Below are 43,443 nucleotides of genomic sequence, written 5' to 3' on the forward strand. Positions count from 1 at the left end.
GTCGCACCTGGGGGCTCGGGGGCCTCATCCATCGGCGGCTCTGGCCCGAAGGGGGCGGGCTCGTCCCAGGCGGTGGGGGCCGCCTGGCGGCTCGGCGGCGCGACCGGGGCGCCCTGGGCTCCGCCGCGCGGGCCCCGGGGGACGGAGGGCGGCCGGGGCCCCGGACGTCCGGCGGCGTCGGCCCGACCGGCCGGAGCCGCCCGCGCCTCCCGGTCCGTCGCCGCCGGTGACGATGGCGTGGACCTGGAGCTCGAGGCCGAGGGCCTGGTGGATGGCGGCGGCGAGGATGGGGCCGTGCCCGCCGTTGTCGAAGGCGCCGACGAGGCCGGGCGCGGTGAAGAGGAGGGTGAGGGTGCCGCCGTTGATGGGACCGGGCTGGGCGTTGGGGCCGACGAGCGCCCAGGTGGCGCGGCGCGAGCGCTTCGCGGCGTCGAGCACTTCCTCCCAGCGGGCGCGCAGCATCTCAGCGTCGGCGGCGCCGGGCCCGGCTGGCACAGCGGGGGCGGACGGGGCCGCGGGCTGGGCGGAGGGAACCGAGGGAGCGGCGGTGCGGGTGGGCTCGCCCCAGCCGTCCGCGGGCGCCCCGGGCACTGACGGGGCTGCTGGCGCGCTGGTCCCGTGCGCGCTGGCGGCGGGGGCTGAGGGCGCCATGGGGGCGCTCGTCGTCATGGGGGCCGCAGAAGCGGCGGATGCGGGGGCGGAGGGAGCGCCCGCGCCCATTCCGGGGGCAGCCGGGGCATCCCAGTCGACGGTGATCGGGCGGGAGGGCCCTGCCTCGGGCCCGGCCGTGCTCGGTGCGACTGGCGCGCTCGGCGCCGCGGGGGCTGGCGCCGCCGCGCTGCCTTGGGGCCCGGCGGCCACGCGCTGCGCGATCTGGGCGGCCATCTCCCGGCCGGAGGCGGCCTGGGGCGCCTGACCGGCGGCCCCTGCCTGTGACGCGGGGCTCGACTGGCCCGCGGCGCGCTGCTGCCCCGGCTGGCCAGCCATTCCAGCGGCGCCCGGCTGCGCCGTCGGGACCCCTGCGGCCCCGCCGCGCTGGGAGGGGACGAGGAGGCGCGCCATGAGGAGCTCGAGCTGGAGGCGGGGCGAGGTGGCGCCGACCATCTGGCCGAGTGCCTGGGCGGTGAGGTCGGCGGCGCGCGAGAGCCCGGCGGCGCCGACGGTGCGGGCCTGGACCTCCATGCGCGCGAGCTGGTCGGTGGGCAGGGAGCCGAGCGCGGGCCCGGCCTCGGAGCCGGCCAGGGCGAGGACGAGCAGGTCGCGCAGCCTTTGAAGGAGGTCCTCGACGAAGCGGCGGGGATCGTGCCCGGAGGCGACCACGCGGTCCACGACGCGGAAGACCCCAGCGCCGTCGGCCCCGGCGATAGCGTCCACGCAGCTGTCCAGGAGGGTGACGTCCGTGTAGCCGAGGAGGGCCACGGCTCGCTCGTAGTCGACGGCGCCGTCGATGGCCCCGCCGATGAGCTGGTCCATGACGGACAGGGTGTCGCGCACGGAGCCGCCGCCAGCGCGCACGACGAGCGGGTAGACGCCGGGGCCCACGCGCACGCCCTCGGCGCCGCACAGCTGGGCGAGGTAGCCCTCGAGGATGTCCGGGGGGACGAGCCGGAAGGGGTAGTGGTGGGTGCGCGAGCGGATGGTGCCGATGACCTTCTCCGGCTCGGTGGTGGCGAAGATGAACTTCACGTGCGCCGGGGGCTCCTCGACGAGCTTGAGCAGGGCGTTGAAGCCCTGGGGGGTGACCATGTGGGCCTCGTCGAGGATGAAGATCTTGTAGCGGTCCCGGGCGGGGGCGAAGGCGGCGCGCTCACGCAGGTCGCGGGCGTCGTCGACGCCGTTGTGACTGGCGGCGTCGATCTCGACGACGTCGAGGCTGCCAGGGCCGCCAGTGGCCAGGTCGCGGCAGGAGGGGCAGGTCCCGCAGGGGGTGTCGGTGGGGGCCTGCTCGCAGTTGAGGCAGCGGGCGAGGATGCGGGCCGAGGTGGTCTTGCCGCAGCCGCGCGGGCCGGAGAAGAGGTAGGCGTGGGTGACGCGGTCTCCGCGCAGCGCCGCCATGAGGGGGGCGGTCACGTGGTCCTGCCCGATGACGTCCTGGAAGGTGTCCGGGCGGTAGCGGCGGTAGAGCGCGGTGGTCACAGTCCGACTCTAAACGGGACCGCTGACACCGCGCGAGGCGGTGGGCGCTGGCAGAAGGCCTCTCTCGCCTCCCCCAGGGCCTGAAAGAGGCCGGCCCCAGCCCTCACCCTCACCCGGAGCACGGCATCGCGCTCCGGACCCCGGCGCTCCCGGGGCGAGCGCCCCTTCGGCGCCCCTTCCTATGGCACCCCCATCAGCGACGATCTACGGTAGATATGTCCGACAACACATTCGTTCGCCCACCAAAGAAAGGACACGCCATGAACACCGTCGTTCGTACCAAATTCTTTGCCGTCTGACTGTCCGCCATCGCGCTGGCCTCCGGCGCGCTCCTGACCGGCAGCGGTGCGAGTGCCACCACTCAGGCCTCCCCGCAGCCCGCCGGTCAGAGCGCCCAGGCGCCCGCGGCTAAGGCCGCCCTGGGTACCGACACCACTACCGACACCTCCGACGACGGCGGGGTCAGGATGCTCCCCATCCTCCCCATGACCTCCATCATCCCGGGGAGGGACGGTTCGGCCGATACCGCGATCATCGTCTCCCCCTCCGGCAATATCGGCTGCCAGTTCTCCGAGTACTACGCGGGCTGTGGCCTGCTCTCCTACCGCCAGGACGCCCCCTTCGGCTACGACGAGACGGGCGGCACCCCCCTGTGGTGGTTCGACATGTCGGGTGGCGCCAAGCCCGAGCTCATCGGCAGCCACGAGGGCAGTCCCGCCCTGGACGCGTCCATGCGGCGCGCCGGCGACCCCGAGCCCCAGGTGGTGGAGTACACGGAGACCGTCATCTACGGACCCTGGCAGTGCCACTCCGATACCGCCGCGCTGAACTGCTGGAACAACGACACCAACCACGGCGTCGTCATGAGCCGCGAGCAGTACCGCACCTACTGACACGCGTCGTCCGCGTCCTTCGCTCCACCGCGCTGCGGCCCCCATCCAGGTGGGCCGCAGCGCGGCGGTCGCCTCGACTGGAGCGTGGCGCGCCGAGCGGCGCCGTTCGTGCCCAGTGGCACGCCCCTCCCGCTCCAGTGGACGCCGATAGCACCGCTCGGGGCGACGAGCGGCAGTCGGGGTTGATGGCATCACTGGCCGCGCGGCATCGCGCCGGGGGCGACCGCGGGCAATCCTCGGGGCATGTGAGGACCCCCCGTGCACCCGCCAGAGCCCGCTTACCCTTGCTACCTTCCGGTCCTGGGGGATTCGCTGGATGACGCCGCACGAGGGGCCGGGGAACACCATACCCGACGACGCCCCGCCCCGTCGCCTCCGACTGGCAGGCCGTGCCCGCTGCCGACGACCGACGCCGACCACAAGCGGGCCGGAGCCCGCCTCTCCCGACCCGTCGGCCCTCCGACGCTCGCACTGGCATCGATGCCGGCTCCACGAGGCGGGCAGCACCCGTTCTCGCTCGTCCGCCGGGGCGCGTGACCGATCCCACCGGGGCCGGGGCTTGGCCGAGTGGCGCCAGCCCGGAGGGGTCGGATATATTCGCTGTCCGTTGCACGTGGCTGCTGGCCGCGTGGAGCGCCTGGAGGATTCGCCTAGTGGCCTATGGCGCACGCTTGGAAAGCGTGTTGGGTGCAAGCCCTCGGGGGTTCGAATCCCCCATCCTCCGCCCTTGACCCCGGGAGCCCACGGCCCCGGGGTCTTCTCGTTCCTGCAGGCGACGCCGCAGGCGCGGCCGACGGGCAGGCGCTCTCGTGGGGCACCTCCCCCACCGACGGGTGCATCCTCCACCGATAGGTGCGCGGAGCACCGATAGGTGCGGTGAGAACGCACCCGTCGGTGCTCAGCGCACCCGTCAGGGGCGAGCGCACCCGTCGGTGCTGACGGCACCCGGCGATGCGCCAGGGGGCACCCTCATCCCGTCCGCTTCGGCGCCAGCCCCAGCGCACCGGCTTGCACGATCCGACCAGCGCTCCCGCTCCCTCCGCGAAGATTGTCAATTCTGCTGCCGTACCCCAACCCCGGCAGATCCACACAGTCGATAATCGTTGGAATCACGCCGATCGTGTCGACCGCTTCAAGGCGCCATCGCATCGACGGCCGCAGAATTGACACCTCGGGTCACCGATCCGCGATGTAACCCGCCGACCGCGCCCGCCCTGCCGGCCCAGCCGCCCACCGCAACCCCCGCCAATGGAAACGACACGCTCAGGGCCACCCCACGCCGACTTTTCGTTGCAAACGCGTCGGCAGGCTCCGCCGCCCCAACCTCGAATGTGCATTCGGCCTGCGATTGCACATTCGAGCCTCAGCGCCCGCGCACCCCTCCACGCCATTCCAACGATTCGCCCTTCCCGCCCCACCTGAGCGTGCCGAACCGGCGCACTCGGCCCGAGAGCTCTCACAGGGAGCGCACAAGGCCAGCCAATGGGGGCCTTACGCTCGCCGGTCAGGCTTCCTGCCATGACCAGCACGCATCACTCCACCATCACCCCCGGCACCGAGGACGCCACCGCCCCGGACACCACCGCCACCGCCCCCTCAACGGACTCCGCGCCCAAGCACCGCCACAGCCGCCGCCGCTTCCTGCTCGGCGGGGCCGCCATCCTCGGCGTCAGCGCCGCCGGCGGCTCGGCATGGGCACTGGACCGCTTCGTCATCGACCACGTCGAGGTCAAGGACGCCTCCGCCTACGAGGCCGCGAACGCCGTGGTCACCAACGCCGCCCAGGCCACCGCCAGCGCGGACGAGATCACCCTGACCGACACGTCCTACACCTCCCCCACCACCTCCATCACGATCGGCACCACGGCCACCGGCTCCGGCTCGGACACGCTCACCTACTACACGGCGGATATCACCGTCTCCGACGCCACCGCCGTGCGCAGCGCCTTCGCCTCCAACCAGTTCGGCCTCAACATCACCGCCAAGCCCAGCGAGATCGCCTCGTCCAACAGCGCGGTCTTCGCCATCAACGGCGACTACTACGGCTTCCGCGAGACCGGCATCCTCATCCGCAACGGCACGGTCTACCGCGACTCCCCCGCCCGCGAGGGCATCGCCTTCTACGCCGACGGCCACGTGGAGATCTACGACGAGACCACCACCAACGCCCAAGCACTGGCCGACGCCGGGGTGTGGAACACCCTGTCCTTCGGCCCGGCGCTCGTGCGCGACGGCCAGATCGTCTCCGGCATCGACTCCGTCGAGGTGGACACGAACTTCGGCAACCACTCCATCCAGGGCCAGCAGCCCCGCACCGCGCTGGGCTGCATCGGCACGAACCACTACATGTTCGTCGTCGTCGATGGCCGCTCAGAGGGGCACTCGCGCGGCGCCACGATGACCGAGCTCGCGCAGATCATGGCGGGCCTGGGCTGCCAGGCGGCCTACAACCTCGACGGCGGTGGCTCGTCCGCCATGTATTTCAACGGCTCGATCATCAACCAGCCCTCCAACGGCGGCGAGCGGGCCACGTCCGACATCCTCTACATCGCCCAGGGAGCCTGACATGAGCAGCACGCAGACTATCGGCACCACCCGCGCCACCGCCCCAGCCGCGAGCAGCACGACGGGGCGCTACCGCAGCCGCGCCGCCACGCTCACGGCCCCGGGCCTTGCCCCAGGCGCCTCCGCCACCGACAACCGGATCGCCCCCTCGCCGCTCGCGCCGGGCCAGGGCTCGCCCCAGGCCTGCCCCCACGAGCCGCTCGGGGATCCGACGGCGGTCCTCCTGTCCGTCCTCATCCCCGCCTATCACCCCGATGAGCGCCTGGCTGGGCTCACCGCCGATCTGCGCGGGGAGCTGCCGGGATGCGCGGTGCTCGTCGTCGACGACGGCTCCGGGCCCGAGTACGCCCCCGTGTTCGAGGCCGCCCGCCGCCAGGGCGCCGTCGTCATCGGGTACGGCGACAACCGGGGCAAGGGGCACGCGCTGCGCACCGGCCTGGCCCACGCCGCGAGGCAGTGGCCGGGAGCCGACGTCGTCTGCGCCGACGCCGACGGGCAGCACAGGCCCGCCGATATCGCCGCCGTCGCGGCCCGGGTGCGCCAGACGCGGCGCATGACGCTCGGCGTGCGCCGCTTCACCGGATCGGTGCCACTGCGCAGCCGGATCGGCAACACGGCCACCGCCCTGCTGTTCCGCGGCGCGACCGGCTGGGCGCTCGGGGACACCCAGACCGGGCTGCGCGGCTACCCCGCCGGGGCCCTCGACTGGCTGCAGTCGGTGCCCGGGGACCGCTACGAGTACGAGCTCAGCGCCCTGCTGCGCGCCCGCGAGCTCGGGATGGCCGTGGAGGAGGTGGAGATCACCACGGTCTACGAGCCCGGCAACCCATCCAGCCATTTCCGGCCCATCGCGGACTCGGCCCGCATCTACGCCCCGATGCTGCGCTTCATCGGCGCCTCCATGAGCTGCTTCGTCATCGACTGGGTCGGCGTCATGGTGCTCTTCGCGATGACCGGGAGCCTGCTGGTGGCCGCGGTGGGGGCGCGCCTGGCCTCCGGGACGGCGAACTTCTTCATGAACCGGCGGGTCTTCCACGCGGCGCCGGGCACGGTGCGGCGAACGGCCGCCCGCTACATCCTGCTCGCCGTGACGCTGCTCATCGGCAGTTACCTGGCGCTGAGCATCCTCACGGGGATCGGGATCCCGCTGGGCATCGCCAAGATCCTGGGCGACGGCGCTGTGTACGTCGCCTCCTACCTGGCCCAGCGCCGGCTGGTCTTCCGCGAGTCAGTGCCGGGCGAGTGAGGAGCCGGCTGGCTGCTGCGACGCCGGGCGGGACGCACCGAGCCCCGGTCCTGCCGTTCAGGGCGGCAGGGCCGAGGCTCGGCCCGCACCGATGACCAATCAGAGATCGTCAGGGTCGGCCATCGGGTCGGTGCGCGCCTTCAGGGGGCGCGGCTCATGTCACGGCGCGCGATGCCGTTGATTCCTACAGGGACCAGGACCCAGGGAGATCAGGGCTCAGGGACCAGGGACGAGATCCTGGGATAGGAGTCGGGCTGCGCGGTTACTCGAGGAACGAGCGGAGGTGTGCGAATGACTTGACGGATCCCCCATGTGATCCAACTCGCCATCACCTTCCTGTGTTCACCGTCCTTTCGCTTCTCTGTGCTCGTGACATCGTGCGGGGTTCGGGGTGCCCCGCGACGACTCAAAGACTATGCGGCGCCCCGTGGCTCTGCAAGTTCCCTACCAATCGTTACATCCCGAGAGGCAGGCCTTCACAGTCTGGGCCCCCGACCTGGGGTTTCACCCTCTCGCACGGGCCCTTCCGGGCCACGACGACGCTGAAACGTTGCCAGATACGGCATTTCAGACTTCTAAACGAGATCGCTCCTTAAGAGCACCGAGACCGATGTTTCCCAGGCGATACCGCGCCTTGCCATTCCCGAGACACTCCGTTTCCGGCCCGAGATCGGGCGTGTCCCGCCCGAGACCGCTGTAGCCGCGCCGCGACCGCGCGGTGCCCGTGCCGAGACCGACCGGGCCGCCCTGTGCGGGGGCCGAGCCCGGATTCCCGCGTGCGAGACAGGCGGGCGCGCGACGGCGAGCGCCACGGGGTGAGCGCGGGCGCTCAGTCGCCGTCGGAGGAGTCGGGGCCAGCCACGCGCAGACCGCTCCGCCGCGCAGCAGCGGCCAGATGGGCATCGTGGGTGAGCAGCGTGATGGGAGCGCGGTCGCTGTCCAGGATGAGCGCCGTCGCTAGGTGGATCGCATCGAGCGACTTGAGGGAGTCAGTGAGGGCGCAGGCGCGATCGACGACGTCGCGGTTGATATCGACCAGGTGGATCTCGTCAAGGAGCGAGCGGACACTCGTCAGGGGCGCCCCTGTGCGCCGCGCTACCCGCGTCAGCTCGATCTCGAGGAGGACCGAGGAGATAGCCGCCCCTGCGGCGAGGACGTCCGCCATGATCCGCTCGGCCTGAGCACCGCCCTCCTGCCCGAGGAGCTGGAGGGCAACGAACGAGGTATCAACGTAGTGCATCGAGGTCGATCTCCTCGCGGTCCTCGTCGAGGAGCTGGCGCAGAGTCACGCCCTCCGGGAGCTCTCCCGTGGCGACGATCGGATGGTGGGTCCCCCGCCTTGCCGGGCGTACATGACCCTCGCGCAGCAGGCACTCATAGGGCGTTTCATCGGGTTTGATGGGGATGATCTGGGCGATAGGGCGCCCGTGGTCCGTTACGACGACGGGCCGCTGGTTCTCCTCGACACCGCGCACGATGCGGCCCGAGCCCTGGTTGAGCTCGCGCAGACTGACGACGGCGGGCGCTGAAGGGAGGGGAACCGCAGGTCGAGCACTCATGACCGCAGATTACTCCTACATGTTCTACCTCCGACATCCATCTTCCTCCTGGAGCCACTTCACCCCCGGGTCGGGACCTCAACGATCATCTTGCGCACCCCGCGAGGCCGCAGTCGAACCGCCGCGACAGTGGTCGCACCCCCGTCGCCCCACCCTTGACCTCGCATACCTAGAGTTCTTAGGCTTCTGATACCTAGCAACATGAGGTAAGGGGCGCGCATGAAGCTGTCGAAGGACCTGGTCGCCGCCTCCGCCACCATCATGGTGCTGCGCATCCTCACCACCGGGCAGGACTACGGCTACTCGATCCTGCGCCGGATCGCCGCCGCCTCCGGGGAGGAGATCGAGTGGTCCGAGGGCCTGCTCTACCCCCTCCTCCACCGCCTGGAGCGCACCGAGCTCATCACCGCCACCTGGGGCCGGGCGGACAACGGTCGGCGCCGCAAGTACTACGCGATCACCGACGCCGGCCGCCGCGCGCTCGCCGACTCCGAGGCCCAGTGGGCCCTCGTCACCCGCACCCTCGATTCCCTGACGCCCCCGAAGGAGAGCACCCATGACCGCGACCCGCGATGACCTGATCTCCGCCTGGCGCGCGGACATGCTCGCCATGCCGGCTCTCACGGACGACGACGTCGCCGAGCTGGAGGACCACCTCGTCTCCCAGGCCGACGAGCTGCGCCAGGCGGGGCTCAGCGATGAGGAGGCCCTCCTCATCTCCCTGCGCCGCCTGGGGGCGCGCGACGCCGTCGCCCACGCCTACGCGCAGACGCACCCAGGCCGGCAGTGGCTCCAGCTCGCCTTCGGCGCGCCCGCGGGCAGCCCCTCCTCCCCCGACTCCCCCACCGCGCCCGCCGGGCCTACCCCCGCCGCCCCGCAGCGCTCGCTCTGGGGATTCCGGGCGCCACGGCTGGCCGCAGCGCCACCGGGGATCCGGGACCTCAGCCTCGCCCTGCTGCTGGGGGTCCTGGCCGGGCTCGCCCTCAAGCTGCCCTCCCTGCTCATCTCACCCGCCGACGGCGTCGACATCTTCTACTCGCGCAATATCGCCATGCTGGGACTGCCCTTCCTGGCGCTCTACCTGGCGGTGCGCTCGCGAGCCTTCTCCTCGGCGCGCGGGGGCCTGTGCCTGCTGGCGGTGATCGCGGTGGGCAGCACCGCCGTCGTCAATCTCTTCCCGCGCTCCCGGGAGGCCGCCATGGGGGATTCCCTCGTGCTCAGCGCGGTGAGCCTTCCCGTGGCGCTCCTGCTCATCACCGGGATCGCCTACCTCGGCTCACGATGGAGGGAACTGGAGGCCTGGATGGATTGGCTGCGCTTCCTCGGGGAGTCGGTCATCTACTCGGCGATCCTGTGGATGGCGACGGCGGCGGTGGGCGGCGTCATCATGCTGCTCTTCATCACCGTCATGCCAGAGGACCTCGTGCTCACCCTGGCGGATTGGGCGCTGCCGATCGCCGTCGGGCTGGTGGTCATGGTGACGGCGTGGCTGGTGGAGCGCAAGAAGTCGGTGATCGCGAATATGGCACCGGTTCTCACCACGATCCTCACGCCCGCGCTGGTGCTGGCCCTGGCGGTCTTCCTCATCGCCGCGGCGGTGGTGGGCGGGCCGAGCCACCTGGAGCGCCAGGTGCTCATCGTCTACGACCTCGTGCTCATCCTTGTCACGGCGATCGTCGTGTTCACGGTCTCCGCGCGCGACCCGCTCACCCCGGCGCGGCCGCTCGACTGGCTCCAGCTGGCCCTCATCGTGGGAGCCATCGCCGCCGACCTCCTCGTCCTGTGGTCGCTGGTCGAGCGCTTCGCCGCCTACGGCTCCAGCCCGAACAAGACGACGGCGCTGGGCCTCAACCTCATCCTGCTCGCGCTCCTGTCCGGCTCGGCGTGGCACTACTGGGGCGTGCTGCGGCGCGGGCGCACCTCGCTGGCCCTGGAGCGGTGGCAATGCGTGGCCGTGCCGGTGCTGGCCTCCTGGGGGCTCGTCGTCGCGCTCATCCTGCCCCCGGTCTTCAGCTTCCGCTGATCACCGACGGCGAGGAGACGGCCTCGATCGGGTGCCTCACGCGGGCCGGTAGGTGAAGCGGTCCCAGCCCAGGTCCTTGATGCGCTCGGCCATGCGCTCGCACTGGGCGTCCCATCCGGGGGCGACGACGTCGAAGTCCCCGCTCGTCCCCTCGCTGCGGGCCTGCTGGAGGGCGTAGACCCGCGCCCCGGCGTCGTGGACGCGTTGGCCGACCTCGACGGCGTCGTCGGCCGTGACATCGCCCGGCACGACGGTGGTGCGGACCTCGAACTCCGGCCCCCCGGCCGCCCGCGCCGCCACGAGCGCCTCCAGGCATGACCAGGCCTTCTCCCCCGAGCCGGGCCGCCCGACGACGATCTCGTAGTGCTCGGGCAGGGCCTTGATATCCAGACCCACCCAGTCGATGAGCCCGGAGGCGACGAGGTCGGCCAGCCGCCTCGGGTAGGCGCCAGCCGTGTGCAGCCCGACGGAGAAGCCCATCGCCCGCGCCTCGGCCGCGGCATCGGCCAGCGCGTCCTGGCGCAGGGCCTCCCCACCGGTGAAGACGACGCCGTCGAGCAGGCCGCGCCGCCGCTCCAGCAGCTCGCGGACCTCCGCCCAGGCCACCGCCCCCGGGGTGCGGGTGGGGATGAGGGCCTGGTTGTGGCAGTAGAAGCAGTTCCAGGGGCAGCCCTGGCAGAACACCGTGGCGACGAGCCTGTCGGGCCAGTCGACGGTGCTCAAGGGCACGAGCCCCGCGATCTGCAACGAGTCCGCCGGACTGGCGGGCCGTGGCCTCACCTCCCCGGCTTCACGCATCGAGGCCGAGTTCCGCAGCGATCTCATCGAGGCGGCGAGTCTTGATCTCGCCGCGCCGGACGGCCTCCGCCTCCGTCTTCAGCACGTACGCGTACTCCAGGTCGTCGATGTAGGACTCGACAGCCTCACGCACATAGAACGTTGCTGAACGACCAGTCCGGCTTCCGAGGTCATCGAGACGGTGCTTGAGATCCTCAGGCAGCCGTACGCTCAGAACTGCTGTAGACATGTATACATCTTAAGCCCCATCTCCTCGCACCACAAGCGGAATCGCAGGCTCTTGCGGCGCGGGCGTCATGCCCCCTTAGCGCCGAGCGCCGGGGCGCCCGCCGCAAAAGCGACGCGCGTCCCGGCGCATCTTCAACCCCCTCGTGAGCAGAACCAACTGCATCATCGGCCGTAGATCGTGGAACGATGGCCAATATCGATCGCAAGGATCACGCACCGGTCATCCTGGATGTCGATAATCACCCGGCAGTCCCCGACCCGGAGCCGGAACCTGCCCGCGAGAGGTCCCGTCATCGGCTTCAAGAAATCCCGCGGGTCGTCCACCCCCTGGATCTCCCGCAACTTACCGACCAGGCACTGCTGAACGCTCCGGTCGAGCCGACGCAACGCTTTCTCAGCACGAGGAGTCAGTTCGACACCCCACCCTGCCATCTGCCCAACCCCCTCCGGCGCCCTCAGGCCCCTACGCGCTCACGGCGGTGAGGCGGGAGGCGACGGGGCCGTGGCCGGCGGCGGCGCCCTCGGTGAACATCTGGCGCTCGGCGTACTCGCCCTTCTTGCCGATGTTGAAGGAGCGGACGGGCCGGAAGTAGCCCATGACGCGGGTCCACACCTCGCACTCGGTGGGTTCGGCGTCGGGGTGGAGGGCCGCGCACTTCTCGCAGGTCTCGTGCTCGCCGGGCAGGTAGCCGTGGATCGGGCAGATGGAGAAGGTCGGGGTGATGGTGATGTACGGAGTGCGGAAGGCCGTGAGCGAGCGGCGCACGAGCTCCTTGCAGGCGGCGGCCGAGGAGACGCGCTCGTTCATGTACAGGTGCAGGACGGTCCCGCCGGTGTACTTGGTCTGCAGCTCCTCCTGCATCTCCTGGGCGGCGAAGGGGTCGTCGGTGTAGCCCACGGGGAGCTGCGAGGAGTTGGTGTAGTAGGGGTTGGTGGGGGTGCCGGCCTGGAGGATGTCCGGGTAGCGGCGCAGGTCCTCCTTGGCGAAGCGGTAGGTGGTGCCCTCGGCGGGGGTGGCCTCGAGGTTGTACAGGTGGCCGGTGGCCTCCTGGAACTCGACCATCTTGGCGCGGACGTGGTCGAGGATGCGCACGCACATGGCGTGGCCGCGCGGGTCGGTGAGGTCGTACTCGTCGCCGCTGAAGTTGCGGACCATCTCGTTCATGCCGTTGACGCCGATGGTGGAGAAGTGGTTGTCCAGGGTGCCCAGCCAGCGCTGGGTGAAGGGGAAGAGGCCGGTGTCGATGTGGTGCTGGATGACAGTGCGCTTGAGCTCGAGGGTGTCGCGGCCCAGCTCCATGAGGTGGTCGAGGGCAGCGGTGAGGCCGGCCTCGTCGTGGGCGTGGAGATAGCCCAGGCGGGCCATGTTGATGGTGACGACGCCGACGCTCCCCGTCTGCTCGGCCGAGCCGAACAGGCCATTGCCGCGCTTGAGCAGCTCGCGCAGGTCGAGCTGGAGGCGGCAGCACATCGAGCGGATCATGCCGGGGTCGAGCTCGGAGTTGATGAAGTTCTGGAAGTAGGGCAGGCCGTACTTCGCGGTCATGGTGAAGAGGCGCTCGGCGTTCTCGGACTCCCAGTCGAAGTCCTTGGTGATGTTGTAGGTGGGGATGGGGAAGGTGAAGACGCGGCCATCGGCGTCGCCGTCGGTCATGACCTCCATGAAGGCGCGGTTGATCATGGCCATCTCATCGGCGAGGTCCCCGTAGGTGAAGTCGCAGAGCTCGTCGCCGACCAGGGGGTGCTCGGTGGCGAGGTCGGCGGGGCAGGTCCAGTCGAAGGTGAGGTTGGTGAAGGGGGTCTGGGTGCCCCAGCGGGAGGGGACGTTGAGGTTGAAGATGAGCTCCTGCATCCCCTGACGGACCTCCTCGTAGGTCATGGAGTCGAGGCGGACGAAGGGGGCCATGTAGGTGTCGAAGGAGGAGAAGGCCTGAGCGCCGGCCCACTCGTTCTGCAGGGTGCCGAGGAAGTTGACGATCTGCCCGACGGCGGAGGAGAAGTGCTTGGGCGGGTTGCACGCGATCTTGCCGGGGATGCCGTTGAAGCCCTGCTGGAGGAGGGACTTGAGCGACCATCCGGCGCAGTAGCCGGCGAACATGTCGAGGTCGTGGATGTGGAGGTCGCCCTCGCGGTGCGCCTGGCCGGCCTCGCGGGAGTAGATCTGGCTCAGCCAGTAGTTGGCGATGATCTTGCCGGAGGTGTTGAGGATCATGCCACCGAGCGAGTAGCCCTGGTTGGCGTTGGCGTTGACGCGCCAGTCCGAGCGGTCGAGGTACTCGGTGATGGTGGCGACGGCGTCGACGACGGGGCGGTCCCCCCCAGCCACGGCCGAGTCAGCGGCGCCTCGGGCAACGAGCTCGGGACAGGCCGTGGGGGCGAAGCCAACGGCGAGCTCGGCGGGGCGGGCGGACTGGTTCTCGGGCTGTGCGGGCACTGCTCTCTCCCTGTCTGTGCTGTCTACGATCCGGCGCCACCCGCGGTTCCGCGCGACGGTTGCGCGGGGGCGGCGACGCGACCGACCTTACCCCCGAATCACACTCATGCAACACACTATGTGGGCCTGGCATTCCCGGACGACCACAACATCTTGTGGTCCCGCCCGGTTACGAAGCAGTAACTCTCACACCGATAACCATCGACTTTTCGGCAGGATGGCGGCGATGCCGGGGAGCGGGACCGCGCGGCGGCCCGGCCGGGCAGGGACGCACAGATTGAGGTGGCGCGCGCCACACAAACGGGGCGTGGACGGCGTGTCGCCCGCCTCCCGCCAGACCGCCGAGCATGGAAGTGGCCAGGTTTGAGGATTCCTTTTTCCGACGTCCTGTCACGTCACCTATCGCCGCAGGTCAGAGACTTGCAACGAACTGGCGTCGGGCAGAAAGCGCCCGCTCGCGCCCGAGCAATCCTCAAACCTGGCCACTTCTCACCATCGCCAGAGCGGCGGCCGCGGCCTCGTAGCCCTTGTCCTCCACGGAGCCGGGCAGGCCTGCGCGGTCGAGCGCCTGCTTCTCGTCGTCGCAGGTGAGCAGGCCGAAGCCCACGGGGACACCGGTGTCGAGCATGACGCGCATGAGGCCGGCCGTGGCGCCGTCGCAGACGTAGTCGAAGTGCGGGGTGCCGCCGCGGATGACGACGCCGAGGGCGACGACGGCGTCATGGTCCGCCGCTGCCCTCTGGGCGCCCAGCGGCAGCTCGAAGCTGCCGGGGACGCGGATGAGGTCGGGCGAGAGGCCGGCCTCGGCGGCCAGGCGGGTGGCGCCGTCGATGAGCCCGTTCATGACGGCGTCGTGCCACTGGGCGGCGACGATGGCCAGGCGCAGGGGTCGGCCGTCGGGCGCGAGGCCGTCGGCGGGGGTGATGGCTGTGGTCGGGGATCCGGCTCCGGACATGGTTCCTCCTTCAGGACAGGTGGGTGAGGGCGTGGTTCATACGGTCGCGCTTGGTGCGCAGGTAGGCGAGGTTCTGGGGGCGGGCGGGGATCTCCAGGGGCTCGGCGCCCACGACGTCGATCCCGGCGCGGCGCATCGCCTCGACCTTGAGGGGGTTATTGGTGAGCAGGCGGACGCGGCGCAGCCCGAGCTCGGCGAGGATGTCGGCTGCGTCGCGCCACTCGCGGGCCTCGCCGGGCAGGCCGAGGAGCTCGTTGGCCTCCACCGTGTCCGCGCCCTGGGACTGGAGGTGGTAGGCGCGCAGCTTGTTGACCAGGCCGATGCCGCGCCCCTCGTGGCCGCGCAGGTAGATGACGGCGCCGCCCTCGGCCTGGACGCGGGCCATGGCGGCGTCGAGCTGCTGGCCGCAGTCGCAGCGGTGGGAGCCGAAGACGTCGCCGGTGAGGCACTCGGAGTGGAGGCGCACGAGCGGCACGGGGGCGGGGCGGGTGCCGGGGGCCGACAGGCTCAGGTGCTCGGTGGGACCCGCCTGGCCGACGCCGTCGGCCGGGCCCACACCACTGGCCGGGCCGCCCGCGCGGGCGCGGCTCCAGGCGATGGCCTCGAAGACGCCCCGGTCAGTGGGCAGCTCGACGGGCTCGCTGCGCTGGAAGGAGGCGAGGGAGCGCAGGCAGGCGGCGAGGCGGTCGATGGCGAGGTGGGCCAGGCCGTGCTCGGCGCAGAAGGCGCGCAGGGAGTCGGCGCGCATAAGGGCACCGGCGTCGTCGACGATCTCGCCGATGGCGGCCACGGGGGCCAGCCCGGCCAGGCGGCACAGGTCCACGGCGGCCTCGGTGTGGCCGGGGCGCTCCAGCACTCCGCCCTCACGGGCGATGAGGGGCAGGACGTGGCCGGGGCGGCGCAGGCTCGTCGCGGTGGTGTCCGGGCTGGCCAGGAGGCGGATGGTACGGGCGCGGTCGGCGGCGCTGATGCCGGTGGTCACGCCGGTGGCGGCGTCGCAGCTGACCGTGTAGGCGGTGCCGCGGGGGTCCTGGTTGTCGGGAACCATGAGGTCGAGGCCGAGGCGCCGCGCGCGCCGGCGGGTCATTGGGGCGCAGATGTAGCCGGAGGTGTGGCGCACGAGGAACCCGAGGGTCTCGCTGGTCAGCAGGCTCCCGGCGGCGATGAGGTCGCCCTCGTTCTCGCGGTCGGCGTCGTCGGTGACGACGATGGGGCGGCCGGCGGCGAGCCGCTCGACGGCGCGGGCGACGTCGTCGAACTCCGCGGGGATGGCCGGGAACGCTGGGAGCACTGGCAATGCAAGGGCGCTCATGCGGGCTCCCCCTCCGGGGTGGCGGAGGCGGCGGAGACGTCGAGGAGCCGGGCGACGTACTTGGCCAGGACGTCGGTCTCGAGGTTGACGCGGGTGCCCACGCCGGCCTCGCCGAGGGTGGTGGTGGCGAGCGTGGCGGGGATGAGGCCGACCTCGAACCAGGGGTCCCGCTCGCCGGCGGGGCTGGTGGCGGTGACGGTGAGGGAGACGCCGTCGACGGCGATGGAGCCCTTGGCGGCGACCTGCCCGGCCAGCGGCGCGGGGAGCGAGACGCGCATGAGCGTCCACCCGCCCTGGTCGGTGACAGCCAGGACGGTGCCGGTGGCGTCGACGTGGCCCTGGACGATGTGGCCGTCGAGGCGGCCACCCGCGGGGACGCAGCGCTCCAGGTTGACGCGGCTGCCGACGGCGAGCGCCCCGAGGCTGGTGCGCTGGAGGGTCTCGCCCATGAGGTCGGCGGCGAAGGCGCCGGGGGTGTCGGGGACGGCGGGGTCGGCCTCGGCGGGAGTCGCGCCGTCCGCGGGGGCGAGCGGGGTGGCGGTCAGGCACACCCCGTTGATGGCGAGGGAGCCGCCGTCGGGGAGGTCGGCGATGAGGTCGCCCGCGTCGATGACGAGGCGGGTGACGCCGGGGCGGTCGGTGGGCGCGATGCTGAGCACGGTGCCGGCTCTCGCGACGATGCCTGTGAACATGGTGGTCCTTCCTGGTGGGGTCACTGGTGGCGTGGGGAGGCGGTGTAGCGGGCGACGATGTCCTCGCCGAGGAGGGCGGGCGGGCCGTCGGGGTGGAAGCGGTGGGCGTCGGCCAGGGTGGCGATGCCGAGGTCGCCGACGGCGCCGCGGCCGGCCCCGAGGAGGAGGGGCGCGATGTGGGCGACGAGCTCGTCAACGAGGTCGGCGGCGAGGAAGGCGGTGAGCACGGTGGCGCCGCCCTCGATGAGGACGTGCCCGATGCCGCGCTCGGCGAGGATGGCGAGGGCCTCGTGGGGGTCATGGGTGGGCAGGTGGAGCCAGTTGTCGTCGGCGCGCAGGGCGGCGGTGGCGGGGATGGGGGTGAGGCCCATGACGCAGCGCAGGGGCTGGCGGGCGGCGTCGTCGGTGCGGGCGGTGAGGCGGGGGTTGTCGGCGGCGAGGGTGCCTGAGCCGACGAGGATGGCGTCCACCCGGGAGCGCAGGTCGTGGCCGGAGGCGCGGGCGGCGGGGCCGGTGATCCATTGGCTACTTCCGTCGGCGGCGGCGATGCGGCCGTCGAGGGTCATGGCGGTCTTGGCGGTGATGAAGGGGCGGTGGGCCTGGGCGCACTCGAGCCAGCGGGCGTTGAGGGCGACGGCCTCGTCGGCGAGGAGCCCGCTGCGGACGTCGACGCCGGCGGCGCGCAGGGTGGCGGCCCCGCCCGCGGCGGTGGGGTTGGGGTCGTCGATGGCGTGGATGACGCGGGGGATGCCGGCGTCGATGATGGTCTGGGCGCAGGGCGGGGTGCGGCCGGTGTGGCTGCAGGGCTCGAGGGTGACGAGGAGGTCGGCGCGGGTGAGGTCGGCTCCGGCGCGGCGGGCGGCGGCGATGGCGTCGGCCTCGGCGTGGGGCGTGCCGGCGCCGCGGTGGTGGCCGACGGCGATGATCTCGCCGTCGATGAGGATGGCGGCGCCGACGAGGGGGTTTGCTCCCCGGGGGCCGCGGCGGGCGGCGTCGAGGGCCTGTGCCATGGCGGCGCGCTCAGCGGGGGCCCACGCGGGGCTGCTTGGCACGGCGGCGCCCTGGCTGGCGGCGCGGTTCTCGCTGCCCATCTCTTGCTCCTCTTGCCGGCTATGGGCCCGAGGGGAGGGGAGCGCGCGCTACGCGTGCGGCGCTGGGACGGCGGCCCCGGATGGAGGCTCGACGGCCAGCGCGCGCATGTTCCCTCCCATCCAGACTTTGACTGTCGGCTCTGGAGTTCCACCAGATCAACCGGTTGCCGAGCGGGCTCGGCCACCGGGTCGCGGGCTGTAACCGCCGGTACGGAATCTCACCGTCCCCGGGACATGACGCGAGCAGTCTGCCACAGGAGGTGGACTCGCACCAGGGGTTTTGAGAAGGGTGGAGGGGGTGGCGTGGACGAGCACGGCAGGTTCCGCCACCAAGGTGGCCAGCTTTGAGGATTGCTCGCGCCTCCGGCGCCCTCTCTGCCCGCGCCAGCGACAGCCCCACACCTCTGACCAGGGCGAATCCACGAGACGACATCGCGTCAGCAAAAGGAATCCTCAAACCTGGCCATCCTGGCGCGCAAGACCCATCAGCCCCAGGCGTCTGACTCCCAGTCGGCGAACTCAGCGAGGTAGGGCTCGTCCGGCGGGTTCGCCGCGATCGATGCCTTGAGTCCCAGCATCATGCGCTCCAAGGCGGGGATCGCTTGGGCGGAGTGCTCGGACGGCCGAACCGAGTCGGAAGGGGACGGGAGCATGGGCCAAGGATGCCGCATCCAAGCTCGCACGGAGCGTCGAGATCGTCACTTTGGTGCCGAGATCGGTGGGTAAGGGTACGAAGTCGGCACCGAAGGGACGATCTCGGCGAACTGGTGGGCGGGAGGGAGGGGCACCAGGCTGCGGCAGACTGGGACGGTGAGTCCTGAGCCGTCCGCCGAGCCCGCCGAGCAGGCATCTGCCGCCGCGCCCTCTACGCGCCCGGCGCCTGGCATCACCTCCACCACGCCCTCACCCGCGCAGGACCTCACCGCCCTCCTGGAGACCATCGGCGCGCGGGGCGAGCGGCTCATCCACCTCGAGCGCACGCCCGCGCGCCCGGCCCGCCACGCAGACTGGCCCGACTGGGCCGACCCCGCGCTCGTCGCCGCCCTGGCAGCCTCCGGCATCCCCCAGCCCTGGACCCACCAGGCCCAGGCCGCCGACGCCCTCCACAGCGGCCACCACACCGTCATCGCCACCGGCACCGGCTCCGGCAAGTCGCTCGCCACCTGGCTCCCCGCCGTCTCCGACATCCTCGCCGCCCAGCGCGACGCCCACGCCTCCGGCACCGGCCACCGCATCTCCGCCCACGGCCGCCGCCCCACCACCCTCTACCTCGCCCCCACCAAGGCCCTCGCCGCCGACCAGGCCGCCGCCCTCGACCGCCTCGCCGACCGCATCGACGCAGCCCAGGCCCCAGACGCCCCCATCTCCCCCACCCCGCCCCTCACCCTGCGCACCGGCACCTGCGACGGGGACACGCCCCTGCCCGAGCGCGACTGGGCCCGCGCCCACGCCGACATCATCCTGACCAACCCCGACTTCCTCCACTTCTCCCTCCTGCCCGGCCACGAGCGCTGGACCCGCTTCCTGCGCTCCCTGCGCTACGTCGTCGTCGACGAGTGCCACGCCTACCGAGGCGTCCTCGGCGCGCATGTCGCCCTCGTCCTGCGCCGCCTCCTGCGCCTCGCCCGCCGCCTGAGCCCCGACTCCCCCGGCCCCACCGTCCTGTGCGCCTCGGCCACCGCCGCCGAGCCCGCCCTCACCGCAGCGCGCCTCATCGGGGCCCCGCCCAGCGCCGTCGTCGCCATCACCGACGACGGCGCCCCCGCTGGCGAGCGCTCCCTCGCCCTCTGGCAGCCCGCCCTCACCGACCCCTGGGCGGCCGCGCCCGCCGCACCGGAAGCCGACGAGCCCAGCGCCGCTCCCGACCCCGACACCCCCGATGAGCCCTCGCCCCGCCGCTCGGCCACCGCCGAGGCCGCCGAGATCCTCGTCGACCTCCTCAGCGCCGGTGCCCAGGCCCTCGTCTTCGTGCGCTCGCGCCGCTCCGCGGAGGTCGTCGCCGAGCACGCCCGCCACATCCTCACCCGCTCCGGCCCGCCCCTGTCCCAGCTGGCCGACGCCGTCGCCGCCTACCGGGGCGGGTACCTCCCCGAGGAGCGCCGCGCCCTCGAATCCGACCTGCGCCACGGGCGCCTGCGCGCCCTGGCCACCACCAACGCCCTCGAGCTCGGCATCGACGTCACCGGGCTCGACGCCGTCATCATCGCCGGGTGGCCCGGCACCCGCGTCTCTCTCGGCCAGCAGGCCGGGCGCGCCGGACGCGCGGGCAGCCCCGGCGTCGCCGTCCTCATCGCCTCCGACAACCCCCTCGACGCCTACCTCGTCCACCACCCCGAAGACGTGTTCGCCGCTCCCGAGGCCACCGTCTTCGACCCCGCCAACCCCTACGTCCTCGCCCCGCACCTGTGCGCCGCCGCCTCCGAATCGCCCCTGCGCCAGGCCGACCTCGAGCTCTTCGGCCTCCCGGACGACGCCCTCCTGGCCGACCTCGCCGAGCGCGGGGCCCTGCGCCGCCGTCCCACCGGCTGGTTCTGGAACGCCTCCCTGCCCGGCCGCCCCCAGGACCTCACCACTCTGCGCGGCGACGGCCCGCCCGACGTGCCTATCGTCGAGTCTGGCTCCGGCACGGTCATCGGCACCGCCCCCGGTGCCAGCGCCGACTCCTCCCTCCACGCCGGCGCCGTCTACATGCACCAGGGGCGCGCCTACGTCGTCGACGAGCTCACCGAGGAGGCCGCCATCGTCACCCCGCGCCTGGCGGTGGGGTACCGGACGCGCGCCCGCGAGCGCTCCAGCGTGCGCATCCTCGCCGAGCGCCAGGCCGAGCCCTGGGCGGACGGCGTCACCTGGAGCCTGGGCAGCGTGGAGGTCACCAGCCAGGTCACCGGCTACACCAAGCTCGCCCTGCCCAGTATGGAGGTCGTCTCCCAGCACCCCCTGGACATGCCCGAGCGCGTCCTGCCCACCGCCGCCGTCTGGTGGACGCTCCCACCGGAGGCCTGCGAGGCCGCGGGCGTCGCCCCCGCCCAGCTGCCGGGCGCGCTGCACGCCGCCGAGCACGCCTCGATCGGAATCCTCCCCCTCCTGGCAACCTGCGACCGCTGGGACATCGGCGGGCTGTCCACCGCCCTGCACCCCCAGACCATGCGGCCCACCGTCTTCGTCCACGACGGCGCCGCGGGGGGCGCGGGCTTCGTCGAGCGCGGGCACCGGGCCGGAGCGCGCTGGCTCCAGGCCACGCTCGACGTCATCACCGAGTGCCGCTGCGCCTCGGGGTGCCCCAGCTGCATCCAGTCACCCAAATGCGGCAACAACAATGAGCCCCTCGACAAGCCCGGTGCCATCGCCCTGCTGCGCCTGCTCGTCCAGGCCGCGCGCTCGGCACGCTCAGCCCCGCCAGCCCCTTACCCTGACACGGCGTCAGGGGGCTAGGCTCACCTGCATGTTGATACGACTCCTGCGGACGCACTTGCGCCCCTACTACGGCCTGCTGGCCTGCGTGCTCGTCCTCGAGTTCGCCCAGGTGATGGCATCCCTCTACCTGCCAACCCTCAACGCGGACATCATCAACCGCGGCGTGGCCACCGGCGACACCGGCTATATCTGGCGCACCGGTGGCCTCATGCTCGCCGTGAGCGCCGCCCAGGGCGCCTGCACCATGCTCGCCACCTACCTGGCGGCGCGCTCGGCCATGGGCCTGGGCCGCGACCTGCGCGCCAAGATCTTCCACCGGGTCGGCTCCTTCTCCGAGAGAGAGGTCTCCGGCTTCGGCGCGGGCTCCCTCATCACCCGCAACACCAATGACGTCCAGCAGATCCAGATGCTCGTCCTCATGGGCTGCACGATGCTCGTCATGGCGCCGATCATGGCGGTGGGCGGCATCATCATGGCAGTCACGCGCGCCCCGGGCCTCGCATGGCTCGTCGCGGTGAGCGTGCCGGTGCTGTTGGCGATCGTCGGCCTCATCGTGCGCCGCATGGTCCCGCTCTTCCGGTCCTACCAGGACCGCCTCGACGGCATCAACCGGGTCCTGCGCGAGCAGCTCACCGGCATCCGCGTCATCCGCGCCTTCGTGCGCGAGCGCGCCGAGGCCGAGCGCTTCGCCGGCGTCAACCATGACATGGCGTGGGTGGGCGAGCGCGTCGGGCGCCTCTTCATCATCCTGTTCCCGCTGGTCACACTCGTCCTGGACGTCACGGTCGTGGGCGTCATCTGGTACGGCGGCCACCGCGTGGGCTCGGGCGACGTCGAGGTCGGCACCCTCATCGCCTTCATGGCCTATCTCATGCAGATCCTCATGGGTATCGTCATGGCCTCCTTCATGACGATGATGATCCCGCGCGCCACCGTCTGCGCCGAGCGCATCAGTGAGGTCCTGGCCGTCGACCCGTCGCTCACCGTCGCCGAGAGCGCGACCACCTCCTTCCCGGAGCCCGGCGCCGTCGAGCTGCGGGATGTCACCTTCTCCTACCCTGACGCCGAGGCGGCCGTCCTCACCGGCGTCTCCTTCCGTGTGGCCCCCGGCTCGACGACGGCGATCGTCGGCTCCACCGGTTCGGGCAAGTCCACGCTCGTGGCGCTGCTGGCCCGGCTCGTCGACACCACCGACGGCGCGATCCTCATGGGCGGCGTCGACGTGCGCCAGGCCGAGCCCGAGGCGCTGTGGGCCACCCTCGGCCTGGTCCCCCAGAAGCCGTTCCTCTTCGCCGGGACCGTGGCCACGAACCTGCGCCTCGGCCGTGAGGAGGCCGACGACGACGAGCTGTGGGCTGCGCTTGAAGTGGCCCAGGCCCGCGACTTCGTGGAGGAGATGGACGGGGGGCTCGAGGCTCCTATCACCCAGGGCGGTACAAACGTCTCGGGCGGGCAGCGCCAGCGCCTGGCCATCGCCCGCGCCCTCGTGCGCCGCCCGGACATCCTCATCTTCGACGACTCCTTCTCCGCCCTCGACGTGGCCACGGACGCCCGCCTGCGCACGGCCCTCGCGCCCGCCACCGTGGGGGTGACGAAGATCGTCGTCGCCCAGCGGATCACGACGGTCACCGACGCCGATCAGATCCTCGTGCTCGACGGCGGGCGCCTCGTCGGCACCGGCACGCACGAGGAGCTGCTGACCACCTGCGAGGTGTACCAGGAGATCGTCTCCTCCCAGCTCGGACAGGAGGTGGCCGCATGAGCCGCCACGCAAGCGACAAGCGGGCGGACCGCGCCCACAAGAAGGGCGCGCGCGCCGCCACCGACGAGCTGAGCGAGGAGGAGATCAAGCTCGCCGCCTCCGCGCAGGCGGCCTCCGACGACTGGCACTCCGGCCCGCCCCCGGGCAAGGCCGAGGCCTTCTGGCCCTCCTTCCGCCGCATGATCGGCCTGCTCGCCCCCTTCAAGGGAACGCTGACGATCATCACGCTGGCGAGCGTCGTCGGGATCGTGCTGTCCGTGGCCGCGCCCAAGGTGCTGGGCAACGCCACGAACGTCATCTTCGAGGGCGTCATCTCCTCGCGCCTGCCACAGGGGGTCACGAAGGAGCAGGTCGTCGAGGGCCTGCGCGCCTCGGGGGAGGGCGACATGGCGGATATGGCCGCCGCCATGAACCTGCGGCCGGGCGAGGGCATCGACTTCAGTCGCCTCGGCACGATCCTCGCCACGGTGCTCGTGCTGTACGTCGCCTCGGCGATCCTCATGTGCCTGCAGGGATTCCTGCTCAACCGCATCACCGTGACCGCCATGTACCGGTTGCGCGAGCAGGTGGAGACCAAGATCCACCGCCTGCCGCTGTCCTACTTCGACCAGATGCAGCGCGGCGAGATGCTCTCCCGCGTCACCAACGACGTCGACAACGTCACCAACACCCTCCAGCAGTCGCTGTCCGGGGCGCTGACCTCGATCCTCACCGTCGTGGGCGTCATGGTGATGATGTTCTCGATCTCCTGGAAGCTGGCGCTGGTGGCGCTCATCATCATCCCGCTCATGGGCGGAGTGTTCGGGGTGATCGGGCCGCGCTCCCAGAAGGCCTTCACCCATCAGTGGGCGCGCACGGGCCGCATCAACACGCGTGTGGAGGAGTCCTTCTCCGGTCACGCCCTCGTGCGGGTCTACGGGCGCACGCAGACGGTGCGGGAGGCTTTCGCCGAGGAGAATGACGAGCTCTACCGCTCGGCGCTGCGCGCCCAGTTCCTCTCGGGGATCATGATGCCGCTCATGCTGGTCATCGGGAACATCTCCTATGTGGCCATCGCGGTGGTCGGCGGGATCATGGTGGCCTCTGGGTCGCTGAGCCTGGGCAATGTGCAGGCCTTCATCCAGTACTCCCAGCAGTTCTCGCAGCCGCTGGGCCAGCTCGGCGGGATGGCCACGGCAGTGCAGTCCGGAACGGCCTCGGCCGAGAGAATCTTCGAGCTTCTCGACGCCGAGGAGGAGGCCCCTGACGCCGAGGGCAGCGAGGGAACTGGGGCCGGTGAGGCAGACCTGGTGGCGGGTGCCGCCCGGCCGGGCACCGGCGTCATCGAGGTGGAGCACGCCCGCTTCTCCTACTCGCCGGACACCGAGCTCATCCGGGACCTGTCCCTGCGCGTGGAGCCGGGGCACACGGTGGCGATCGTCGGACCGACCGGCGCGGGGAAGACCACCCTGGTCAACCTGCTCATGCGCTTCTACGAGCTCGACGGTGGCCACATCACCCTCGACGGCCGGGACATCGCGCTGATGACGCGCCACGAGGTGCGCCGTCGGACCGGGATGGTGCTGCAGGACCCGTGGCTGTTCGAGGGGACGATCCGGGAGAACATCCGCTATGGGCGGCCCGGCGCCTCGGATGAGGACGTGGAGGCGGCCGCGGAGGCCTGCTTCGTCGACCACATCATCAAGGCCCTCCCGCAGGGCTACGAGACGCGCCTGGAGGAGGACGCCGCGAATATCTCCGCTGGTGAGCGGCAGCTTCTGACGATCGCGCGCGCCTTCATCGCCAACCCCGCCGTCCTCATCCTCGATGAGGCGACGAGCTCGGTGGACACCCGCACCGAGTTGCTGGTGCAGCAGGCGATGAACCGGTTGCGCGAAGGTCGGACAAGCTTCGTCATCGCGCACCGCCTGTCCACGATCCGCGACGCCGACACGATCCTCGTCATGGAGCACGGCGACATCGTGGAGCAGGGCCGGCACGCGGAACTGCTGGAGCGCGGCGGGGCCTACGCCCGCCTGCACGCCGCGCAGTTCGCGGGCCGGGAGCTGGCCTCCGACTGAGGCGCGCCGCGCCCTCACCCCCGCCCCGCCGTCTCGGCCCGGCGTTGCGCCCTCATCCTCGCAGTTCGAGGGCGCAACGCCGGGCCGAGACGGTTTCTGCGGGCCGAGGGCGCGAGGTGGGGCCGACCCAGAGCCGAGAGACGGGCGTGGTCGGGGACAAGGCCCACCTCCCCCTTCTGAGCCGGTCTTCTAGATGCGACAGGACCTCAGCAGTTCAGAAAGACGCCCGAGGCGCGACTGGGTCATGTACGACTTCTGTGGCACTGATGGACGGTCAGCAGCGGTGTCCACGACGAGGCGGTAGACGAGTCGCCGCGCTCAGGCGCCCGGTTCTCAATGAGTTCACTAAAGGCCGGATACTGCCGCTGACATGGGCTTCTCAGGCCAACGATCCAGGTCCAGGCATCCGTCGCGAACTGATCCTCGTTGATGGGCTCGTCCTGGAAGGGGAACGTGCCGTTGGTTCGATCACCGCATGGGTAGTCACGCTTGAATGGCGGAGGAGGCTCCCTCCGCCTCACCACCCCAAGAACGCACAACGTGAGAACGACGCCGATCGACGGAAGCTCCCCCTAGCAATGCACGTGCGAGATCGCTCCCGCGAGCACCCGGGCACTAGGGCACTAGGGCACCAAGGGATCGAATCCGCGAAGGCGAAACCACCCTTCAGCCCAAGAAGTATCTGAGATAGGTTTCAGGAGCATCCCTTCCACTGCACCTGAAGGGCCGACAATGATATATCCTGAAGAACGCTGCATCATCATCGTAAGCAAGAACAGTGCGGCCGACCGAACACAGGATGTTCAGTCGTGCTCCACCGATCAGGAACACACCTGGATCGTCTTCCAGAACAACCCCAGGCAGTACACCTACACCCACCGTCGGGCCTACGAGCTCACTGGTCAGCGCTACCCGCTCCACCCCAGCGACTCGGTCTTCGTGCGCGGCGAGCTGTGGCCACATCCCGAGGATCTTGATGTGGTCTTCTTCGCCGACCCTCAGGCCCCGGGCGGCGGGTGGTATCACCTACGGCGGCGAAGCAGCCAGGCAAGGAGGTGGTCTTTCAGAACCGCAGCGGAAGTCTTCATCGCGCCGCACACGCCAGAAGATGAACAGCTGGACTTGAGGCTCGCCTACCTTCTCGGTGCCGCCAACAAAATTGACGCAGCCACAATCAAGGATCAGGATAACGATAACGGGCTCAGCCTGGCCAGGCGGCTGGAGCCGATCGGTCGTCCGCACCCGGACAGCGCCCTGAACTACTATCTTCTGGCCGCGGACGAGGAGGCACCGGATGCCCTCGCCCCCATCATTCTGCCGTTCCAGTCCAATGAGGCTCAGCGCCAGGCTGTCGAGAAGGCACTGCGCCACCGTGTCAGCGTCATCGACGGACCACCTGGGACCGGCAAGACCGAGACCATCCTCAACCTCATCGCCAACATCGTGACTCGCCCCGGATGCAGTGTGGGTGTCGTCTCCTTCGGCAACTCTGCCGTTGACAACGTCCAGGCCAAGCTCCAGGAGGCAGGAATCGGTTTCATCGCCGCGCGCCTGGGTAGCAGCCGCGAGCGCGTGCCTGTATTCCTGGCAGAACAGGAGCAGCGCAACGCGGCGCTCAGGGCCTGGCAGGACGCCCAGAAGAGCGCAGAGGCGCAGCGCCCGCAGGACGTTCCAGGTTCCACGTCGGGTGATGCGCTGCGACACGCCGAGCAGCGCCTCACCAAGATCTGGTCGGAGAACCGTCAGATCGCCGTCCTGCGTCAGGAGCTGGCCGCCTACCGTCTTGAGGCCGAGCACTTCGAGCGAGTCCTTCTTGCCGGGGAGCTCCCTGACCTGTCAGACCTGCCCCTGCTGAAGAGAAGCTCCGACCGCATCCTCAGTTACCTGGCGGAAACCAGCGTTCCAGGGCCGGGCTCAGCCGGCCTGCGATCGATCCCGGCCCGGATACGCCGCTATTTCCAGTACGGGCGCCTCAAGCAGATCGATCCTCACGACACGGCGACCGTGCAGGCGTTGGAGCGCGCCTTCTATGCCAAGCGCATCGGCGAGCTGATGCAGAAGGAGGCAGGTCTTGTTGCTGACCTCTCCGCCCAGTCCCCACAGCAGGCCCGCCAGGAGCACCAGGCGCTGTCCTGGCAGGTGCTCAACCAGGCTCTGAGCGACCACTACTCGAGGACTCCCTCCTTCACCTTCGACGACAAGGCGAACAGCACGCGCAGGCACTGCGCTGAGCTGCTCGCCCAGTACCCAGTCATCCTGACCACCTGCCGGTCTATTCGCAGCAATCTCGGTGATCTTGGCATGCTCGATTGGCTCATCATCGACGAGGCCAGCCAGACGAACCTTCCAGACGCTGCTCTGGCAATGAGCAAGGCCCGTCATGTCGTTGTGGTCGGAGACCTCAAGCAACTGGACGTAACCCTGGACCGGGCCTTGCAGGCAGAGCTCCACGAGGAGAGGCTCGGCCTGTACGACGCCTCTCAGTCGATCCTTGAATCAGTGACGACCGTGTACGGGGAGCGCGTCTCCCGCACGATGCTCACCGAGCACTATCGCTGCGAGCCGGCAATCATCGAGTTCTGCAACCAGATGTACTACGACGGCACGCTCATCCCGATGCGTCAGGCCGATCCCAGCGTCACCTCGCCCCTGTCGGTAATCAGGACTGCCCCAGGCAATCACGCGCGGCGGGTCACCACAGGCCTGGCCCGCGGGACCTACAACCAACGGGAGATCGAGGTCATTGGCCACCTGCTCGCTGGCGACTCGGAACAGGCCGATCAGGCCGCGCACGGAGAGGCTGCCCAGCACCTCGGACTAGTCACTCCTTTCCGCCTTCAGGCGGACCGCCTGAATGAGACGACAACGGCGTATTCTCATCTTCCCGCAGGCAGCGCTGACACCGTCCACAGGTTCCAGGGCAGAGGCAGGGACACGATCATTATGAGCACGGTTGTCGACCAGTCCCGTCAGGGGCGCATGGGCCTGCAGTTCGCTGACGACCCTCGTCTGATCAACGTCGCGGTCTCACGAGCCAAGAAGAAGTTTATCCTCGTCACCCACAACGGCCCGCTCCGAGGCAGCCGCAATATTCAGGACCTGGTGGACTACATCGTTCACCAGAACCCCTCAGCGGCTTGTGAGAGCCCTATCGTCTCCGTCTTCGATCTGCTCCACCGTGAGCACTCCCAGCGACTGGAGCACTTCGCCAAGCGTGTGCATGGCACGAGCAGGTACCTGTCGGAGAACATCATGAACACGCTGCTGGAGGACATCCTCACGCACGATGAGGCCTATCAGCATCTCAGTGTGCAGACGCAGGTGCGACTGCACAGCCTTGTCCCGCCCGAGACAGACCTCGACGAACGCCAGCGCCACTTCCTCCGCACTGTCTCCTCCGTGGACTTCGCGATCTACCACAGAGTCACCAAGGTCCTCATCCTGGCCATTGAGGTTGACGGCTTCCAGCACGAGAACAACGCCGACCAGAGGCGCAGGGACGCCACCAAGGACTCGATCCTCTCTGCCTGCGGAATACCCTTGCTTCGGCTGCCGACCAACCACAGCGGGGAGAGCAAGAGGATCCAGGAGGCACTCGATCAGGCACTGGCAGGATAGAGGGAGAACACGCCCTGCAAACGCCGACCCGCGCCGGAACCAGACAAACAAGCCTCCGCGAAACCCGGGGCTTGACACCCGGTGTGGCGCGCCGGGCTCAGGACTTGCGGTTGCGGCGCGCCTGGCGGGCCTGGCGCTTGATGTCGCGCAGCTCGGCCCGCTCCTTGCGCACCTGTGCCCGGTGCTGCGCCCGCAGGACCGCGCGCCGCTGCTGGGACTCCTCGCGGTCGAGGTGGATCTGGTGTCGCATCTGCTCGCGCCAGTGCGTCCGCTCCTCCTCGACCCGGCGCAGCCGCTCGACGAGCGCGGCCGCCTCCTCCTCACTCAGGCCCAGCCGGGTGACACGCGACTCGCCGCGGCGCAGCCCGGGCAGGGGCTTCGGAAGGCTGGGCATGCCCGAGCGGCCCGCATCGCCCGCGGGCGCCGGGACGGCCTCGAGGCCAGCCTCGCCGTCGGGCTGGCCAACTGGCTGATCAGCGGGCACGATGGCGGCGACGTCGCCACCCAACCCGCCGTCCGCCGTCGCCGGGGACGCGGGCTGGCGGGGCTTGGAGACCACACTGACCTCGCCGTCGTCCTCCTCGGGGATCGCGGAGGTGGAGGCGCTCTTGACCTCGCTGCCCGCGGAGTCCACCGGGCCCTGGACGATGGCCAGGGCCTCGACGGCGGGGACGTGGTCGGCGTCGGCGCCCAGGGCCAGGCCCAGCAGTGGCATGAGGAGCACGCTCGCGGCGCCGGCGAGCACGAGCGTGGAGGCGATGGAGGAGCTCATCGCGCCGGCGTTGACCGCCACCTGCGTCACCGCCACGATGATCGGCAGGGCGGTGGTGGAGTACATGGCGATCTGCAGGCACTGGCGCATCGAGTAGGCGCGCAGGCCGTCGCGACGGCGCTCCAGGCGCGCGGAGAGCCAGACCGGCAGGCCGCGGGTGAGCACGAGGAGAACGAGGAAGGCGCCCAGGTAGATCAGGGAGTCGGCGGTGATCTCCAGCTCGATGGCCATCCCGGAGGTGACGAAGAAGATCGGCACGAAGAAGCCGTAGGCGAGGCCGTCGAGCTTCTCCTCCAGCTCGCGGTTCCCGTCGGGCACGGCGTAGCGCAGGATGAACCCGGCGGCGAAGGCCCCCAGGACGACGTCGAGGTGGAAGACCTCGGCGAGCGCGCACAGCCCCACGAGGAGGAGGACGGTGACGCGGATGGTGGTCTGCGCCGTCGTCGTCCCGCCGAGGTGGATGAGCGCGACGAGGCGCTGCCCGGCGGCCTTGACGCGGTCGGTGAAGCGCACGATGACCAGGGTGATCGCCAGGAAGAGGGCGAGCACGGCGACGGACTGCCAGGTGGAGCGGGTCCCCAGCAGGAGGGCCATGAGGATGACGGGGCCGACCTCGCCGACGGCGCCGTGGTTGAGGATCGCCGCGCCCACCGCCGTCGACAGCAGGCCGCGCTCGCGCAGGATCGGCAGGATCGTGCCGATCGCGGTCGACGTCATGGCGATGGCGATGGCGATGCCATTGGCGGACAGGGGCCCGCCGGCCACGCCCACCACGGTGACGGTGGCGAAGGCCAGGGCCAGGGAGCCGAACCAGGCGGCGGTGGCGTGGCGGCCGCCGGACCCGCGCAGCTCGTTGACGTCGATCTCGTAGCCGGCCATGAGGAAGAGGAAGGCCAGGCCGAGCTCGGAGAGGAACTCGATGGGCTCGCCCTTCTCCGCGATCGCCAGGACGCTCGGGCCGATGGCCAGGCCGCCCAGGATGAGCAGCACGGTCTCGGGCACGATGCGGCGTGGGATGTTCAGCGAGATCATCGGCGCGAGCAGGGCGACGGCGACGATCCACAGCAGAGAGACGAAGGCCTGGGCCATGGTGCTCCTTCTGACGCGGGCGAGGACCGGGTCGGGAGCCTACTCGCGGGAGCTGGGTGGGAGTGGAGCAGTACCGGGGTGCGACGTGTGCGCGGGGGCGCCGGCTACTCGGCGGGAGCCGGGGCGGGCGCAAGTGCGGGCGCGGGGATGAAGGCGGAGGCGGGGGTACTGCGGCCCGACGGCGACATTCTCCACCGGCGGTTGCGCTCACCCCCGGAACCCGCCTCCTGATGTCGACCGGTCTCGCGGTGCTGATCGCCCGGTCTCGCATATAGGGAGGGGCTATGGGGTGGCGGGGGATGCATTGATCGTGTCGGCGGGGCCGGCTCGGGCTTGGGCCCGGGCCCGCCGGGGCACACCCAGCACGCTGACCTCGACGGACACGCTCACGACGACGTCCTCGCCCTCAACGCCGCACGACGCCAGGTCCGCGCCGTTGGCCGACGCGAGGCGCTGCGCGGCGGCGCAGGGGTCGCCGGGCGCGATGATCGATGTCAGTGCGGTCGCCCCGGCCAGGGCGGCCATGTCGGCGGCGTTCCGCGCCCGGCCGGCCGCGCTCTCCGCGCGCATGAGCCCGGTCAGTCCGAGCGTGATCGCGAGGATCGCCCCGATGACGCTGACCATGAGGACCGTCCCCTCTCCCCGCTCACCCGCGAGGAGGCTCCGCCACTCCCTCATGGCGCGTCACCGCTCGGCTCGGTATAGGCGCAGGCGCGCGCCCGCAGGGTGAGCCCCGCCCGTCCGAGCACGCCGGGCGCGGCGCGGCTGATGCTGACGCAGGTGAGGTCCCCCTCGGCTCCCACAGCGATGGAGGAACCGGAGGGGACGACGGCGCCCGCGGCGGCCAGGGGGTCGGCCCCGATGGCCGCCTGCCGAGCGCCCACGCGGGCGGCGTCGGTCAGGCGCATCTGGGTGGCGCCCGCCGCGAGCGCGGAGAGCGCCAGGAGGAGGACGAGGATGACTGCGGGCATGGCGACCGCGAGCTCCGCCGTCGCCATGCCGGACTCGTCCCGGAGCGCGGGCGGCCTGCGGGCGCGCGGGAGCGGCATCGCGGCGCGCATCAGACCGACAGGGCCGACTCGATGAGGGACTGCAGCGTGCCCCTCAGGCTCCCCGAGCGCATGATGGCCAGTAGCAGACCTGCGAAGGCGGCCGCCGCGAGCGTTCCGATGGCGTACTCGGCGGTGGCCATGCCGGCCTCGCCACTGGGGTCGCTGCCCTCGGGCGTGGAGCGCTCGACGGCGGCCTCGGCGCGCTCGAGGGCGGCGGCGATGGGTCCGGTGAGCATGGCGTACTCGGCGCCGGGATGGGCCAGGCCCCAGGCGCGGTGGAGGGTGAGCAGGGCGTTCTTCATGGGGATCTCCTCTGGATCGGGGGCGCTCGGCCCCGCGGGCACCATGCCCGCTCCCCGAGCCTGAACCCCTCGCGGGTCCGCCATGAGCGCTCCTCCACACAACCGCTCCCCGCCCGGGCGCACCGCCGCCTGTGGTTCCCGGCCCCGCGGCCACGGCGGCGCCCGCAGCGCCTGCGGATGGGCCCCTCAGTGCTCGATGAGGTCGCGGATCTCGGCCGCGGTCAGGCGCGCCTGCGCCATCCCAGCCGTCCCAACGGCCCCCGCGCCGGCCACCCCCTCGGCCCTGGCCTCCCCTGCGGCGTCGGCCCCCTCGACGACGCGCTCGAAGAGCTCGGCCTTCTTGGCCTTGAGCGCCATGACCTTCTCCTCGATGGTGCCCGCGGAGACGAGCCGGTAGACCATCACCGGCTTGTCCTGGCCGATCCGGTGCGCGCGGTCCACCGCCTGCTCCTCGGTCTGCGGGTTCCACCACGGATCCAGCAGGAACACGTAGTCGGCCTCCGTGAGGGTGAGCCCGAAGCCACCAGCCTTGAGCGAGATGAGGAAGGCCTGCGCCCCACCGGAGCGGAAGGCCTCGATCACCCCGGCCCGATCCGACGTCGAGCCGTCCAGGTATGCCGTGGTGATCCCGGCGGCCTCCAGCTCGCCGCGCACCATGCCCAGGTAGCGGGTGAACTGGCTGAAGACGAGCGCCTGGTGGCCCTCGGCGACCACCGGCTCCAGCTGTTCCAGCAGCGCCTCCACCTTCGCCGAGCGCGCCCGGCGGCCAGGCCGCTTGCCTCCGCGCTTCCCGGAGCCGCCGTCGCCGTCGCGGCTCTCCCCCTCCGAGCCTTCCTCGTCCTCCAGGAGGGAGGGGTCGAGCGCCATGAGGCGCAGCGTCGTGAGGGATTTCAGGGCGGTGAAGCGGGATTGGGCGGTGTCGTCCTCCAGCAGGCCGAGGACCTTCTGGCGCTCGCGGGCCAGCCGCTGCTCGTAGGCGCGCCGGTGGGAGGCGGGCAGCTCGACGTCGATGACCTGCTCGGTCTTGGCCGGCAGATCAGCGGCCACCTGCTCCTTCGTGCGGCGCAGCATGAAGGGGCGGATGCGGGCGCGCAGGCTGGCGAGCTTGGGGGCCGAGCCGCGCTCGATGGGGCGGCGGAACTCGGCGGTGAAGCGGTCGGGCGAGGGCAGCAGGCCGGGGGCGCTGATCGACAGCAGCGACCACAGGTCCGCCAGGGAGTTCTCCATGGGGGTGCCCGTGATCGCGACGGTGGAGGGCGCGCGCAGGCGCCGCACCGCCTTGTAGGTGGCCGAGGTGTGGTTCTTGACGAACTGGGCCTCGTCGCACACGACCCAGGCGAAGTCGGTGGCGGCGAACTCCTCCTCGCCCAGGCGCACCATCGTGTAGCTCGTGATGAGCAGGTCCGCGTCGGCGGCCTCCTCGGCCAGGGTGGTGCCGCGCTTGGCAGACGTCCGGGTGATGGCGCGCACGCGCAGCTCGGGGCAGAAGCGCGCCGCCTGCTCCATCCACGCGCTCACGACGCTCGTGGGCGCGACGACGAGCACGGGCCCCTTCGGCGCCTCCTGTCCCTCGTCCTTCGCGACGGCGGCCGCCTCCCGATCCTCCACGAGCCTCTGGACGACGGCGAGCACCTGGACCGTCTTGCCCAGCCCCATGTCGTCGGCGAGGATCCCGCCGAGGCCCACGGCGCGCAGGAGGTTGAGCCAGCGGTAGCCGTCGAGCTGGTACGGGCGCAGCTCGGCCCGCAGACCGGCCGGTGGCGGGGCCTCCACGAGATCGGTCTCTCCCGGGCTCACTCCCCCAGCGCCGCTCGCGCCGTCAGCGGCGGCGGCCTCGCCGTCGGCCCCCTCCCCGTTGGCGACGGCCGTGACGGCGAGGAGCCGGGCCACGCCGTCGCGCCACCGCTCGGCCGCCTCGCCGGGGATGCCGAGGCCCACGAGCTGCTCGTAGTAGCCGGCCTGGAAGGGCGAGACGCGCATGGTGCCGCGCGCGTGGGGGTCGGCGAGGTCTCGCCCCTCCTCCATGAGGGCGGCAAGGCGGTGGATCTCGGGGCGGTCGATGCTGATGATGGCGCCGGAGTCGATCATGACCTCGGTGGCCCCGGCGGCGACGGCGGAGATCAGCCGCTCGATGGGCACGTCCTCCTCCCCCACGCGCACCCGGACGCGCAGGGAGAACCAGTCGGGGTTGTCGCCGTCATCCTCGGTGACATCGGTGGTGATGAGGGGCGCGTCGTCGACCTCGCGGTAGTCCGGGACGTCCCCGGCGAGCTCGACCTCGAACAGCCCGAGGCCGCGCAGCACGGGAACGGTGCGGATGATGAAGCGGGCGGTGGCGATGCCGTTGAACTCCTGGCGCCCCCAGGACACGCCGTGCTCGCGGGCCAGGGGGATGAGGGCCGTGATGATCTCGCGGGCCGCCCGCTGCTCGCCCGGAAGGTCCCGGGCCGCCCGGGGCGGGGAACCATCACCGGCCCCCTCGCCCTGCCCCGCGCTGGCCGACGGCGTCGCGCCGTCGAGGAGGGCGCCGAGCTCGCCGATGGCCTCCTCGCGGAGCACCTCGCCGCCCGCGCCGAGGTAGCGAATGAGCCAATCCGTGGTGGCGGCGTGGGTGGCGCCGTCGATGGTCGCCCGCAGGACGGGGCGCAACGTGGCCGGCTCGGGCGCGTGGAGGGTGGCGTCGATGGCGAGGATGGGGACGGCGCGCTGGAGGGAGCCGAGGTACTCGGACTCGAAGCGCGCCACGTCCGGTGCCGGGATGACGACCGGCTGGCTGGGGGAGGCGAGGAAGCGGGCGAGGACCTCGTCGGGCGCGGGCTCCAGGGGCATGAGGACGAGGGAGCCGTCCGGGTTGGTCCAGGCGAAGCCGTGGATCGGGCGCCCCAGTGGCATGAGCTGCTGGCTCGCCGCCCCGGGCTCGCCGCCGTCGGCGCCCATCGCCTCCAGGCCCTCGACCCCGCGCAGGTCGATGCTCGCGGAGATGACCGCGGCGCCGTCGTCCTGCCTCATGACATCCACCCCCGCGCGCAGGCCGGGGGCGATGACCACAGGGCGGCCCGCGCGCTGGGCGGTCGTCAGGGTCACACCGGCGTCGACGGCGCGGCGCAGGATGGACCAGACTCGGCCGGGGACCTCGTCGAAGCTGACGCGGTCATCCATGTAGTAGAAGCCGCCGGGGGACATGCGGCCGATCTCCTGGAGGGGGTGGAGGACGGCCTCATCCACCTCCCCGTTCAGGCCTCCCCCGAGCACCTGGGACCAGGCGGCGCCCTTGCGGTTCCAGCCGTTGCGGCCCTCGATGAGCGGCAGGAGGCTGAGCGCGCTGGAGTAGCGGCTGCGCATCTCGGGGCCGAAGGAGACCTCGAGGGCCATGACGCGCTGGGGCGCGCGGGTCACGCGCAGGAGGCGATCGAGCTCGGCCTCCCAGTCCGCCGGGCCGTCCTCCTGGGGGCCGAGCGCCAGCTCGCGGGCCACGATGACGACGGCGACCGTGTGCTTGCAGTCCTGGCGCACGGGGCAGGAGCAGTTGCCCGCCCAGCGCGGGGCGGTCTCAGGGGCGGTGGTCCCGGTGCCGCCGCGGGCGTAGAGCATGGTCTGGTAGGCGCGCCCGCCCGAGCCGCGCACCTGGGCCATGATGATGTCCCCGCCGGCCGAGGCGGAGACGGCGCGCACGCGGCCCTCCTCGGCGTAGCGCCTGCCGCGCATGAAGGCCTGCCCGCCCACCCGGGCGATGATCGCCTCATCGGTGACACGGGCCGGCCAGTCATCCTCGGTGATCTCGCGAGCCACGGCGGCAGCCTACGGCCTGTCGGAGGCCAACACCCGCAGGGTCGCGGCAGGCGGCGCAGCTCGGCCCCCGGCATGGCATCCAGCGAGCATTCCGATGTCATCCCCTCCGATCCGCCTCGTGACAGGATGATGCCGTGATGCGATGATGCTCCCATGCGAACCACGCTCGAGATTGACGACCAAGTCCTCGACCTGGCCCGCGAGCGCGCCCGGCACGAGGGTGTCTCCGTGGGGCGCGCCATCTCAGACCTCGCCCTCCAGGGACTCAAGGGCAGCACGCATCGCCTCAGCAAGCGGGGCGTGCCCGTGTTCTCTCCCCCGCCTGGGGCAAGCGCCCATGTGGTGACCCCCGAGTTGATCGAGCGATACAGAGATGGCGACCAATAGGCGTCAGCTGGTTCGTCTTCTCGACGTCAACACGCTCATCGCGCTGTCCCTGACGAACCACGCGCACCACGAGGCAGTATCCACCTGGTTCGACGGCGTCGAGCGCTGGGCGACCTGCTCGATCACCCAGTCAGCCTATGTGCGCCTTCTACTCAATCCGAGTGTGACTGGATTCGAGTTGCCCGCACGCGATGTGCTTTCCGCTCTAGCGGAACTCACCTCCAGCCGGAGGCACGAGTTCTTCGCTGATAATGCTCCCCTGTCCGCTCCTGCGATCAGTCTCGCCAAGCTCTCCGGGCCAAAGCAGGTCACCGACCTCCATCTCGTGGATCTCGCCGTGAGACATCAAGCGCGGCTGGCCACTGTGGATTCCAGGATGCTCTCCGCCCTCGCGCCCCAGGACCGCGACGCCGTCGAACTGATCCCACTCCGGTAGGACTACGGGCCCCTGGGTTCCGCAGTTCTCCGGCAGGCGCGCCCGTCCTCTCGCGCTTGTCGTCCGCTGGTAGGAGGACGAATCGGCTGATCGGCCGAGGCTCGCCGTGAGGCCCCGCCCCTAGCCTGGGCTCGTGCTGATCGTTGAGTCCCTCCTCCTCCTGCTCACCGAGGACTCGGGCAACCCCGAGGGCTGGTCGAGCAACAACGACCTCATGCTGCGGGGGGCCCTCCTCTCCGATCTCATGCTGGCTGGCCGGATCGAGGCCGATACCGCCCGTACCACGCGCCGCCCGCGGATGCGCATCGTCGACACCACCCCCACGGGCCACCCGGTGCTCGACGACGCGCTGGCCGCCCTGTCGGTCAAGAATGGCAAGCGCATCGCCTCCGCCGTCACCTGGGCCGATCTGCGCGCCCACGACGCCGCCGGGGCGTCCCTCGTCAAAGCGGGCGTTCTGGCCGAGGCCGCCGCCCCCGCGCCCGCCCTGTCTGCGGACCCCGCGGGCACGAGCGCCATGCCGCCCGCCGTCCTCGCCTTTCCCACACGCGACCCCCGCCCGGAGGCCGAGCTGCGGGAGCGCCTCTACGGCGAGATCGCGGGAACCCGCGCAGCGGATGCCGCGGACAGCGCGCTCCTGGCGCTGCTGCAGTCCACTGGCGTCGCCTCGAGGGTGCTGAGCGCCGAGCGCACGGGCCTGCGCCACTCCGCCCTCGGGCAGCGCATCAAGGAGATCGCCGAGCAGGCCCCCGTCACCGGGGCGATCAGGGAGGCGATCGCCTCGATCAGCAGCGCCGTCGCCGTCATCGCCGCCCGTACCCGGGGGGTGACCGCCGTCGGGAGATGAGTGATGTGAGCAGGGTCGGTGAGTACGAACCCTAAGATTCCGCCGGGAGGATGAGGGAACCCCGGCGATTTTGTCATACCGTGTAGCCATGCTGATCTCTGAACAGCTGTTCCTGATCCTGAGCGGGAACAGCGGAGGCAGTGGGGACTGGGCTCTGCGCGGTATCTACGGACTGCGGGGCGCTGTGCTCGCCGACCTCCTCCTCGCTGGCAGACTCGACCTCACCCCGGGTCGGGATCCCATGATGCGCGTCACCGACGACGCCCCAACTGACAACCCCATCCTCGACTGCGCCCTCTCCCGCCTTCCCTTCGGGGAGAGCATCCGAATCTCCTCGGCCATCGGGCGCGGCGACTGCTCGCTTGAGGACGTCATCGCCGAGCATCTCGCCGCGACCCTCCCCGGATCCGACGACGCCGGCGCGCGGGCGGCGGACCCCACCGCGGGGCCGGGCGCGGAGGTCGTCGACCGCCTCATCGCTGTCCTCACCGGCGAGCGCCCCGCCACCGCGGCCGACCAGGTGCTGCTATCGATCCTCAAGGGCCTGGGCATCGGCGGGGTCGTGCTTCCCAGCGAGCGCACGGGCCTGGGCTGGAGCGGCCTGTACCAGCGGGTCAAGGAGATCACGGACATGAATGCCCCGGGCGAGCCCCTGCGGACCGCCACGGACGCCCTGGCCGCCCTCACGATCATCGTGGCCACTGTCGACGACGATCGCTGAGACACGCCCGCCTGATTCTCCCTGCTCCCCCTGCGCGACGATGCCGATCTCGTGCCCGAGGATGACAGGCGGGCCGCTCTCCGCGCCTACGCTCAAAGCATGCTGATCGTCGAGAGACTGCTCCTCCTCCTGCTCAAGGACTCCGGCTCGCGGGAGGCCCGCGCCAGTTCAATGGCGCCGGTGGCGCTGCGCGCGGCGGTGCTCGTCGACCTCGTTCAGGCCGGAAGGGTCAGCATCAACGAGGACAAGAAGAAGAGGCTCCACATCATCGACCACTCCCCCACCGGCCACCCCGTCCTTGACGCCGCCCTGGCCGCACTGGCGGTCAAGGATGGCAGGCGTGTTGGCACGATCGTGCAGTGGCAAGGCCTGCGGGCCCTGGAGCTCGCCGCCGGTTCATTGACGGCCGCGGGGATCCTCGATGAGACCAAGGGCGGGCTCTTCAACTGGTTCACCCGCTATCCCACGCTCGACCCCGGCCCGGAGGCCGCGCTGCGGGCCCATCTCGAGGCTGTTGTCATGGGCGCGGCCCCTGCCGAAGAGGCGGACGGCGTCCTCCTCGGCGTCCTGCAGGCGATGAACGCGACGCGCATCGTCCTGCCCAAGGAGCACATCGGGCTGAGCGGGCGCGAGATCAAGCGGCGGATCAAGGAGATCGCCGAGGGAGACCCCGCCAGCACCGCCGTCAAGGCAGCCGTCGATGCGGCGAACGCCGCGGTGATCGCAGCCGTCACCGCGGCGGTCGCGGCAGCCGGGTGAGCCGTTTCCCGGCCCATTCTCGCTCCAGGGACTGACGAGCGCGCCACAATGGAGGCATGCTCATGCCGTACTCCCCTGCCGCCGAGCCGCTCACCCGCATGGCCGACGGGACCGTCAAGCAGATCAGCCCCTTCACCGGTACGGAGGTGTGGACCGTGCCCGGGCGCGGGAACCGGCCCATCTCCCACCCTGTCGCCGAGCGCCACCGGCTGGCGCCCGGGGAGCGCGAGCAGGCCTGCGCCTTCTGCTCGGGCCGGTACTTGGAGACGCCGCCGGAGAAGTCGCGCGTCGTCGTCGGCGCGGGCGGGGGCTATGAGCGGATCGACGGAGTTCCTGCCTCCGAGCTGTCCGCGACGACCGCGGAGTTCCGGCGCATCCCCAATCTCTTCGAGATCGTCTCCTTCGACTACTGGCGCGCCAACCATGGCTTCGAGATCCCCGACGCCGCCCGCGAGCGCATGGAGGCCTACCTCGCCGATCCGGTGGGGGCCGAGCACGCGTCGTCGATCGCCCGGGCCAAGCTGCGCGCCTCCGGGGCGGACCCGGCCGCCTGGGACGCCTGGGGGGACACGGAGCGCCGCGCCTACCTGGCCTCGTTCTTCGCCGGGGGGCACGACGTCATCGTGGGCCGGCGCCACTTCACCGATGACGCCGTCGACTCATCGGGCCTCGCGGGATCGGGGACGCTGAGCGTGGTGGAGCACCGCGCCTACATCCGCCTGGCCGTGGCCGCGATGCATGACCTGTACGAGGCGAACCGGTGGGTGCGCTATGTGGCGGTCTTCCAGAACTGGCTGCGCCCGGCGGGTGCTTCCTTCGACCACCTGCACAAGCAGCTCGTGGCGATCGACGAGCGCGGGGTCTCCGCCCAGCTGGAGCTGGAGAAGGTGCGGATGAACCCGAACCTGTACAACGAGATGGCCGTGGACTACGCCGCGTACCAGGGCCTCCTCGTGGCGTCGAATGAGCACGCGGTGGCCTTCGCCGGCTTCGGGCACCGCTACCCGACGCTGGAGGTGTACTCGACGTCGGCGATCTGCGAGCCGTGGCGGATGAGCCGCGAGGAGGTCGACGCCGTCGCCGACCTTCTCCACGCGCTGCACGCCGCGACGGGCGCGGAGGTGCCGAGCAATGAGGAGTGGCACCACAAGCCGATCGACGTCGACCAGCCCATGCCGTGGCATGTGACGCTGAAGTGGCGGGTCTCCACGCTGGCGGGCTTCGAGGGCGGCACGAAGATCTACCTCAACACCATCGACCCGTGGAACCTGCGCGATCGTGTGGTGGCACGCCTGGAGGACCTGCGGGCGGACCGCCTCATCGCCCCCATGGCGGTGGGCGACGAGTGCCCGACCACCCCCAACCGCCTCCTCTACAACCCCGTCCTGAGCAGGTGAGCGGAGCTCGGATTACAGACCCAGGGCTCCGCGCTCGTCGGAGCTGACCCAGCCCGAGCGCTGCTCCAGGGCCCGGAACCAGCGCGACAGGGCCGGCCAGAAGCTGATCTGGGGGGCCTCGCCGCCGGGGTAGGACTGGCGGCCGCCGTACTCGTAGGCCTGCACGGTGGTGAACAGGCGGATGTCGGAGCCGGTCGGCTCGGTGCCGCACAGGAACTGCCCGATGGACACGATCGAGGACAGCGGGGGCAGGTCCACGAGCGTCATGCCGCCCTCGCGGGAGGGGTGCATGCGTGTGGCGCGGGCGAGCATCGTGTCGACGACGTCGAAGGCAACGAGCACGCCCTGCGCCGCCATGGCCGCCTCGGCCTCATTCTCGGAGTGGGTGGCGATGGCGTGCCCGCGGTTGATGTGCTCGCCGATCCACTCGTCCCAGGCGTCGGTGGAGTTGCGCCGGTTGAGGGGGTAGAGCTCTGGGGCGCCCTCGCGGTGCAGCTCCCACCAGGCGGTGGCGAGGTCGAACAGGAGGGTGCCGGAGTCGTCGGAGACGACCTGCCCGGTGGTGGTGTCGACGAGCGCCGGGACGGTGGGCGGCGGGGTGTAGCCGGGGGTGGTGGCGTAGACCTCCGCCAGGGAGCGCGCGCCCAGGACGGGGTCGGTGCCGGGCTCGCCGTCGGCGCCGGTGAGCTCCCAGAAGCCGTCCTCGCCGCGGCCATAGCACATGGACAGCGGGATGGCCTCGGTCAGGCCCAGCAGGCGCCGGGCGATGAGGACCCTGCGCGACCAGGGGCACGACGGCGAGGCGATGAGCCGATAGCGGCCCGCCTCAACGGGTAGATCGTCGGAGGAGAAGCGGTGCGAGGTGGCGATGGCCATGAAGGACTCCCTGTGCTCTGTGCGCGTGCGATGGCACTGCGGGGGGCGGCGTTACCCCCGCAGGAACATGGTCCCCCAGTTAGCGAGCCTTGTCATGCGGTCCGCGCGGTGTTCGCAGCGCCCATCGGTGGCACTGCCCACGATCCGCCGCGCGGCCGCTCAGGCGAGGCGCGGGGCCATCTCCTCGACGAAGGCCAGCGCGTCACTGTCCTCCCAGGTGGGATCGGCCAGGAGCTCGCGGATGCGGTCGCAGGCGGAGCGCGCCTGCTCGCGCTCATCGAGCTCGATGAGCGAGCGGACCATGCGGGTCAGCGCCGTCGCCGCGGCCTGGCGGTCGTCCTTGGCCATGTACCCCTCGACGGCGGCCTCGCAGTACGGGACGACCTCGGAGTCGTGGCCGGCGCGCCCCAGGATGACGGCGTAGGCGTCGTGCCAGGCGCCGCGCTCCCAGGCCCGGTCCTTCCCCGAGAAGGACTCCACGAGCAGCTCGCGCGACTCCTCCATGAGGGCGCGCGCCGTATCGAGGCGCTCAGCGGCCTCGGCCGTGCTGGACGCGCCGACGGTCTCGCGGGCGGCCTCGCGCAAGGAGCGGGAGCGGTGGCGCTTGGCGTCGTCGGTGTCGGTGCCGTGGAGGTCGGCGATCTGGCGATGCAGGTCGGCGGCGGTGGCATTGTCACCGAGATCAGAGGCGGCCGCCGCCGCGGTGGTCAGCTGCTCGATGGCCTTGTCCACACGGCCGTCGCGCACGAGGATCCGGGCCACGGCGGTGGCGTTGTCGACGGCGCCGCGCCCCTCCCCCATATCGGACTGCGCGGATGCGAGCAGGCCGCGGACGTACAGCTCGACGCCGGGGGCGTCGATGGAGCCCAGTTCGGACAGCGCCGTGGAGAAGGCCTCGGCGGCCTCGGCGGGACGGCCATCCTGGGCCAGGGCGCGGCCCAGCGAGACGGTGGCCAGGGGGCCGCTCACGGGCGCTTCGAGGGCGGCCAGCGCGTCGGCGGCCTGGCGCCGCTGCTCCAACGAGGCGGTGGTGGCGCCGTCGGTCGCCGTGCTCTCGGCGAGGATCGTGCGCGCTGCCACTGCGGCGAGCACGGGGGTGCGGTCGTGGCGGCGCAGGACGTCATCGGCCAGGTTGCCGGCGCGGTGGGGGAAGCCGGCCTCGTTGAGCCGCCGGGCCCGCAGGAGATCGAGGTCGTCGGCGGGGTGGTCACCGTGGAAGCCCTCAGGGACGGCGTCGAGGATCCATTCGAAGAGCGCGATGGCGGCGTCAGCGCCGTCGGGATCGGACAGGGCCGAGAGCACCTGGGCGAGGTCGGCGGCGGTGTTGCCCATCTGGACCAGGCGGCGGTACTCGGTGCCCTGGACGGAGCTGTCGCGCTTGCCGACGCGCTCCAGGGCGCCCAGGCGCTCCAGGGAGTCCTGGACGAGCCCCCACAGGGCCTCCAGGTAGTGGTGGGCGCGCTCGGCCAGGGCCGCGGCGCGGACAGCGTCGATGCCCTCGCCCTCGGGCGCGTCGGCGGTGTCCGCCGCGAGCTCGTCGCGCAGGCTCAGGATGTCCAGGCGCAGGAAGCCGAGCTCGCCGTCACGCGCCCCGATGGAGGAGCGCATCCGGTGGCGCTCGCGGATCGCGCCCTGGTGATCGCGCAGGAGCCGCTTGGCATCGGCGCGCAGGAAGGCCGTCTCGATCTGCAGGTTGGCGGGGCCCGGCCAGTCCGCCTCCAGCACACCACCAGCGGCCACGCGGTCGGCGACGACGAACCCGTCCAGGTCCGCGCCGAGCCTTGCCAGCGAGCGCGAGTAGCGCAGGACGGCGTCCTTGGGTCCGTAAACCGGCATGACGTGCTTGATCTCGAGCTCGGGGTAGGGGCCCTCGAGGTCGGGGGCGGAGGTGTCCTCCATGATCGGCTCGGGCTTGCTGCGGCTCCCGGCGCCCGGAGGGGTGGCGGGAACGAGCGGCTTGGACCCCGACGGCGGGGCCGCGGCGGCGGGCGCGCTCTGGGCGCTGGCGGCATCCGGGGTCCCGGGGCCGCTCGGCGCATGGGGGGCGCTGGCGGCGCCCGCTCCGGAGGCCGCGGTCGGCACGGGTTGTGCCGCCTGGGTCGGGGCGTAGGCCTGGGCCGGGGACGCGGGGGCGGGCGGCACCGGGATCGGGCCGGTCACCGGCGTGCCCGCGGAGAGCGCCTGGGCGGGGACGGCGGGCCCGGAGGGGGCCGACGGCGCCACAACTGGG

Annotated in this window: 33 protein-coding genes, 1 tRNA gene, 1 other RNA gene, 1 pseudogene and 1 riboswitch; of the genes and pseudogenes, 16 read left to right on the forward strand and 20 right to left on the reverse strand. The window is 71.4% G+C overall.

The annotated features are described in order from the left end of the window. Window positions 1-24: 24 nt before the first annotated feature. Complete coding sequence (locus tag A1QA_RS13415; protein ID WP_051000515.1) at window positions 25-2,136, reverse strand: DNA polymerase III subunit gamma and tau; 2,112 nt, start codon at window positions 2,134-2,136, stop codon at window positions 25-27. Window positions 2,137-2,621: 485 nt separating this feature from the next. On the opposite strand from A1QA_RS13415, the gene A1QA_RS0104275 reads away from it, so the two are divergent. Next, window positions 2,622-3,029 (forward strand): hypothetical protein, encoded by a 408-nt coding sequence (locus A1QA_RS0104275; protein ID WP_017177692.1) that lies wholly within the window; start codon window positions 2,622-2,624, stop codon window positions 3,027-3,029. 244 nt (window positions 3,030-3,273) lie between these two features. Here A1QA_RS0104275 and ffs read toward each other — a convergent pair. Beyond that, window positions 3,274-3,368: signal recognition particle sRNA small type (ffs, locus tag A1QA_RS15275), an RNA gene on the reverse strand. A gap of 300 nt (window positions 3,369-3,668) precedes the next feature. On the opposite strand from ffs, the gene A1QA_RS0104280 reads away from it, so the two are divergent. From A1QA_RS0104280 to A1QA_RS13420, 3 genes are all read left to right on the forward strand, one after another. Next, window positions 3,669-3,753, forward strand: a tRNA-Ser gene (locus tag A1QA_RS0104280). A 794-nt stretch (window positions 3,754-4,547) separates the two neighbouring features. After that, complete coding sequence (locus tag A1QA_RS0104285) at window positions 4,548-5,594, forward strand: phosphodiester glycosidase family protein (protein WP_017177693.1); 1,047 nt, start codon at window positions 4,548-4,550, stop codon at window positions 5,592-5,594. Between the two features lies 1 nt (window position 5,595). Further along, window positions 5,596-6,840 (forward strand): bifunctional glycosyltransferase family 2/GtrA family protein, encoded by a 1,245-nt coding sequence (locus A1QA_RS13420; RefSeq protein ID WP_017177694.1) that lies wholly within the window; start codon window positions 5,596-5,598, stop codon window positions 6,838-6,840. Window positions 6,841-7,669: 829 nt separating this feature from the next. Here the strand turns inward: A1QA_RS13420 and A1QA_RS13425 are convergent. Both A1QA_RS13425 and A1QA_RS15280 read right to left on the reverse strand, forming a co-directional pair. Further along, window positions 7,670-8,080 (reverse strand): PIN domain-containing protein, encoded by a 411-nt coding sequence (locus tag A1QA_RS13425; RefSeq protein WP_017177695.1) that lies wholly within the window; start codon window positions 8,078-8,080, stop codon window positions 7,670-7,672. Beyond that, the gene (locus A1QA_RS15280) at window positions 8,067-8,399 is read right to left on the reverse strand and encodes a type II toxin-antitoxin system Phd/YefM family antitoxin (RefSeq protein WP_082181119.1); all 333 of its coding nucleotides are present in this window, start codon (window positions 8,397-8,399) and stop codon (window positions 8,067-8,069) included. The genes A1QA_RS13425 and A1QA_RS15280 overlap by 14 nt, the downstream gene beginning before the upstream one ends. 219 nt (window positions 8,400-8,618) lie before the next feature. Here A1QA_RS15280 and A1QA_RS0104305 point away from each other — a divergent pair, with 219 nt between their 5' ends. Together A1QA_RS0104305 and A1QA_RS0104310 are read left to right on the forward strand one after the other, a co-directional pair. Then, window positions 8,619-8,975, forward strand: a complete 357-nt coding sequence (locus tag A1QA_RS0104305; protein ID WP_017177697.1) for a PadR family transcriptional regulator — start codon at window positions 8,619-8,621, stop codon at window positions 8,973-8,975. Then, window positions 8,956-10,422, forward strand: a complete 1,467-nt coding sequence (locus A1QA_RS0104310; RefSeq protein WP_017177698.1) for a permease prefix domain 1-containing protein — start codon at window positions 8,956-8,958, stop codon at window positions 10,420-10,422. The genes A1QA_RS0104305 and A1QA_RS0104310 overlap by 20 nt, the downstream gene beginning before the upstream one ends. Before the next feature lie 36 nt (window positions 10,423-10,458). Here A1QA_RS0104310 and A1QA_RS0104315 read toward each other — a convergent pair whose 3' ends face one another. The 9 genes from A1QA_RS0104315 to A1QA_RS15740 all read right to left on the reverse strand — a co-directional run bounded on the left by A1QA_RS0104315 (window position 10,459) and on the right by A1QA_RS15740 (window position 18,585). Further along, on the reverse strand, window positions 10,459-11,220 hold the full coding sequence (locus A1QA_RS0104315; RefSeq protein ID WP_026048679.1) for an anaerobic ribonucleoside-triphosphate reductase activating protein: 762 nt from the start codon (window positions 11,218-11,220) through the stop codon (window positions 10,459-10,461). Beyond that, on the reverse strand, window positions 11,213-11,449 hold the full coding sequence (gene relB, locus A1QA_RS0104320) for a type II toxin-antitoxin system RelB family antitoxin (protein ID WP_026048680.1): 237 nt from the start codon (window positions 11,447-11,449) through the stop codon (window positions 11,213-11,215). The genes A1QA_RS0104315 and relB overlap by 8 nt, the downstream gene beginning before the upstream one ends. Window positions 11,450-11,610: 161 nt before the next feature. Continuing rightward, a complete protein-coding gene (locus A1QA_RS0104325; RefSeq protein WP_026048681.1) occupies window positions 11,611-11,880 on the reverse strand; it encodes a type II toxin-antitoxin system RelE family toxin in 270 nt (89 codons plus the stop codon). Between the two features lie 31 nt (window positions 11,881-11,911). Beyond that, window positions 11,912-13,774, reverse strand: coding sequence for a ribonucleoside triphosphate reductase (locus tag A1QA_RS0104330; RefSeq protein WP_154652290.1), 1,863 nt, complete (start codon window positions 13,772-13,774; stop codon window positions 11,912-11,914). Between the two features lie 580 nt (window positions 13,775-14,354). Continuing rightward, window positions 14,355-14,837: a 6,7-dimethyl-8-ribityllumazine synthase gene (ribH, locus tag A1QA_RS0104335; protein ID WP_017177703.1), complete on the reverse strand. Its 483-nt coding sequence runs from the start codon at window positions 14,835-14,837 to the stop codon at window positions 14,355-14,357. 10 nt (window positions 14,838-14,847) lie between these two features. Further along, window positions 14,848-16,149, reverse strand: coding sequence for a 3,4-dihydroxy-2-butanone-4-phosphate synthase (ribB, locus tag A1QA_RS0104340; RefSeq protein ID WP_154652228.1), 1,302 nt, complete (start codon window positions 16,147-16,149; stop codon window positions 14,848-14,850). Then, complete coding sequence (locus tag A1QA_RS0104345) at window positions 16,146-16,841, reverse strand: riboflavin synthase (protein ID WP_017177705.1); 696 nt, start codon at window positions 16,839-16,841, stop codon at window positions 16,146-16,148. The genes ribB and A1QA_RS0104345 overlap by 4 nt, the downstream gene beginning before the upstream one ends. 20 nt (window positions 16,842-16,861) lie before the next feature. Next, the gene (gene ribD, locus A1QA_RS0104350; protein ID WP_017177706.1) at window positions 16,862-17,932 is read right to left on the reverse strand and encodes a bifunctional diaminohydroxyphosphoribosylaminopyrimidine deaminase/5-amino-6-(5-phosphoribosylamino)uracil reductase RibD; all 1,071 of its coding nucleotides are present in this window, start codon (window positions 17,930-17,932) and stop codon (window positions 16,862-16,864) included. 104 nt (window positions 17,933-18,036) lie between these two features. Beyond that, window positions 18,037-18,170: riboswitch (FMN riboswitch) on the reverse strand. 247 nt (window positions 18,171-18,417) lie between these two features. After that, complete coding sequence (locus A1QA_RS15740) at window positions 18,418-18,585, reverse strand: hypothetical protein (protein ID WP_154652229.1); 168 nt, start codon at window positions 18,583-18,585, stop codon at window positions 18,418-18,420. A gap of 157 nt (window positions 18,586-18,742) precedes the next feature. Here A1QA_RS15740 and A1QA_RS0104360 point away from each other — a divergent pair, with 157 nt between their 5' ends. The 4 genes from A1QA_RS0104360 (at window position 18,743) to A1QA_RS13430 (ending at window position 28,786) form a co-directional block, all read left to right on the forward strand. Continuing rightward, on the forward strand, window positions 18,743-21,364 hold the full coding sequence (locus A1QA_RS0104360) for a DEAD/DEAH box helicase (protein ID WP_017177708.1): 2,622 nt from the start codon (window positions 18,743-18,745) through the stop codon (window positions 21,362-21,364). Between the two features lie 10 nt (window positions 21,365-21,374). Beyond that, a complete protein-coding gene (locus A1QA_RS0104365; RefSeq protein WP_026048683.1) occupies window positions 21,375-23,108 on the forward strand; it encodes an ABC transporter ATP-binding protein in 1,734 nt (577 codons plus the stop codon). Beyond that, window positions 23,105-25,168, forward strand: coding sequence for an ABC transporter ATP-binding protein (locus A1QA_RS0104370; protein WP_017177710.1), 2,064 nt, complete (start codon window positions 23,105-23,107; stop codon window positions 25,166-25,168). The genes A1QA_RS0104365 and A1QA_RS0104370 overlap by 4 nt, the downstream gene beginning before the upstream one ends. Window positions 25,169-25,900: 732 nt before the next feature. Further along, on the forward strand, window positions 25,901-28,786 hold the full coding sequence (locus A1QA_RS13430) for an AAA domain-containing protein (RefSeq protein WP_017177711.1): 2,886 nt from the start codon (window positions 25,901-25,903) through the stop codon (window positions 28,784-28,786). A gap of 97 nt (window positions 28,787-28,883) precedes the next feature. Here A1QA_RS13430 and A1QA_RS0104380 read toward each other — a convergent pair whose 3' ends face one another. From A1QA_RS0104380 to A1QA_RS0104400, 5 genes are all read right to left on the reverse strand, one after another. After that, window positions 28,884-30,647 carry a cation:proton antiporter gene (locus tag A1QA_RS0104380; protein WP_017177712.1) on the reverse strand — a complete coding sequence of 588 codons (1,764 nt, stop codon included), beginning with the start codon at window positions 30,645-30,647 and terminating at the stop codon, window positions 28,884-28,886. A gap of 282 nt (window positions 30,648-30,929) precedes the next feature. After that, entirely contained in the window at window positions 30,930-31,325 is a 396-nt protein-coding gene (locus A1QA_RS0104385; protein WP_026048684.1) for an Rv3654c family TadE-like protein, read from the reverse strand. Next, window positions 31,322-31,696, reverse strand: a complete 375-nt coding sequence (locus tag A1QA_RS0104390) for a TadE family type IV pilus minor pilin (protein WP_043508252.1) — start codon at window positions 31,694-31,696, stop codon at window positions 31,322-31,324. The genes A1QA_RS0104385 and A1QA_RS0104390 overlap by 4 nt, the downstream gene beginning before the upstream one ends. 11 nt (window positions 31,697-31,707) lie before the next feature. Continuing rightward, the gene (locus tag A1QA_RS13435; RefSeq protein WP_017177715.1) at window positions 31,708-32,001 is read right to left on the reverse strand and encodes a DUF4244 domain-containing protein; all 294 of its coding nucleotides are present in this window, start codon (window positions 31,999-32,001) and stop codon (window positions 31,708-31,710) included. Between the two features lie 186 nt (window positions 32,002-32,187). Next, a complete protein-coding gene (locus A1QA_RS0104400) occupies window positions 32,188-35,790 on the reverse strand; it encodes a DEAD/DEAH box helicase (protein ID WP_017177716.1) in 3,603 nt (1,200 codons plus the stop codon). A gap of 153 nt (window positions 35,791-35,943) precedes the next feature. Here A1QA_RS0104400 and A1QA_RS0104405 point away from each other — a divergent pair, with 153 nt between their 5' ends. The 6 genes from A1QA_RS0104405 (at window position 35,944) to A1QA_RS0104430 (ending at window position 40,337) form a co-directional block, all read left to right on the forward strand. Beyond that, window positions 35,944-36,177: a DUF2191 domain-containing protein gene (locus tag A1QA_RS0104405; RefSeq protein WP_017177717.1), complete on the forward strand. Its 234-nt coding sequence runs from the start codon at window positions 35,944-35,946 to the stop codon at window positions 36,175-36,177. Continuing rightward, window positions 36,164-36,613, forward strand: a complete 450-nt coding sequence (locus tag A1QA_RS0104410; RefSeq protein ID WP_017177718.1) for a TA system VapC family ribonuclease toxin — start codon at window positions 36,164-36,166, stop codon at window positions 36,611-36,613. The genes A1QA_RS0104405 and A1QA_RS0104410 overlap by 14 nt, the downstream gene beginning before the upstream one ends. A gap of 133 nt (window positions 36,614-36,746) precedes the next feature. Continuing rightward, a complete protein-coding gene (locus A1QA_RS0104415; protein ID WP_017177719.1) occupies window positions 36,747-37,460 on the forward strand; it encodes a GOLPH3/VPS74 family protein in 714 nt (237 codons plus the stop codon). An 88-nt stretch (window positions 37,461-37,548) separates the two neighbouring features. After that, window positions 37,549-38,181, forward strand: coding sequence for a GOLPH3/VPS74 family protein (locus tag A1QA_RS13440; RefSeq protein ID WP_017177720.1), 633 nt, complete (start codon window positions 37,549-37,551; stop codon window positions 38,179-38,181). A gap of 99 nt (window positions 38,182-38,280) precedes the next feature. Further along, window positions 38,281-38,940: a GOLPH3/VPS74 family protein gene (locus tag A1QA_RS0104425; protein WP_017177721.1), complete on the forward strand. Its 660-nt coding sequence runs from the start codon at window positions 38,281-38,283 to the stop codon at window positions 38,938-38,940. Between the two features lie 56 nt (window positions 38,941-38,996). Then, a complete protein-coding gene (locus tag A1QA_RS0104430; RefSeq protein WP_017177722.1) occupies window positions 38,997-40,337 on the forward strand; it encodes a DUF4921 family protein in 1,341 nt (446 codons plus the stop codon). A 12-nt stretch (window positions 40,338-40,349) separates the two neighbouring features. On the opposite strand, the gene A1QA_RS0104435 is transcribed toward A1QA_RS0104430, so the two are convergent. Further along, window positions 40,350-41,213, reverse strand: coding sequence for a glutathione S-transferase family protein (locus tag A1QA_RS0104435; protein ID WP_017177723.1), 864 nt, complete (start codon window positions 41,211-41,213; stop codon window positions 40,350-40,352). Between the two features lie 159 nt (window positions 41,214-41,372). After that, window positions 41,373-43,443, reverse strand: a pseudogene (locus A1QA_RS0104440) (hypothetical protein); the annotation flags it as partial.

The sequence above is a fragment of the Actinomyces timonensis DSM 23838 genome (assembly GCF_000295095.1).
GTDB classification, from domain to species: Bacteria; Actinomycetota; Actinomycetes; order Actinomycetales; family Actinomycetaceae; genus Actinomyces; species Actinomyces timonensis.

Excerpts from the sequence above, each read along its gene's own strand:
- A1QA_RS0104275 (WP_017177692.1), top strand. The coding sequence starts at position 2,622 with ATGACCTCCATCATCCCGGGGAGGGACGGTTCGGCCGATACCGCGATC.
- A1QA_RS0104285 (WP_017177693.1), top strand. The coding sequence starts at position 4,548 with ATGACCAGCACGCATCACTCCACCATCACCCCCGGCACCGAGGACGCC.
- A1QA_RS13420 (WP_017177694.1), top strand. The coding sequence starts at position 5,596 with ATGAGCAGCACGCAGACTATCGGCACCACCCGCGCCACCGCCCCAGCC.
- A1QA_RS13425 (WP_017177695.1), bottom strand. The coding sequence starts at position 8,080 with ATGCACTACGTTGATACCTCGTTCGTTGCCCTCCAGCTCCTCGGGCAG.
- A1QA_RS15280 (WP_082181119.1), bottom strand. The coding sequence starts at position 8,399 with ATGAGTGCTCGACCTGCGGTTCCCCTCCCTTCAGCGCCCGCCGTCGTC.
- A1QA_RS0104305 (WP_017177697.1), top strand. The coding sequence starts at position 8,619 with ATGAAGCTGTCGAAGGACCTGGTCGCCGCCTCCGCCACCATCATGGTG.
- A1QA_RS0104310 (WP_017177698.1), top strand. The coding sequence starts at position 8,956 with ATGACCGCGACCCGCGATGACCTGATCTCCGCCTGGCGCGCGGACATG.
- A1QA_RS0104315 (WP_026048679.1), bottom strand. The coding sequence starts at position 11,220 with ATGCGTGAAGCCGGGGAGGTGAGGCCACGGCCCGCCAGTCCGGCGGAC.
- relB (WP_026048680.1), bottom strand. The coding sequence starts at position 11,449 with ATGTCTACAGCAGTTCTGAGCGTACGGCTGCCTGAGGATCTCAAGCAC.
- A1QA_RS0104325 (WP_026048681.1), bottom strand. The coding sequence starts at position 11,880 with ATGGCAGGGTGGGGTGTCGAACTGACTCCTCGTGCTGAGAAAGCGTTG.
- ribH (WP_017177703.1), bottom strand. The coding sequence starts at position 14,837 with ATGTCCGGAGCCGGATCCCCGACCACAGCCATCACCCCCGCCGACGGC.
- ribB (WP_154652228.1), bottom strand. The coding sequence starts at position 16,149 with ATGAGCGCCCTTGCATTGCCAGTGCTCCCAGCGTTCCCGGCCATCCCC.
- A1QA_RS0104345 (WP_017177705.1), bottom strand. The coding sequence starts at position 16,841 with ATGTTCACAGGCATCGTCGCGAGAGCCGGCACCGTGCTCAGCATCGCG.
- ribD (WP_017177706.1), bottom strand. The coding sequence starts at position 17,932 with ATGGGCAGCGAGAACCGCGCCGCCAGCCAGGGCGCCGCCGTGCCAAGC.
- A1QA_RS15740 (WP_154652229.1), bottom strand. The coding sequence starts at position 18,585 with ATGCTCCCGTCCCCTTCCGACTCGGTTCGGCCGTCCGAGCACTCCGCC.
- A1QA_RS0104365 (WP_026048683.1), top strand. The coding sequence starts at position 21,375 with ATGTTGATACGACTCCTGCGGACGCACTTGCGCCCCTACTACGGCCTG.
- A1QA_RS0104370 (WP_017177710.1), top strand. The coding sequence starts at position 23,105 with ATGAGCCGCCACGCAAGCGACAAGCGGGCGGACCGCGCCCACAAGAAG.
- A1QA_RS13430 (WP_017177711.1), top strand. The coding sequence starts at position 25,901 with ATGATATATCCTGAAGAACGCTGCATCATCATCGTAAGCAAGAACAGT.
- A1QA_RS0104380 (WP_017177712.1), bottom strand. The coding sequence starts at position 30,647 with ATGGCCCAGGCCTTCGTCTCTCTGCTGTGGATCGTCGCCGTCGCCCTG.
- A1QA_RS0104385 (WP_026048684.1), bottom strand. The coding sequence starts at position 31,325 with ATGAGGGAGTGGCGGAGCCTCCTCGCGGGTGAGCGGGGAGAGGGGACG.
- A1QA_RS0104390 (WP_043508252.1), bottom strand. The coding sequence starts at position 31,696 with ATGCCGCTCCCGCGCGCCCGCAGGCCGCCCGCGCTCCGGGACGAGTCC.
- A1QA_RS13435 (WP_017177715.1), bottom strand. The coding sequence starts at position 32,001 with ATGAAGAACGCCCTGCTCACCCTCCACCGCGCCTGGGGCCTGGCCCAT.
- A1QA_RS0104405 (WP_017177717.1), top strand. The coding sequence starts at position 35,944 with ATGCGAACCACGCTCGAGATTGACGACCAAGTCCTCGACCTGGCCCGC.
- A1QA_RS0104410 (WP_017177718.1), top strand. The coding sequence starts at position 36,164 with ATGGCGACCAATAGGCGTCAGCTGGTTCGTCTTCTCGACGTCAACACG.
- A1QA_RS13440 (WP_017177720.1), top strand. The coding sequence starts at position 37,549 with ATGCTGATCTCTGAACAGCTGTTCCTGATCCTGAGCGGGAACAGCGGA.
- A1QA_RS0104425 (WP_017177721.1), top strand. The coding sequence starts at position 38,281 with ATGCTGATCGTCGAGAGACTGCTCCTCCTCCTGCTCAAGGACTCCGGC.
- A1QA_RS0104430 (WP_017177722.1), top strand. The coding sequence starts at position 38,997 with ATGCTCATGCCGTACTCCCCTGCCGCCGAGCCGCTCACCCGCATGGCC.
- A1QA_RS0104435 (WP_017177723.1), bottom strand. The coding sequence starts at position 41,213 with ATGGCCATCGCCACCTCGCACCGCTTCTCCTCCGACGATCTACCCGTT.